Annotated in this window: 45 protein-coding genes, 7 pseudogenes and 1 riboswitch (1 of these 53 running past the window's edge); of the genes and pseudogenes, 29 read left to right on the top strand and 23 right to left on the bottom strand. The window is 57.4% G+C overall.

Features of this window, described 5'->3' with window-relative positions; translation table 11 throughout:
* The 6 genes in view from bioB to ACR3E6_RS16610 are tightly spaced (each overlapping or abutting the next) and all read left to right on the top strand, a layout consistent with a single transcriptional unit that may run on beyond the window.
* Positions 1-904 carry the 3' portion of a biotin synthase BioB gene (gene bioB, locus ACR3E6_RS16635; RefSeq protein WP_171636182.1) on the top strand. The gene continues 77 nt to the left of window position 1, outside the view, so the window shows 904 of its 981 coding nt (coding positions 78-981); the start codon falls outside the window, past its left edge; its stop codon occupies positions 902-904.
* Positions 901-2,034, top strand: a complete 1,134-nt coding sequence (locus tag ACR3E6_RS16630) for an 8-amino-7-oxononanoate synthase (protein ID WP_480488228.1) — start codon at positions 901-903, stop codon at positions 2,032-2,034. Before bioB ends, ACR3E6_RS16630 begins: the two co-directional genes overlap by 4 nt.
* The gene (gene bioD, locus ACR3E6_RS16625) at positions 2,031-2,651 is read left to right on the top strand and encodes a dethiobiotin synthase (protein ID WP_171636178.1); all 621 of its coding nucleotides are present in this window, start codon (positions 2,031-2,033) and stop codon (positions 2,649-2,651) included. Before ACR3E6_RS16630 ends, bioD begins: the two co-directional genes overlap by 4 nt.
* Positions 2,648-3,934, top strand: coding sequence for an adenosylmethionine--8-amino-7-oxononanoate transaminase (gene bioA / locus ACR3E6_RS16620; protein ID WP_171723801.1), 1,287 nt, complete (start codon positions 2,648-2,650; stop codon positions 3,932-3,934). Before bioD ends, bioA begins: the two co-directional genes overlap by 4 nt.
* A complete protein-coding gene (locus tag ACR3E6_RS16615) occupies positions 3,931-4,551 on the top strand; it encodes a pimeloyl-ACP methyl esterase BioG family protein (RefSeq protein ID WP_480488226.1) in 621 nt (206 codons plus the stop codon). Before bioA ends, ACR3E6_RS16615 begins: the two co-directional genes overlap by 4 nt.
* On the top strand, positions 4,548-5,303 hold the full coding sequence (locus tag ACR3E6_RS16610; protein WP_171636172.1) for a methyltransferase: 756 nt from the start codon (positions 4,548-4,550) through the stop codon (positions 5,301-5,303). The genes ACR3E6_RS16615 and ACR3E6_RS16610 overlap by 4 nt, the downstream gene beginning before the upstream one ends.
* 4 nt (positions 5,304-5,307) lie before the next feature.
* Here ACR3E6_RS16610 and ACR3E6_RS16605 read toward each other — a convergent pair whose 3' ends face one another.
* The gene (locus ACR3E6_RS16605; protein WP_171723799.1) at positions 5,308-6,081 is read right to left on the bottom strand and encodes a DeoR/GlpR family DNA-binding transcription regulator; all 774 of its coding nucleotides are present in this window, start codon (positions 6,079-6,081) and stop codon (positions 5,308-5,310) included.
* 217 nt (positions 6,082-6,298) lie between these two features.
* Here ACR3E6_RS16605 and ACR3E6_RS16600 point away from each other — a divergent pair, with 217 nt between their 5' ends.
* The 6 genes from ACR3E6_RS16600 to ACR3E6_RS16575 all read left to right on the top strand — a co-directional run bounded on the left by ACR3E6_RS16600 (position 6,299) and on the right by ACR3E6_RS16575 (position 14,710).
* Complete coding sequence (locus ACR3E6_RS16600) at positions 6,299-7,243, top strand: ABC transporter substrate-binding protein (protein WP_171364311.1); 945 nt, start codon at positions 6,299-6,301, stop codon at positions 7,241-7,243.
* Between the two features lie 74 nt (positions 7,244-7,317).
* Positions 7,318-8,340 (top strand): quaternary amine ABC transporter ATP-binding protein, encoded by a 1,023-nt coding sequence (locus tag ACR3E6_RS16595; RefSeq protein ID WP_480488224.1) that lies wholly within the window; start codon positions 7,318-7,320, stop codon positions 8,338-8,340.
* Entirely contained in the window at positions 8,337-10,328 is a 1,992-nt protein-coding gene (locus ACR3E6_RS16590) for an ABC transporter permease (RefSeq protein ID WP_171723797.1), read from the top strand. Before ACR3E6_RS16595 ends, ACR3E6_RS16590 begins: the two co-directional genes overlap by 4 nt.
* Before the next feature lies 1 nt (position 10,329).
* Complete coding sequence (locus ACR3E6_RS16585; protein WP_480488222.1) at positions 10,330-11,211, top strand: phosphotransferase; 882 nt, start codon at positions 10,330-10,332, stop codon at positions 11,209-11,211.
* Between the two features lie 8 nt (positions 11,212-11,219).
* Positions 11,220-13,664 (top strand): GcvT family protein, encoded by a 2,445-nt coding sequence (locus ACR3E6_RS16580; protein WP_480488220.1) that lies wholly within the window; start codon positions 11,220-11,222, stop codon positions 13,662-13,664.
* A gap of 266 nt (positions 13,665-13,930) precedes the next feature.
* Positions 13,931-14,710, top strand: a complete 780-nt coding sequence (locus ACR3E6_RS16575) for an inositol monophosphatase family protein (RefSeq protein ID WP_209833881.1) — start codon at positions 13,931-13,933, stop codon at positions 14,708-14,710.
* Between the two features lie 23 nt (positions 14,711-14,733).
* Here ACR3E6_RS16575 and ACR3E6_RS16570 read toward each other — a convergent pair whose 3' ends face one another.
* From ACR3E6_RS16570 to ACR3E6_RS16530, 9 genes and pseudogenes are all read right to left on the bottom strand, one after another.
* Entirely contained in the window at positions 14,734-15,744 is a 1,011-nt protein-coding gene (locus ACR3E6_RS16570) for a FecCD family ABC transporter permease (protein WP_171636159.1), read from the bottom strand.
* A 1-nt stretch (position 15,745) separates the two neighbouring features.
* The gene (locus ACR3E6_RS16565) at positions 15,746-16,696 is read right to left on the bottom strand and encodes an ABC transporter substrate-binding protein (RefSeq protein WP_480488218.1); all 951 of its coding nucleotides are present in this window, start codon (positions 16,694-16,696) and stop codon (positions 15,746-15,748) included.
* Positions 16,697-16,712: 16 nt separating this feature from the next.
* Positions 16,713-17,486, bottom strand: a complete 774-nt coding sequence (locus ACR3E6_RS16560; protein ID WP_480488216.1) for an ABC transporter ATP-binding protein — start codon at positions 17,484-17,486, stop codon at positions 16,713-16,715.
* Positions 17,483-17,839 carry a DUF1636 family protein gene (locus ACR3E6_RS16555; RefSeq protein WP_480488214.1) on the bottom strand — a complete coding sequence of 119 codons (357 nt, stop codon included), beginning with the start codon at positions 17,837-17,839 and terminating at the stop codon, positions 17,483-17,485. The genes ACR3E6_RS16560 and ACR3E6_RS16555 overlap by 4 nt, the downstream gene beginning before the upstream one ends.
* A gap of 98 nt (positions 17,840-17,937) precedes the next feature.
* Positions 17,938-18,134: riboswitch (cobalamin riboswitch) on the bottom strand.
* Positions 18,135-18,233: 99 nt separating this feature from the next.
* Positions 18,234-18,899: a D-lyxose/D-mannose family sugar isomerase gene (locus ACR3E6_RS16550; protein ID WP_171723793.1), complete on the bottom strand. Its 666-nt coding sequence runs from the start codon at positions 18,897-18,899 to the stop codon at positions 18,234-18,236.
* Positions 18,900-18,915: 16 nt separating this feature from the next.
* Complete coding sequence (locus ACR3E6_RS16545) at positions 18,916-19,842, bottom strand: carbohydrate kinase family protein (protein WP_210092929.1); 927 nt, start codon at positions 19,840-19,842, stop codon at positions 18,916-18,918.
* A gap of 31 nt (positions 19,843-19,873) precedes the next feature.
* Positions 19,874-20,932 carry a glucokinase gene (locus ACR3E6_RS16540; protein ID WP_480489137.1) on the bottom strand — a complete coding sequence of 353 codons (1,059 nt, stop codon included), beginning with the start codon at positions 20,930-20,932 and terminating at the stop codon, positions 19,874-19,876.
* A pseudogene (locus tag ACR3E6_RS16535) lies at positions 20,906-22,210 on the bottom strand (GH1 family beta-glucosidase); the annotation flags it as partial. The pseudogene ACR3E6_RS16535 and the gene ACR3E6_RS16540, both read right to left, overlap by 27 nt.
* Entirely contained in the window at positions 22,207-23,244 is a 1,038-nt protein-coding gene (locus tag ACR3E6_RS16530) for a LacI family DNA-binding transcriptional regulator (RefSeq protein WP_171723790.1), read from the bottom strand. The pseudogene ACR3E6_RS16535 and the gene ACR3E6_RS16530, both read right to left, overlap by 4 nt.
* 220 nt (positions 23,245-23,464) lie before the next feature.
* On the opposite strand from ACR3E6_RS16530, the gene ACR3E6_RS16525 reads away from it, so the two are divergent.
* From ACR3E6_RS16525 to ACR3E6_RS16460, 14 genes are all read left to right on the top strand, one after another.
* Positions 23,465-24,823, top strand: a complete 1,359-nt coding sequence (locus ACR3E6_RS16525; protein ID WP_480488212.1) for an ABC transporter substrate-binding protein — start codon at positions 23,465-23,467, stop codon at positions 24,821-24,823.
* A 55-nt stretch (positions 24,824-24,878) separates the two neighbouring features.
* The gene (locus ACR3E6_RS16520; RefSeq protein WP_171723788.1) at positions 24,879-25,886 is read left to right on the top strand and encodes a carbohydrate ABC transporter permease; all 1,008 of its coding nucleotides are present in this window, start codon (positions 24,879-24,881) and stop codon (positions 25,884-25,886) included.
* Between the two features lie 3 nt (positions 25,887-25,889).
* Positions 25,890-27,038 (top strand): carbohydrate ABC transporter permease, encoded by a 1,149-nt coding sequence (locus tag ACR3E6_RS16515; protein WP_171636140.1) that lies wholly within the window; start codon positions 25,890-25,892, stop codon positions 27,036-27,038.
* A gap of 9 nt (positions 27,039-27,047) precedes the next feature.
* The gene (locus ACR3E6_RS16510; protein ID WP_480488209.1) at positions 27,048-28,703 is read left to right on the top strand and encodes an alpha-glucosidase; all 1,656 of its coding nucleotides are present in this window, start codon (positions 27,048-27,050) and stop codon (positions 28,701-28,703) included.
* A 3-nt stretch (positions 28,704-28,706) separates the two neighbouring features.
* A complete protein-coding gene (locus ACR3E6_RS16505) occupies positions 28,707-29,789 on the top strand; it encodes an ABC transporter ATP-binding protein (RefSeq protein ID WP_480488207.1) in 1,083 nt (360 codons plus the stop codon).
* 71 nt (positions 29,790-29,860) lie between these two features.
* Positions 29,861-30,610: a sugar phosphate isomerase/epimerase family protein gene (locus tag ACR3E6_RS16500; protein WP_480488205.1), complete on the top strand. Its 750-nt coding sequence runs from the start codon at positions 29,861-29,863 to the stop codon at positions 30,608-30,610.
* Entirely contained in the window at positions 30,610-31,656 is a 1,047-nt protein-coding gene (locus ACR3E6_RS16495) for a LacI family DNA-binding transcriptional regulator (protein WP_480488203.1), read from the top strand. The genes ACR3E6_RS16500 and ACR3E6_RS16495 overlap by 1 nt, the downstream gene beginning before the upstream one ends.
* A 22-nt stretch (positions 31,657-31,678) precedes the next feature.
* Positions 31,679-32,428, top strand: coding sequence for a basic amino acid ABC transporter substrate-binding protein (locus tag ACR3E6_RS16490; RefSeq protein ID WP_209833898.1), 750 nt, complete (start codon positions 31,679-31,681; stop codon positions 32,426-32,428).
* 64 nt (positions 32,429-32,492) lie between these two features.
* Positions 32,493-34,139 carry an amino acid ABC transporter permease gene (locus ACR3E6_RS16485; protein WP_210092922.1) on the top strand — a complete coding sequence of 549 codons (1,647 nt, stop codon included), beginning with the start codon at positions 32,493-32,495 and terminating at the stop codon, positions 34,137-34,139.
* Positions 34,136-36,100 (top strand): beta-galactosidase, encoded by a 1,965-nt coding sequence (locus tag ACR3E6_RS16480; protein WP_480488201.1) that lies wholly within the window; start codon positions 34,136-34,138, stop codon positions 36,098-36,100. The genes ACR3E6_RS16485 and ACR3E6_RS16480 overlap by 4 nt, the downstream gene beginning before the upstream one ends.
* 147 nt (positions 36,101-36,247) lie before the next feature.
* Positions 36,248-37,372 carry an extracellular solute-binding protein gene (locus ACR3E6_RS16475; protein WP_171723781.1) on the top strand — a complete coding sequence of 375 codons (1,125 nt, stop codon included), beginning with the start codon at positions 36,248-36,250 and terminating at the stop codon, positions 37,370-37,372.
* 116 nt (positions 37,373-37,488) lie between these two features.
* A complete protein-coding gene (locus ACR3E6_RS16470; RefSeq protein ID WP_171636122.1) occupies positions 37,489-38,601 on the top strand; it encodes an ABC transporter ATP-binding protein in 1,113 nt (370 codons plus the stop codon).
* 12 nt (positions 38,602-38,613) lie between these two features.
* On the top strand, positions 38,614-39,534 hold the full coding sequence (locus ACR3E6_RS16465; RefSeq protein WP_171119259.1) for an ABC transporter permease: 921 nt from the start codon (positions 38,614-38,616) through the stop codon (positions 39,532-39,534).
* Complete coding sequence (locus ACR3E6_RS16460; RefSeq protein ID WP_480488198.1) at positions 39,531-40,802, top strand: ABC transporter permease; 1,272 nt, start codon at positions 39,531-39,533, stop codon at positions 40,800-40,802. Before ACR3E6_RS16465 ends, ACR3E6_RS16460 begins: the two co-directional genes overlap by 4 nt.
* Before the next feature lie 40 nt (positions 40,803-40,842).
* Here the strand turns inward: ACR3E6_RS16460 and ACR3E6_RS16455 are convergent, their stop codons facing one another.
* The 12 genes and pseudogenes from ACR3E6_RS16455 to ACR3E6_RS16400 all read right to left on the bottom strand — a co-directional run bounded on the left by ACR3E6_RS16455 (position 40,843) and on the right by ACR3E6_RS16400 (position 52,099).
* Positions 40,843-42,759 carry a beta-galactosidase gene (locus ACR3E6_RS16455; protein ID WP_480488196.1) on the bottom strand — a complete coding sequence of 639 codons (1,917 nt, stop codon included), beginning with the start codon at positions 42,757-42,759 and terminating at the stop codon, positions 40,843-40,845.
* Positions 42,756-43,616 (bottom strand): SMP-30/gluconolactonase/LRE family protein, encoded by an 861-nt coding sequence (locus ACR3E6_RS16450; protein ID WP_480488194.1) that lies wholly within the window; start codon positions 43,614-43,616, stop codon positions 42,756-42,758. The genes ACR3E6_RS16455 and ACR3E6_RS16450 overlap by 4 nt, the downstream gene beginning before the upstream one ends.
* Positions 43,613-44,216: pseudogene (locus ACR3E6_RS16445) on the bottom strand (2-dehydro-3-deoxy-6-phosphogalactonate aldolase). Before ACR3E6_RS16445 ends, ACR3E6_RS16450 begins: the two are co-directional and overlap by 4 nt.
* A complete protein-coding gene (locus tag ACR3E6_RS16440) occupies positions 44,213-45,106 on the bottom strand; it encodes a 2-dehydro-3-deoxygalactonokinase (protein ID WP_480488193.1) in 894 nt (297 codons plus the stop codon). Before ACR3E6_RS16440 ends, ACR3E6_RS16445 begins: the two are co-directional and overlap by 4 nt.
* Before the next feature lie 4 nt (positions 45,107-45,110).
* Positions 45,111-45,875: an SDR family NAD(P)-dependent oxidoreductase gene (locus ACR3E6_RS16435; RefSeq protein WP_171636111.1), complete on the bottom strand. Its 765-nt coding sequence runs from the start codon at positions 45,873-45,875 to the stop codon at positions 45,111-45,113.
* Positions 45,875-47,578 (bottom strand): annotated as a pseudogene (locus ACR3E6_RS16430) (IlvD/Edd family dehydratase). Before ACR3E6_RS16430 ends, ACR3E6_RS16435 begins: the two are co-directional and overlap by 1 nt.
* 58 nt (positions 47,579-47,636) lie before the next feature.
* Complete coding sequence (locus ACR3E6_RS16425) at positions 47,637-48,278, bottom strand: family 4 glycosyl hydrolase (protein WP_480488192.1); 642 nt, start codon at positions 48,276-48,278, stop codon at positions 47,637-47,639.
* Positions 48,278-48,478, bottom strand: coding sequence for a family 4 glycosyl hydrolase (locus ACR3E6_RS16420; RefSeq protein ID WP_480489135.1), 201 nt, complete (start codon positions 48,476-48,478; stop codon positions 48,278-48,280). Before ACR3E6_RS16420 ends, ACR3E6_RS16425 begins: the two co-directional genes overlap by 1 nt.
* A gap of 3 nt (positions 48,479-48,481) precedes the next feature.
* Positions 48,482-48,933: pseudogene (locus ACR3E6_RS16415) on the bottom strand (family 4 glycosyl hydrolase); the annotation flags it as partial.
* Positions 48,934-48,971: 38 nt separating this feature from the next.
* A complete protein-coding gene (locus tag ACR3E6_RS16410; RefSeq protein ID WP_170345350.1) occupies positions 48,972-49,820 on the bottom strand; it encodes a carbohydrate ABC transporter permease in 849 nt (282 codons plus the stop codon).
* 1 nt (position 49,821) lies between these two features.
* Positions 49,822-50,748, bottom strand: a complete 927-nt coding sequence (locus ACR3E6_RS16405) for a carbohydrate ABC transporter permease (RefSeq protein WP_171636104.1) — start codon at positions 50,746-50,748, stop codon at positions 49,822-49,824.
* A 92-nt stretch (positions 50,749-50,840) separates the two neighbouring features.
* Positions 50,841-52,099 (bottom strand): annotated as a pseudogene (locus ACR3E6_RS16400) (ABC transporter substrate-binding protein).
* A gap of 141 nt (positions 52,100-52,240) precedes the next feature.
* On the opposite strand from ACR3E6_RS16400, the gene ACR3E6_RS16395 reads away from it, so the two are divergent.
* From ACR3E6_RS16395 to ACR3E6_RS16385, 3 genes and pseudogenes are all read left to right on the top strand, one after another.
* Positions 52,241-53,044 (top strand): IclR family transcriptional regulator, encoded by an 804-nt coding sequence (locus tag ACR3E6_RS16395; RefSeq protein WP_480488189.1) that lies wholly within the window; start codon positions 52,241-52,243, stop codon positions 53,042-53,044.
* A pseudogene (locus ACR3E6_RS16390) lies at positions 53,041-54,098 on the top strand (ABC transporter ATP-binding protein). The gene ACR3E6_RS16395 and the pseudogene ACR3E6_RS16390 overlap by 4 nt, the downstream one beginning before the upstream one ends.
* A gap of 318 nt (positions 54,099-54,416) precedes the next feature.
* A complete protein-coding gene (locus ACR3E6_RS16385; RefSeq protein WP_480488187.1) occupies positions 54,417-56,630 on the top strand; it encodes an NADP-dependent isocitrate dehydrogenase in 2,214 nt (737 codons plus the stop codon).
* A gap of 640 nt (positions 56,631-57,270) precedes the next feature.
* On the opposite strand, the pseudogene ACR3E6_RS16380 reads toward ACR3E6_RS16385, so the two are convergent.
* A pseudogene (locus ACR3E6_RS16380) lies at positions 57,271-57,671 on the bottom strand (glycosyl transferase); the annotation flags it as partial.

Below are 57,671 nucleotides of genomic sequence, written 5' to 3'. Positions count from 1 at the left end.
CCGGGCACAGACCGTGCACCGCGAGAACTTTGATCCGAACAAGATCCAGACCTCTAAGCTGTTGTCGATCAAAACCGGCGGGTGCGCCGAGGATTGCGCTTATTGCTCGCAATCGGCCCGCAACGGATCCACCCTGCCTGCATCGAAACTGATCGAGGTTCAGCGTGTACTGGCCGAGGCCAAAAAGGCCCGCGACGGTGGCGCGACCCGGTTCTGCATGGGGGCCGCCTGGCGCGAGCCCAAGCCGCGCGATATGCCTGCCCTGGTTGCCATGGTGGAAGGCGTCAAGGCGATGGGCATGGAAACCTGCATGACGCTGGGCATGCTGGATGACACCCAGGTCGTTCAGCTGCGCGATGCCGGGTTGGACTATTACAACCACAATATCGACACGTCCGAACGCTATTATTCCGAAGTGATCACAACCCGTACTTTCGCGGACCGGATCGACACGATGACCCGGGTGCAAGAAGCCGGGATCAAGGTCTGCTCGGGTGGTATTCTGGGGATGGGTGAACACACTGGCGACCGTATCGATATGTTGCTGACTTTGGCCAACATGACCCCGCCGCCGGATTCGGTGCCGATCAACATGCTGATGCCACAGGCGGATACCCCGCTGGCTGATGCGGAACCGGTTGATCCAATCGACTTTGTGCGGATCATCGCAACCGCTCGCATCCTGATGCCCAAAGCCTATGTTCGGTTGTCCGCCGGGCGCAGCGACATGAGCGACGAGATGCAGGCGATGTGCTTCTTCGCCGGAGCAAATTCCATCTTTGTCGGTGAAACTCTTTTGACGGCGGAAAACCCCGAAGAAGACACCGACTCGATCCTGTTTGCAAAACTGGGCCTTCAGGCCGAAACGGCTGAAGACCATAAACGCACGGAAGCCGCCGAATGAAAGCAGTCGAACGACTGGAATCCATGCTGGGTGCGCTGGAAGCCCGGCACCGCCGCCGGGTTTTGATCCCGGCGCGCGGGCTGGATTTTGCGTCCAACGACTATTTGGGCTTGGCCGGGTCAAGCCTGTTGCAAGAGGCCGCACAGGCCGCGCTGGCGCGCGGCGTGCCCGTGGGCTCGGGTGGCTCGCGGCTGCTGCGGGGAAATCACCCCGAGCATGAGGCGCTGGAACACGAAGCAGCTGCGTTCTTTGGGGCCGAGGCCGCATTGTTCATGGGCGGGGGGTTTCAGGCCAATCAGGCAATCTTTTCCACCCTGCCGGCTGCCGGGGATCTGGTTTTGTATGACGAACTGGTTCACGCCAGCGCCCATGAAGGGATGCGCGCCAGCCGAGCGGATCTGCGCGCTTTCCGTCACAACGACGCCGCGGATGCGCGCAACGTTCTGACCGAATGGCGATCCGCTGGTGGGCAGGGTCAGGTATGGATTGCCGTTGAAAGCGTCTATTCCATGGAGGGCGATCTGGCTCCGCTGGAAGATTTGTCATGTCTGGCGCGTGAAGCCCAAGCTGTTCTGATCGTGGATGAGGCGCACGCAACCGGCGTTTTCGGGGCAAATGGCAAAGGTCTGGCGCATGATCTGAACGCTGACCTTTTGACCCTGCACACCTGCGGCAAGGGGCTTGGAGTTTCCGGCGGGCTGATCTGTGGCCCGCGGGCGATGATCGATACCCTCATCAACCGCGCACGGCCCTTTATCTTTGCAACGGCGCCGTCCCCTCTGAATGCTGCGCTGGTACGGGCCGTCCTGCGTGAACTGGCCGGGAATGACGATTTGGTCACTGCTGCACTCAAACGTCTGCGCCATGCACATGATGCAGCCCGTGAAACTGGGTTGCCTGACGCGGCCTTGAACAGCCAGATCATTCCCGTCGTTCTTGGGGACGAGGCCCGCACGATGGCGATGGCACAGGCTTTGCAACATCAGGGGTTTGACATTCGCGGCATTCGCCCGCCTACCGTTCCGAAAGGCACATCCCGTCTACGCGTCTCGATCACCGGGAATGTCAGTCCTGAGGACATTTCGGCCCTGTTTGCAACCATCTCCAGCCATCAGTCGGAGGCCGCATGAGCGCTCTGGTCATTGTCGGAACCGACACGGGCGTCGGAAAAACAGTTTTTTCGGCTGGCCTGACGGCGGCCCTGAACGCCACTTACTGGAAGCCGGTTCAATCGGGGCTCGAGGATGCAACGGACACGGAAACCGTCTGCACCTTGTCCGGCGTGGACGTGTTGCCCGAGGCGTATCGCCTGAACATGCCCGCCTCACCCCATCTTTCTGCCGAAGATATGGGTATAGAGATCGATCTGTCCCGGCTAGCGCTGCCGCAGGTTGAGGGGCCGCTGGTTGTGGAAGGGGCAGGGGGGCTGATGGTGCCTCTGAACCGCAAATCCTACTATCTGGATCTGATTGCCCAATGGCAGGCCCCGGTCGTTCTGGTCGCGCGCACGGCGTTGGGAACGATCAACCATACTACGTTGTCCCTGATGGCACTCCGAGGCGCTGGGTGCGAAGTGGTCGGCGTTGCCTTTGTCGGAGATCCGGAGCCCGACGTGGAACAAACCATCGTCGAAATGAGCAAGGTGCGACACCTCGGACGCCTGCCTTATCTTGGAGACCTGACGCAGCAAAGCTTGTCAGATGCCTTCTCGTCCATAGACGTGGCGACCATACGGAGGTTTCTGTGACCCCGCTGGAGTTTGACGCCAACCACCTTTGGCATCCCTATACCAACGTGGCCGATCCCGGCGCGATGCATCTCATCGACCGGGCCGAGGGCGTGTATCTCTATCGGGAGGACGGCGCAAAGATGATAGACGCCATGTCGTCATGGTGGTGCGCCATCCACGGCCACAAGCATCCCGAAATTACGTCCGCCATGCAGTCCCAGCTGGACAAGATGCCTCATGTGATGTTCGGAGGGCTGACGCACCATCCGGCCATTGATCTGGGGCGCAGGATGGTCGACATGTTGCCCGAAGGGCTGGACCGCATTTTCTATTGCGACAGTGGGTCTGTTTCGGTCGAAGTGTCGATGAAGATGGCGGTGCAGTATCAAATGGCCCATGGCCGCACCCGCAAATTCGAATTTGCGACAATTCGGGGCGGCTATCACGGTGACACGTGGAAAGCGATGAGCGTCTGTGACCCTGTGACGGGTATGCACGGGCTGTTCCGGGGGGCTTTGTCGATCCAGCACTTCCTGCCGCGTCCCCAGGTTCGGTTGGGGGATGACTGGCCCGAAGATAGCGCGTTGAACGGATTGGAGGCGCTGGAACGACTGTTGGCCGAAAAGGGCGATCACCTCGCGGCCCTGATCCTTGAACCCGTGGTTCAAGGCGCCGGGGGCATGTATTTCTATCATCCCCAATGGCTGCGCGCGGCACGCGCCATGTGCGATGCCCATGACGTGCTGATCATTTTTGACGAGATCGCAACCGGATTTGGCCGAACCGGCAAGCTGTTCGCCACCGATCATGCGGGCATAACCCCGGATATTATTTGTCTGGGTAAGGCATTGACCGGGGGGCATATATCGTTTGCTGCTACCGTGACCAGCAGGCAGGTGGCGTATGGCATTGGCAACAGTGAGGCCGGAGTGTTCATGCACGGCCCGACCTATATGGCCAACCCTCTGGCCTGTTCCGCAGGTTCGGCCAGCCTCAGACTTCTGGCCGAGGGGAACTGGCAACGCCAGGTGGCTGATATCGAACGCCAGATGCGGACCGAACTGGAGCCAGCGCGCAGTTTGCCGGGCGTTGCAGATGTCAGGGTTCTTGGCGCCATTGGCGTTATTGAAATGAAGGAAACGGTTGATCCTTCGGTCGCTCATCGGCTGGCCCCTGAAACCGGAGTGTGGCTGCGCCCCTTTGCGCGCAACATCTATTGTATGCCGCCTTACATTGTTTCACCTGATGAGCTCGGCCGGATCACCAGCGCGATGGTCGCTTTGGCCGGGGGGAAGCAATGAGACACCAGTGGCTGGCGCAATCGGATGACAGCAAGCTGACACTGGTCTTCGGGGGGTGGGCGCTGGGTTTTGCCCCGTTCCGCGGGCTGACCGGAGGCGGATCTGTTCTGCTGGTGGATGACTATACCCGGCTCGATGATCCCTTGCCCGATCTGGCCGGGTATGACCGAGTCGAAATGCTTGCGTTCTCTTTCGGCGTCGCATCCGCGGCCCATTGGTTGGCCAGCACAGGGTTTCGCCCTGACCGGCTGGTTGCCGTCAGCGGTACGTTGCATCCTGCCTGCGCAGGCCGGGGCATCGCGCCCGATATTGTCCGGGCCACGGCGGATCAGCTGTCTTCGGCAAGTTTCGTCAAGTTTTGCCGACGCGCCGGACTGTCTGCTGACATACCTGAACTGGACATCGAGCAGGCAAGAAAGGAACTTCACGCGGTAATCGAACGCGGCTCGGCGCCTGATCCCGGCTTTGATCGGGTTTGGATATCAGAGCGGGACCGGATCATTCCGTCCAATGCTCAAAGGATTGCCTGGGCCGCGACCCTGGATGTGGTCAAGGGCGTCGCTGCTCCGCATGTACCTTTCCAACCGGGGCAAAGCTGGGCGGAGTGGATGTCATGACCGCGCAATTGGCAGACAAGGTGCAGCGAAGCTTCAGCCGAAGCTTCCAGACTTACAACGATACAGCCAGCCAGCAGGCCTGGGTTGCCCGCAAGCTGGTTTCCGAGATGCGCCGGGTTGGCGCGCCGAACCGGTTTGATGTGGCGTTCGAGCTGGGATGCGGCACTGGCCATCTGACCCGGTTGCTGCGGCAGAACTTTGATCTTCCCGATCTTCACCTGAACGATATCGCGCCGCAGGCTCGGGCGACGGCAGATGCGGAAAATGCGGCTTTCGTTGACGGAGACGTCCGCCTGGTCGAATGGCCTGCAAAGCTGGATTTGGTCGCATCGGCCTCGATGATCCAATGGATGGAGGATCCGGCCGGTTTGCTGCAACAGGTTGCCGAGGCGCTTGAACCCGGAGGGTGGCTGGCGATTTCCGGGTTTGGTCCATTGCAATATCAAGAGCTTGCGCAAATCGGATCGACAGCCCGTGCACCGGGCCTATGCCTGCCTGACGCCCTTGCAACCGCCATAGATGGGCCGTTCAAGATTCTGACGGTTGGCCAAAGTGTTCGGCCATCCTATTTTGACACACCCAGAGATGTGCTGAAGCATTTGCGCAGTACAGGGGTAAATGGCCGGGCTCAGGGTGCATGGACCCGGTCCACCTTGGCCCGGTTCGAAGCTGACTACGTGCAAAAGTTCGGAGAAGACGGCAGGGTTCCTCTGACTTACCACCCGGTTTGGGTCATTGCCGAAAAGCGTTAGGCGCTTATTCGGCGACGACAAGGTCGATTTCATTTGCCGACAGCATCTGGCAGATGTCCTCGGGCGGGTTCACATCGGTAAAGAACAGATTGATCTTGTCGGCAGGTTCCAATGTGACCGGCGCGCGCTTTCCCAGCTTTTCGCCATCGGCCACGACAATGCGGACCTGTGCGTTTCGAATGGCGACGCGGGCCAGGTTTGCTTCTTGCAGGTCGTGCAGCATAAAGCCCGGGTCCGCATTGACCGCCCCGACTGAAAGAACGGCGAAACGGACGTTCAAACGTTTGATCAGGTCCTGAGCTTCAATACCAAATGCGCCCCCATCGTGCGACCGCAGCTCGCCACCAGCCATGAAGACCCGGTTGTTGTTTCTTGAAGCCAATGCCTGAGCAACAAAAACCGAGTTCGTCACGACAAAGAGGTCACTGTGGTTGCAAAGTGCCTGCGCCACATAAGCGGTAGTAGAGCCGATATCGAGGAAAACGGAGTCTCCGTCACTGATGACCTCGGCAACCGCCTTCGCCAGCTTCTCTTTCGCGTCAACCTTCTTGTCCAGGCGGCTTTGCAGCGACGGTTCCAGAATGTCTTCGAGAAGATGAACCCCGCCATGGACCTTGCGCACGATGCCGCGCTCTTCCAGATTGCGGACGTTTCGCCGAATGGTTTCCAGGCTGACCCCAAGTTCATTCGCCAGAACACTTACGCGGCACGAACCGCCCGCGCGAAAAAGGGCGCGCAGGATTTCTTCTTCTCGTTGGTTTGTGGTCGGCAGGTTCATGTTTCGCGCTCTGATGGCATCGTCATAAGGGACGTTAAGCCATACCACAATACCCACATAAAGCAACGTTTTACCAAAGAGAAGCCGTTAAAACTTGCCTCGAGCAGGAATTTATGTGGCTTTACGTGGTTTTTATTGACACAAAACCCCACGATGTGGTCGTCTATACTCAATACCACCGATTCATCAAAAAAAATCACGACAGGGAGAAGGTGTTATGAATTGTAAAATGGGAATTTCCGCGCTGGCCCTCATGGCCGCCGGAGCCGCAACAACTGCATGGGCTGTTGAGTCCACGGACCCAATCAAACTGACGCTGCACGACTGGTCGGGGCAGTTGATCAATACCAAGATCATGGGTTCGATCCTGGAAGAAGCCGGGTACAACGTTGAATATGTTCAGGCGGATTACATTGCTCAATTCGCCGGTCTGAAAACGGGTGACTTGCATCTGGCAATGGAAATCTGGGAAACCACCGGGCGCGAAGCGCTGGACGAGGCAACCGGCACCGGCAAGGTTGTCAATGTCGGCGAAACCGGCCTGATGGCGATCGAAGAATGGTGGTATCCCAGCTACATGAAGGAACGGTGCCCGGGATTGCCGAATTGGGAGGCGCTGAAAGACTGCGCCGAGGAATTCGCGACGGCGGAAACTGCTCCGAACGGGCGTTATGTCGGCGGCCCGGTGACCTGGGGTGGCTTCGATGACGAGCGTGTCGAAGCGCTTGAACTGGATTTCGAAGTCGTCCATGCGGGCACCGACGCGGCCCTGTTTGCAGAATTGGAATCCGCTTATCAAAGGCAGGATCCAATTGTTCTGTGGGTCTATGTCCCACATTGGGCGCCGGCGAAATACGAAGGCGAGTTTGTCGAGTTTCCGCCATTTACGCCAGAGTGTTACAGCGACCCTTCGGTTGGTGTGAACCCGAACATGGCCTATGATTGCGGCAAGCCGCGTGGCCCGATCTGGAAAGCAGCCTGGTCTGGCCTGCAAGAAAAATGGCCGGGCGCTTATGACATCATCGAAGCCTACAAAATCAACAATGATGAAATGAGCGCCATGGTTGGCAAGGCCGATCTGGACGGCGTGGAAATCGACAGCGTTGTTGCAGAGTGGATGGAGACCAACAAAGACCGCTGGTCTGGCTGGATCTCGAAGTAATCCACTGGCCAGAGCGGGCCTGCCGCTCTCTCGGACCGCTCTGGCCTTTTTCGCGAACGAACCGGACCACCCTGATGCCCCCCAAGACCAAACTGTCGTGCCGAAACGTCTGGAAGCTTTATGGCCCCAACGCAGATCGGTTGCTGCGGACAACCCCCGAACCTACGGCAGAAGAAATTCGCAAGGCAGGCGTGATCGGCGCAGTGCGCAACGCCAATATCGAGATCTCGGAAGGTGAGATTTTCGTCATCATGGGCCTGTCAGGGTCCGGCAAATCCACTCTGGTACGGTGCTTGTCCCGGTTGATCGAACCAACCGCCGGAGAAGTTCTGTTCGACGATGCTGACCTCTTGCGCGCCAGCGAGAATGAGCTGATCGAAATCCGGCGTCATAAGATGGGCATGGTGTTCCAGCATTTCGCGTTGCTGCCGCATCTGACCGTTTTGCAGAATGTGATGTTTCCGTTGACGATTCAGGCCACGCCCAGACCCGAAGCCGAGGCCAAGGCCCGCGAGGTGGTGGAACTGGTCGGTTTGAAGGGGCGCGAGGATTATTACCCGCGTGAGCTGTCCGGCGGCCAGCAACAGCGCGTCGGCATTGCCCGTTCCTTGGTGACCGAGCCTGATCTATGGTTTCTGGACGAGCCGTTCTCGGCCCTCGATCCGCTGATCCGGCGCGAGATGCAGGATGAATTCCTGCGGTTGCAGGAGCGGTTACACAAGACCATCGTTTTCATCACCCATGATTTCGAAGAGGCCGTTCGCCTGGCCGACCGCATCGCCATCATGAAGGACGGAGAGGTGATCCAGATCGCCACGCCGGAAGAGCTGGTGATGCACCCGGTCACCGACTATGTGGCTGAATTCACGAAACATATTCCCCGTTCAAAGGTCCTGACCGTCGGCGGTGTCATGACCTGCGGCGCTGTGGGCGAGGGCGATCCGATCTCTCAATCCACGCGCATCTCGGACGTGGCGGAACGGATTATCGCGGCAGATGCGCCGATCCCCGTCGTGGATGCAGAGGGCCAGCCCGTCGGAGCGATTGACCGCAAGGCCGTTGCGCATGTGCTGTTCGGCGGCGGAGACATGGCATGATCCGCCTGACCCGCAGCCAGATGGCCATTCTGCTGCTTGTTCTGGTCACCATCGTGCTTGGCTATTTCGGTCGTGATTTGAGCAAGGCGCTGGATGCGCGCTGGTTGACCAAGTTCCCTTCGGCCTGGGTGATCCCGTTCAAAACCTACATTTCCTCGGCGATGACATGGCTGATCGAGGATGCCGCCATCGGGCCAGTGTCCTTCACCGATGTCACCCGCGCCATCGCGTGGTTGATCGAGCAGCCCTATAATCTGGTATTGGCTCTGCTGGCCGACGGCTTTGTCAGCGGTCAGGGAAATGACGCGCAGGTCATCCTGCCTGCGATCAGCTGGATCGTGGTCATCACCGCCGTTGTCGCCTTGGGGCAATACTGCCGTGACTGGGGATTGGCCGCTCTGGTCGGGGCCTGCTTCGTCTATCTTGCAGTTTTCGGACAATGGGACAGCGCCATGGTGACGCTGGCCTCGGTCCTGATCGCGGTGCCGATTGGCGCGGGCGGAGGGTTGCTGTTGGGCATTCTCGCCTATCGCCATCCGCTTTTTGAAAAGATCATCTCACCAATCCTGGACCTGATGCAGACAATCCCGATATTTGCCTATCTGGTGCCGATCCTGTTCATGTTTGGCTTTGGCCCGATCTCTGCCTTGGTCGCGACGATCATCTATGCGACCCCGCCGATGGTGCGGATCACAACGCTGGCGCTGAAAGGTGTGGATCCTGAGATTCTGGATTTCGGACGCATGGCGGGCACGACCCGGCGGCAGTTGATGTGGCGCGTGCTGGTGCCCTCGGCCAGCCACAGCCTGATGGTGGGCGTCAATCAGGTGATCATGCTGACCCTGAACATGGTCATCATCGCCTCGATGATCGGAGCTGGGGGGCTGGGCTTTGACGTCCTCGCCGCGCTGCGCCGTCTGGACATTGGGGCAGGGTTCGAAGCCGGCATCGCCATCGTGGTTCTGGCCATCGCCGTCGACCGTCTGAGCCAGGCCTTTGCCGAACGGATGGGGCAGGTGCATCATGAGGTCCCCGGCTCGTGGATCGCGCGTCATCGCCGGACGGTTCTGGTTGTGGTCCTGATGCTGCTGACCTGGGTGCTGGGACAGTTCTCGCCTCTGTTGTTGGAATATCCTGAAAGCCAGACCATCACCACCGGCGCGTTCTGGGACAACACGGTCGAATACCTGAACGTAAATTATTTCGACACGTTCGAGGCCATCAAGGTTTTCTTCCTGACCTGGTTTATGATCCCGATCAAAACGGTTCTGCTGGGCATCCCGTGGCCATGGGTCATTGCAATGCTGACCCTGTTGGGCTGGCACGCGGGCGGCTGGCGTCTGGCACTGTTGTGCGGAGGAATGGCCTCTCTGATCCTTGTGTCGGGCCTGTGGTCCAAGGCGATGGTGACGGTCTATCTGTGCGGCGCATCTGTCACTCTGGCGACGCTGATCGGGGTGCCTCTGGGTGTTCTGGCGGCACTGAACAAACGCGCTGGGACGGCCATCAACCTGCTGATCGACACGCTACAAACCCTGCCCAGCTTTGTTTACCTGATCCCTGTCGTCATGCTGTTCCGGGTTGGCGATTTCACCGCCCTGATTGCCATCGTTCTATATGCGCTGGCCCCGGCGGTCCGTTATGCCGCCCATGGCGTGCGCTCGGTCAGTGAGGAACTGATTGAAGCCGGTTTGGTTTCCGGCTGCACCCGTACGCAATTGCTGCGCCATATCCGCCTGCCGATGGCGTTGCCTGAAATCCTGCTGGGCGTCAATCAGACGATCATGCTGGCGCTGTCGATGCTGGTGATCACCGCCCTCGTCGGCACCCGCGATCTGGGGCAGGAGGTCTATATCGCCCTGACCAAGGCCGATACCGGCCGCGGTCTGGTGGCCGGCCTGTCGATTGCCTTCATCGCCATCATCGCCGATCGGTTGATCAATGCCAGTGCCCGTCAGGCCCGCATCCGCTTTGGACTGGAGAGTTGATATGAGCCATCCCGACCTGATGACCCGCATCCGCGCTCTGCCGATCTGGCAGGGAGAGATCGAGGCCGCTCCGTTGACCGGTGGCATAACCAATGTGAACTACAAGGTCACGGATGGCAGCGGGTCTTATGTGGTGCGTGTAGGCGACGACATCCCCCTGCATCAGGTGATGCGGTTCAATGAGCTGGCCGCCAGCAAAGCCGCCCATGCGGCGGGTTTGTCGCCTGCCGTGCTGCATTCCTCGGGCGATCTGACTGTGCTGGAATTCATCGAAAGCCGCACCTTGACGGAAGAAGATGTTCGCCATCCGAACATGCTGCCCCGTGTTCTGGAATTGGTGAAAGCCTGTCATGTCGAAGTGCCGAAACACCTGCGTGGGCCATCGCTGGTATTCTGGGTGTTCCACGTCATCCGGGACTATGCCGCAACGCTGACCGAGAATGGCAGCGCCCATGTAAAGCTGATCCCCGATCTGATCGACGCAGGCACGCACCTGGAACATGAGGCAGGGCCGTATGACATCGTGTTCGGACATAACGACCTGCTCTGCGGCAATTTTCTGGATGATGGCACCCGCTTGTGGCTGATCGATTTCGACTATGCCGGGTTCAACTCGCCGTTGTTTGATCTGGGCGGACTGGCCTCGAATAACGGGCTTTCCCCCGAACAGGAAGACTGGATGCTGGCAACCTATTTCCAGACCCCCGTCACCGACGACCTGCGCCACCGCTATACGGCGATGAAATGCGCCTCGCTGCTGCGGGAAACCATGTGGAGCATGGTGTCCGAGATCACCTCGGATATCGACTTTGATTACGCAGCCTACACAGCTGAAAACCTGGCGCGGTTCCGCGCAGCCCTTACCGATTTCAAAAATACCTGAGGACAGACATGACCGACCTTCCGAAAACAGCCAAAGCCGTCATTATCGGTGGCGGGATCATCGGCTGCTCGACCGCCTATCACCTGGCCAAGCTGGGCTGGACGGATACGGTGCTGCTGGAGCGCAAGAAACTGACCTCGGGCACAACCTTCCACGCCGCAGGGCTGGTGGGACAGTTGCGTTCAAACGCCAATATTACGCAATTGCTGGGTTATTCCGTCGATCTGTACAACGAGATCGAAGAGGAAACAGGGCTTGGCACTGGCTGGAAGATGAACGGCGGCTTGCGTCTGGCCTGCAACGAAGAGCGCTGGACCGAGGTGAAACGCCAGGCCACAACGGCGCATTCCTTTGGTCTGGACATGCAGCTTCTGACCCCATCCGAGGCGCAGGAGCTTTGGCCCTTGATGGATGTTTCGGACGTGATCGGCGCAGCTTACCTGCCGACAGACGGTCAGGCCAATCCATCAGATATCACGCAGGCATTGGCCAAGGGCGCCCGCATGGCCGGGGCGAAGATATTCGAAGATACCAAAGTCACCGATATCGAGATCGAAGATGGCAAAATTCGTGCGGTAATCACCGAACAAGGTCGGATCGAGTGTGAAAAGGTGATCTGTTGCGCCGGGCAATGGTCCCGCACCTTTGCCAGCCGCTTTGGCGTCAACGTTCCTCTGGTTCCGATGGAGCACCAGTACATGGTGACAGAACCTTTCGACGTGCCCGGTAACCTGCCGACCCTGCGCGACCCCGACCGGCTGACCTATTACAAGGAAGAAGTAGGCGGGCTGGTCATGGGCGGCTACGAGCCGAACCCGATCCCCTGGGCCACCAAAGGTATTCCGCAAGGTTTCCACTATACCCTTCTCGACAGTAATTTTGACCATTTCGAGCAGTTGATGGAACTGGCGCTGGGTCGGGTGCCTGCTTTGGAAAACGCAGGGGTGAAAACCCTGACCAACGGGCCAGAAAGTTTCACGCCCGATGGCAATTTCATCATTGGCGAAGCGCCCGAATTGAACAATTTCTTCGTCGGCGCGGGCTTCAACGCCTTTGGCATCGCCGCTGGCGGCGGTGCGGGCATGGCGCTGGCGGAATGGGTGCACAAGGGTGAGCCGCCCTTCGATTTGTGGTCTGCCGATATCCGCCGCTTTGGCCGCCCGCATTTCGACACCGACTGGGTTCGCACCCGTACTGTCGAGGCATATGGCAAACACTACACGATGGGTTGGCCGCATGAGGAACATGACTCGGGCCGCCCCTGCCGAAAATCGCCGCTTTATGACACGCTGAAAAAGCAGGGCGCGTGTTTTGGCGAGAAACTGTGCTGGGAACGCCCCAACTGGTACGCGGACGCGTCAAAGGGCGAGGTGCCCAAGGATGAATACAGCTTTGGCCGCCAGAACTGGTTCGATGCTGTCGGGCGCGAACATAAAGCGGCACGCGAAGCGGCTGTGTTGTTCGATCAGACCTCTTTCGCCAAATTCGCCCTCAAGGGCCCGGATGCTTTGGCGGCGATGAACTGGATCTGTGCCAATGATGTGGACAAGCCGGTTGGTGCGCTTGTCTATACCCAAATGCTGAACGACAAGGGCGGGATCGAGTGTGACCTGACTGTTGGGCGCGTAGCCCATGATGAGTTCTATATCGTCACCGGCACCGGCTATGCCACCCATGACTTCGACTGGATCAACCGCAGCATTCCCGAGGGCATGAATTGCCAGCTGTTCGATATCACCTCATCGAATGCGGTTCTGTCATTGATGGGGCCAAAATCGCGTGAGATTCTGGCGGCGGTGACGCGCGATGACGTCTCGAACAGCGGATTCAAGTTTGGCACGATCCGCACCATCGGGATCGCGGGGTGCCCGGTCAAGGCGCTGCGCGTGACTTATGTGGGTGAGCTGGGCTGGGAACTGCACCTGCCGGTGGAATATGCACAGACCGTGTATGACGCCTTGGCGGAGGCAGGGCGCCCGCATGGTTTGATCAATGCGGGCTACAGGGCAATTGAATCGCTGCGTCTTGAAAAAGGCTATCGCGCCTGGGGCTCGGATATCGGGCCGGATCATACGCCGTTCGAAAGCGGCTTGGGCTGGGCCGTGAAACTCCGGAAAAATATTGATTTTAAAGGGCGCGCCGCCTCTGAGGCGCAAAAAACCGGCGGCGTAAAGAAGATGCTGGCATGTTTCACGGTTGACCCCGAGGTTGTTCTTCTGGGGCGTGAAACGATCTATCGGAATGGCGAAAGGGTCGGATGGCTGACTTCGGGCGGCTATGGTTACACCGTCGGAAAGTCGATCGGCTACGGTTACATCCGAAACGCCAACGGTGTCGACGCACAATACGTCACATCAGGGACATATGAATTGGATGTCGCCACTCAGAGGGTTCCTTGCGAAGTGACGCTGGAACCGCTTTACGACCCGCAGATGAGCCGAGTGAAGGCCTGACCCGAGGGTGCAAGAGCTGACCAACAGACACACGCACAGCGATCGGAACACACGGGGAAAGCATGCAAACAGGGCAAATCCGCCCCGAATGTGCGAAAGTTCGTCGAATCTGACGGGTTCCGATCCATAAACCATTGATAAAGTTTCAGTATTGTCACACCTCATGCCCATCTGAAAACTGAACTGCAAGACTTCTCATTCAGCTTTCAGGGTAAACAACCTTTCATCCGTCGGAGATTGGATGACTTCAGCCGAAAGGACCGGAAATGGTAACCCCAGATGCGTTGACTGAGCATGCGATGAAGATTGCTGATATTGCCTCGGAATCCGCGATGCATTTTTTTCGGGGGTCTTTGGGCATTGAATTCAAACAGGATGAAAGCCCGGTGACGCAGGCCGACAAGGCAGTTGAGGCAGAAGTACGTACCTACCTGAAACAGCATTTTCCCGGACACGGCATCTTTGGCGAAGAGCACGGTCAAGAAGCAGGCGACGGGCGTCATATGTGGGTGATTGACCCGATTGACGGAACCCGTTCGTTTCTGTCCGGCCATCCTTTGTTCGGGTTCCTTTTGGCGCACCTTGTGGATGGGCGCCCTCGGTTGGGGCTGGTCGGAATGCCGGCCTTGCATGAGACCTATTTGGGTGTGGTTGGTAACGGGGCCAGCCTGAACGGGCGGCCGATAGAGGTGTCGCACACCACGCGTCTGGATCATTCGGTTTTGTATGTGAATGAAGGCGACAAGATTTTTTGCGACCATCCTGACCTGTTCAACCGGTTGATGAATGCAGGGCAGACGCGCCGATTTGCCTATGATTGTTACCCCCATGCCTTGCTTGCTTCGGGCCATGTCGATGCTGTGGTGGATTACGATCTGCAACCTTATGACTATCTGGCGCTTTCACCTCTGATCACGGCTGCTGGCGGAGTGATGACCGATTGGCACGGGCATGCGTTGGCCCTCGATTCAGATGGCGCGGTCGTTTCCGCCGCAACCCCTGAACTGCATGCTGAACTGCTTGACCTCATCAATGCTGAGAAATGACAGTGTTGCGCAACCTTGGAAAACTAGCTTCCGCGATCAGATTTGAACAAATACAAAAAGACAAAAAGTGATCCTATTGACGTTGTGACGATTCCGACGGGCAACTCCTGCGGGGCCAGAAGAAGGCGTGACAAGATATCGGACAATGTCAGCAGAATCGCGCCCACGATCGCCGAGACAATCAGCAGGTTTCGGTGCAGAGTACCGGCGATGCCGCGTGCAATATGAGGCACCATCAGCCCGACAAAGCCGATGACACCGGCAACTGAAACGAAACTGGCCGTCGCCAAAGCGGCAACGAAAAACATGCTGAACCGCAGACCTTGAACGGGAATACCCAGTGACGAGGCTGTGAAATCCCCGGTCAGCAGCGCGTCAAGCCACCGACTGCGATAAAGTGAATAGCTCAGGATCAGGCCCAGTCCGATCAGGACAAGCGGGAATGTTTCCCATCTTGCCAGTCCCAGGCCGCCAAGCATCCAGAATATCACCGAATGAGCCGCGCGATTGTCGCCGGAGAAAATAAGGTAGTTGGTGATTGCGGAAAACAGAAAGGACACCGCCAGGCCAGCCAGGATCAGTTTTTCGGGTGCGCTCGTACGCAAGCCCTGAACCAGCGCCAGAACAATGCCGGACGCGATCAGGCCACCGCAAAATGCTGCCAGCGGCAACGTCCAGATTCCCAGGACATCCCCTGTGACGGTGATCACCAGAACGGCGCCGGCAGCAGCACCCGAGGACAGACCGAACAGAAACGGATCTGCCAGATCGTTTCGCGTCGTTGTTTGCAGAACGACACCAACGACGCCCAGCCCCGCACCAATCACGGCGGCAAACAGGGCGCGGGGCAGGCGAAGGTCGAAGACGATCCGGTGCAAGGGCGACATGTCTCCTTCCACCATACCGGTTCCGAGGCCGATGGCCGAAAAGACTTCGCGCACGGGGATTGGGGTGGTCCCATAGACGATCGACAACAGCAAAAGGGCGGTCAGAACAACCGCCCCCAGCACTATCAAACGGCCCAATTGGACCATATCAGTTGGTCTCCGGGTGCATCGCCTGTGCCATCTTCTCGATCGCCTCGATATTTGCCGGGCCGGGAGTCAGCTCTTCGTAACGCAGGCCAATCCAGCGCTCGTTCTTTACCGCGTCCGTTTGTGACATCACCGGGTGATCCTTGAGGAACTGGAAAGTGTCCTCTGCGCCGTTGCCGGACTGATAGTCGAGCAGCACCAGAAATTCCGGGTTAGCCGCTGCCACAGCTTCCCACGACGTGCGGCCCCAGCTGGTATCCAGATCATGAGTTGCGTTCTCACCGCCAGCGGCTGCGATCATCGCATCGGGAATGGCGAACTTGCCGGCGGTAAACGGAGCATCGGCCGGTCCGTCCAACAGGAATACCCGCGGCTTTTCCAGATCGGCTGTTTTTGCTTGAATGGCGGACAACTTGTCCTTCCAGCCGGCAACCAGCGCCTCGGCCTTGTCTTCGACCTGCATGACCTTGCCCAGGCGCAGAACGTCATCAAACAACAGGTTCATGCTGGCTTCGGGGCGATCCTCGTCCAGATGCACGCAGCTTTCGGTCAGGATCATGGTCTTGATACCAAAGGGTTCCAGCGTGTCGGGCGTGACATCTCCGCCGGGTTTCATGCCATAGTACCAACCGGCAAAAAACAGATCAGGTTCGACGGCCACAAGGTTTTCAATCGTCGGGTATTTGGGGGCAAGCTCTGGGATGTCGCCGCGCTGAGCATCAAAGTCAGGGCTGGTTTTGTACCAGCCCGAAATCCCGGTAAGTCCCACGATCTTGTCCTGAAGGCCGAGTGCAAAGGCCATATCCGCCATGTTCATATCATGCACGACCAGACGTTCCGGCGCCGAGTCAAAAACCAGCGGTTCGCCGCAATTGTCCACGGTGACGGCTTCCGCTGCCACGCCACCTGCCAAGCCAGCGAAGACAACCACCGGCCAGAGTTTCTGCATCATATGTAAGCTCCTGTTATTATGACAATTTCCGTTTTCGGATGTCCAGTGCGGGGATCATGCGGCCTTCGTGCTGAAAGCACAGATAATCCACGCCGAATGTCTCACTTACCCGGTCTGGGGTCAGAACTTCGCCAACAGGCCCGAACCCCGTCAGGCGCGTGGCTTTCATCAACGCCACATGGGTGGCGAATTCCGGGATCATGACCAGATCATGGACGATCATGACGACCGTTACCCCCAGATCAGCGACCAGAGACAGCATGTGCCCCTTGGCATCGGGGTCCAGATGGTTGGTTGGCTCGTCCAGAAACAGCAAGGACGGGTTCTGGGCCAGCGCGCGCGCGATATGTGCGCGCTGACGTTCTCCGCCGGACAGTTGACCCATAGTTTTGTTGGCAAAATGCAACAGCTCGGTCGTCGTCAGCACCCGTTCAAGATCAGCCCTGTGCTGAGCCACCGAACGTTCGCCCTGAATCGGGATTTGCCCCAGCGCAACGTAGTCTTGCAGGCGCATCCGCCCGTCGGGCATTTCCTGCTGCCCGACCACAGCAATGGAGCGGGCACGTCGGCGGGCGGACAGGGTCCGAAGGCTTTGTCCTTCTATCCAAACATCGCCCAACGCAATCCGTTCAATCCCGCACAGCAGTTTCAGCAGAGTGGTTTTGCCGGCGCCGTTCGGCCCGGCGATTGCCAGAATTGATCCTTCTTCCAGACGAAAGGACACATCCTGCAACAGGATGTCGCCATTGAGCGCGTAGTATTCCAAATTCTCTGCAATCAGAAAACTCATGATGACCCCCCGAAAGGCAACGCGGGAATTCGCGATAAGGTCTTTGCGAAAAGGGCAGGGGGGCGGTCCGAGGCACTGGTCCAGCCGTTGTCGCTGTCGCCGAACTGGATCGCAAATTCGACCAAGGCAGACAGATCGCGGGATGTCGTGATATCGCCAAACAGGTACTGCGCTTTGCCCGGGGCCTGAAATCCGACGGTCATGGCCCGTTCACAACCTGCCATGCAGGCCACCATTCGGGTTTCAAAACCGTCAGGCAACCGGGCATCCAGCGCGTCTTGTGCGGCTTCGGCAGACATCGTCCCCTGACATGTTGAACAGATCAGAACGTAGTGATCAGAATAGCAGGTCATTGCCTTCTCCGTCGTTTGCCAGATGCAGACAGAGGGCACATACCCGGATATTACGCAAACGCGCCATCAAGCCTCCTTCCGAGACGCCCCGCCTCGGGTTGGTTCATAGTGTGATGGCAGGTCTCCTGACTTGCGGGTCGTTGCTCGGCCGACCTTCCCAACCCTTTTGGGTCAGTGGTGAAGTGGCGTCGCTCACCGCTTACAGTTGCGGGGGCAGTCACGGACTTGGCACATTCCAGCGCCGCACCGTGTTCCCATTTTCATCCCTTACGGAACCATCCCGCTCAGCTAGTCCGGCTACGCCTGACTTGTCAAGCGGCAGGCGAAAGGGTGGTGGACGGAATTGCAACGGTTGAGCCAGCGATCCTGGTGCGCCAGCCCGGACCGAACGGTGTCAATAGTCTGATACAAGAAGAAAATCCGGTTCGGTATCTTCCTCAACCTTTGAAAACCGTGGGATTGGCTTTTCAAACACATTGTCCGTACGGTCGTCATTCACGGTCGATACCTCGCCAATAAGGCAATCGCCGCGCTCGGCCCAGAAAGCGTGCCAGATGCCGGGCATCAGAGTTACGCTTTGCCCCGGCTTCAGCCGCAAGTGCTCTTCGGGTTGCAAGGTTACAGGGCAGGCATCGCTTGGGACCGTCACCGGGTTGTCGCGGTCGACGCCACCGTTTGGATCCGACGCATGGATTTCCAGAACGAGATCGCCGCCGCCCCGGTTGATGATGTCTTCTGCCTTGATGATATGCCGGTGCATCGGAGAAAGCTGATTTTCTTTCGAGATCAACAGTTTTTCCGCATAGAGCATCCCGCGCCCGGATTTCAGATCCTTCGCCTCACCATTGCGCAAAGTGAATAGAAACAGTCCAAGTTCATCAAAACGGCCCTGGGCGTAATCGGTAATGTCCCATCCCAGCCCGCGGCTGCGGATCGTTTCGGCCAGAGGGCTGCGCATTTTCTCGGGCGACCAATCCGCAAAGGGTGGCAACACGGCACCGAAGGACTGAATGAACGCCTGTGCCCGGGTCTTGATACGGTTGATTTCGGATCGTTTCATCATGCCGTCCCACAGATCAAAGTTCGTGCGCCCAGGGGGGTTCTGCCCCGGCTCGGGAAACGGTCACGGCCGCCACGTCAGCGCCCAGTTCCATGGCTGCTTGCAGGCTTTCAACCGTCAATCCGCGAAGACCTGACTTGGTCAGATGCCCTGCGCGGCTGAGCTCGGTCAGAACGCCGGCGTTGAACGTGTCACCTGCGCCGATCGTATCGACCACTTCAACGGGTTTCACGGGAACCGAAACTTCGGAACCATCCGCCAGGTAACCGTGCGCCCCGTCACTGCCGCGCGTGACGATGACAACGGAAGGACCCGCCTGCAACAGCACAGACGCTTTCGCGGCTTCGGATTCAGCGCCCGGAATAATCCAATCCAGGTCCTCGTCTGAAACCTTTACGATATCCGCACGCGAGATCATGCGGTTCAAACGCGTCCGAAACCGGGTTTGATCCTTGATGAAATCCGGGCGAATATTCGGGTCCAGCATCACCGCACGGTCGGAACCGTGGCGGTGCAGAAGGGCGGCATATGCATCTGCGCAAGGTTCACACGCAAGGCTGATTCCGCCGAGATACAGGGCAGAGACAGCGGGAAGCTGATCGGGCATGTCCTCGGGCAGCAACATCCGGCCTGCGGTGTTTTCATCAACAAAGCTGTAAGACGCGTGTCCATCCGAGAGCTGCACAAAGGCAAGCGTGGTAGGGCGGTCCGAGATGATGACATGTGTCGTGTCCACATGGCTCGCTTTCAGCGCATCGATCAGTTGCTGGCCGAACATGTCCGATGACAAACCTGTCAGCATCCCAACCGGAACACCCAGACGTCCCATCGCGACGGCTGTGTTCAGAACTGCACCACCAGTATGTGGCACAAAACCAATTGCGCCCGACGCGGTCGGTTCTGAAATCATATCTATCAGCGCTTCACCACAGCACAGGATCATGTCTTGTTCCTTCTTGGTACAGAGAATTCGGTCAGTCTGGTTGCTGTCTCAGCGCGTTCTTGCAGAAGTTGTTTGCGCCGATGATCCCGAACTCTGCCTGTTCAGACACGTAAAGGTTCAGGGAGCGGCGCAAGTCGCTGAAGCGGCCGCCGCCGTTGAACGCATCCTTGAAGTTGTCGCTGAATAGCCAGCGGTTTTTCTCGGCAACGCCGCCGACGAGGAAAACGCCTCCCTCTGGCATCAAGGTGACCGCCAGATCACCCATCAAAGCACCCAGATGGGTGGTAAAAATCTGCGCGGCTTTTTCGGCGACCAGATCGGTACCGTTGCGGGCATCGTTCAGAATTTCCTTTGCAGAGCGCGCCTGAGACCGCGCCTGACCGGCTGCCAATTCAACCGCCTGATACAGGATCGGCAGGCCGGTTCCGCTCAGGAACATTTCTGCTTCCAGCGCCAGGCTGTCGCCAAAGAAACAGCCCGGTGCGATGCGACGTGCCGCCTCAAAGATATCAACTTCGTCGCGATGGCGCGGGTACAGGCCCACGTGCCCGCCTTCGCCGGAGACCGTGTGATACCTGCCTTCGGAAAAAAGCAAAGCACCAACACCAAGCCCGGTTCCGGGCCCTACAACCAGCCGTGTGCCTGCGGGCGGCGCCTCCTGACCCTGCAAGACCGCAACATCCGACCGAGTCACCTCGGCCACTGACCACGCCGCAGCGGTGAAATCATTTATGACAAAAGTGCGCTCTGCTCCTGTTGCTTTCGTCAGCTCGGTTTCCGAAAGATCCAGGTTCGCGTTGGTCAACTGAATCGTTCCGTCCCTGACCGGCCCGGCTCCGGCTGCTACGACGGCCTGTGGGTTGGTTCCGATCTCGTCCCTGAGGTCATGGAACGCCTCGAGCAGATCTTCCAATGTCCCCGTCGGGTGTTTCCGAAGATCTGCCAATTCTCCGTTCGTAACAACGCCCAGACGTGTGTTCGTACCGCCGATATCCGCAACCAGGTTCCAATGCTCATGCACGGCACCGAATGGTTGCGCTAACGGCTGAGAGACACTCTGACCCCCGGACAGGGCGGATTTCAGCGCCATGAAAGACGCTTTGGGCGTTCTCGCAAGTGTTTCGAAATCCACGTCCACCAGTCCAAACCTCTTCTCGTACCCGAAGGCCCATTCATAATTGTCCAGCAGCGACCAGACAAAATAGCCATTCACCGGAACACCTTGTGCCAAAGCGTCCAGTACGGCCGCAAGGTGCTTGTCGAGATAATCGATACGATCATCGTCCTGCACGCGCTCCTCACTCGCCATACCGTTTTCGGTGATATAGATTGGCAGGGCGCCCGTATAGTCTTTCCTTGCTCTGACAAGAAAGCGGGTTAGGGCAGAGGGATCGATTTCCCATCCCATCTGCGTTTTGGGTAACGGTCCGGGAACCTCTTGCAGGCTGGGCCAAGCGGTGTCCGCCGGGGCTATCAACTTTCGGGTATAGTAGTTCAACCCGCACCAATCGACTTGTGTGCCGATGGTTTCAAAGTCGTTCTGCCAGCTCTTGGGCAAGTGCGGCTCCAACCCCTCCAGGGCTATTTGGGGATATTCCTTGTTGAAAACACCGCCAAGGAAGAACCGGTTGTAGATCGCATCGTAGCGATCTGCCGCAAGCCGCGCATCTGCGCTGTCATCCGCGGGCTCGGACCATTCGAGGTTGAACACGGCACCCAGATTGCTCATCCCAAGACTGCGCATGGTCTGAATGGCCCGCCCGTGGGCCAACAAAACGTGATGCATCGCCCGGGCCGCGGCGCGGATATCGCGCAGACCGGGCGCATGGTGGCCTTCAAAATGGCTCAGCCAACTGACGCACCAGGGTTCGTTGATCGGCGCGGCACTGAACATCCGGTCTCCGATCCGACCCATGATGACCTGTGTATAATCCGCGAACCAATCCGCGATGTCGCGATTGCACCATCCCCCCTGATCCGCAAGCGCTGACGGCAATTCCCAATGATAAAGCGTCACACAGGGGCGGATACCGCGCTCCAGCAGGGCGTCCGCCAATCGGTCATAATAATCCAACCCTGCCTGATTGACCTGACCACGCCCGTCGGGCAGTACGCGTGCCCAGCTGGTTGAAAAACGATAACAGTCAAACCCGGCCTCGCGCACCAGATCGAAATCCTGCTCGAACCGGTTCAGGTGATCGCATGCGACGTCTCCGTTTTCCCCGCGCACCACGTTGCCTGGCGACGCCGCAAAGGTATCCCAATGAGTTCGCCCCGCCCCGCCCTGTGCGTGGCCTTCAATCTGGTACGCAGAAGTGGCAACACCAAAGAGAAAATCTTTGGGAAAGTCAGCGCGTGCGTATTTCATGGTTGCACCCTGTTGGGTGCAGGGCCGGTTGACCTACCAACGACCAGCTCGGCCTCCAGCAGCCTGGTTTTGACGGGATCATTCGGGGATTTGATGCGCTGGATCAACATGTCAGCCGCCATTTCACCCGCCTGACGGACGGATGAGCGTGTTGCCGTGAAAATCGGAACATCCTGCCCGTTCTTCAAATAGGACAGGTCGTCGTCATGGGCGATCACTGACACATCCGTACCCATCTCAAGCCCGTTTTCGGACAGCGCACGCCGTACGCCGATGGCAGAGATCATCGATGAACACAAAATAGCGGTCGGAGGGGAATCGAGGCGCAACATGTTCTGCGTTTCGTGATGGCCGTAAACCTCTGTCATTTCAGCGCTGCGCATCAGATTTGCATCGGGCGCAAGCCCGGCCTGACCAAGCGCCTCAAGATATCCGTCGCGGCGGCGTTGGGCAAAATCCATATCTTCCAGACCGTTGATCAGAGCGATACGGCGATGGCCAAGGTCAATCAGAAAGCGCGTGGCGCGCATGAACGAACTTTTGTTGTTCACGTCGATCCAGTCATACTGAGCGTCGACGCCGGTCGAGCGTCCGTGCACGATGAATGGGACGCCCATGCGGGTCAGGACTTCGATCCGTGGTTCGTTTACTTTAGGGCCTTGCAGCACGACTCCGTCCACCGCACCGCGCTTAAAAAGACTCCGATACGCTTCTTCAATCGAAGTGTCGTCGGCATTGGTGAACATCATGTCATAGCCATGTTCAGCGTATTTCTTTGCGGCGCCGGCGACGAAATCTCCGAAGATCGGGTTGACCATTTCATGCCGGGACGAGCTGGGAATGACGTGGCCGATCACCATCGATCGTCCGGTCGCAAGCCCTTTGGCGCGACTGTTCGGCCGGTACCCGTGTTTGCGTGCCGCGGCTTGAACGCGCGCACGTGTGTCCTCGCTCACTTCGGGGTACCCGTTCAGCGCCCGGCTGACCGTAGTTTGCGAAAGGCCCAGAACTTCCGAGAGCTGCTTCAGGTTCATTTTACGATTCAAAGCGCCTTAAAGTGAGTGGCTCTTTTTTGTTTTGTGAGCAAATACGGCATCCGTCAACTTGTTTTGCGTCAAAAGCAAAAAATATAATTTATTTTGGCGCTGGGAAGCAAAATATTGACAGGGTGCCGATGTTAGCGGATAACACACGTCATCCAAAGCGCTTTGAAAGCGAGTCTTTGAGTACATGAAAGCTTGGGAGGAGGATTTGATGAAACACGGGCTTTACGCAGGTGCGGCGGCACTCGCCCTGATGGCCGGATCAGTTCAGGCAGAGGGTGAGATGATCCATGTTGTCGGCGAGGGCAGTTTTGACTGGGATGGGTTTCAGGCCTTTGCCGAAGCGAATGATCTGTCCGGCGAAAGCCTGACCATTTTCGGCCCCTGGCTGGCTGGCGAGGGCAAGTCCTTCGAAAACCTCGTGGCCTATTTCGATGAGGCAACAGGCGCGAATTCCAGCTATGTGGGTTCGGATTCTCTGGAACAGCAGATCCTGATTGATGCGGCCGCAGGCTCGGCGCCGAATCTGACTGTTTTCCCGCAGCCTGGTTTGGCGGCAAACCTCGCAAAACAGGGCTATCTGACGCCATTGGCCGAAGGCACTGCGGACTGGATCAAGGAAAACTTCGCCGCGGGACAATCCTGGGTCGATCTGGGTACGTTTGAGAACGCGGAAGGGTCTGACGATTTTTACGGGTTCTTCTTCAATGTGAACGTCAAATCGCTGGTTTGGTACGTGCCCGAAAACTTCGAAGACTTTGGGTATGAAGTGCCCGAAACCATGGAAGAATTCAAGGCTCTGATGGATCAGATGGTCGAGGACGGCGAGACGCCTTTGTGCGTCGGTCTGGCCTCGGGCGGCGCAACGGGTTGGCCTGCGACGGACTGGGTCGAGGATCTTATGCTGCGTACGCAACCACCTGAAGTCTATGACCAATGGGTGTCGAACGAAATGAAGTTCGATGATCCCCGCGTCATAGCCGCGATTGAGGAATATGGCAGCTTTACCCGCAATGACGACTATGTGGTAGGTGACGCAGACGACACAGCGGCAATCGATTTCCGTGACAGCCCCAAAGGTCTTTTCGATAGCCCGCCCGCTTGCATGATGCATCGTCAGGCTTCGTTTATTCCCGCCTATTTTCCGGAAGGCACCGAATTGGGGGTGGATGCTGATTTCTTCTACTTCCCGGCTTACGCCGAAAAAGACCTGGGGACACCGGTGCTTGGGGCAGGGACATTGTTCACAATCACCAACCCAAACCCCGCAGCCGAAGCCTTTCTGGAGTTCCTCAAGACACCTTTCGCCCATGAGATCATGATGTCGCAGGACGGTTTCCTGACGCCACATCTGGGTGCGGACCCGGCGAACTATTCGAATGATTCACAGCGGGGACAGGGTGAAATTCTGACCAACGCAACGACCTTCCGCTTTGACGGGTCCGACCTGATGCCCGGTGCAGTCGGGGCAGGTACGTTCTGGACCGGGATGGTCGATTACTCGTCGGGTGCAAAAGATGCAGCCACCGTGGCACGTGAAATCCAGGCGTCCTGGGACGCAATCAAGTGACCAACTCATGGGGCGGTCCTGAGGCCGCCCCGTTTGCCAAACGGATGGGCGTATCATGACACCCGCATTACAAGGCCTGCTGACGATCGCCATTGGCGTGTCGGGTTGCGTGGGCTACTTCTATCTTTCCAACCAGTTTCTGGACAAAGTCCTGTTTCCGCCGCGCGGGCCAAAGGCGGGCCGAAACATCAACCGTGCGAACTTGATCCGCCCGTGGTTGTTCCTGTTCCCGGCGCTTGCTGCATTGGGGCTGTATCTGGCGTATCCGGTGGTTGAAACCTTGCGCCTTTCGCTTACGGAACGCGTGCCCGGTGGCGGATACCGTTGGGTTGGCCTGGACAACTATACCCAAATGGCGGCGGAGCCGAAGTTTTGGGAAGCCATGCGCAACAACATGTTCTGGCTGATCGTCGTGCCGGCCATGTCAACGGCTTTTGGTCTTCTCGTGGCGCAACTGACCGACCGCATCCGCTGGGGCAACTTTGCCAAATCCCTGATTTTCATGCCGATGGCCATTTCATTTGTTGGTGCATCGGTGATCTGGAAACTGGTTTATGATGCGCGACCAGCGGAACAGGACCAGATAGGCATCCTGAACGCGTTGTACATCTTCTTCGGCGGAACCGAACCCAACACTTGGTTAACAATCCCCTTCTGGAACAGTTTCTTTCTGATGGTTGTCCTGATCTGGATACAGACGGGTTTCGCGATGGTCATCCTGTCGGCGGCCTTGCGCGGTATTCCCGAAGAAACCATCGAGGCGGCCATTTTGGATGGGGCCAATCCCTTTCAGATCTTCTTCAAGATCAAGGTACCGCAGATCAAAACCACGATCCTTGTTGTTTGGACGACGATCACGATCACCGTTCTCAAAGTGTTCGACATCGTCTTTGCCATGACGAACGGCCAGTGGGAGACGCAGGTGCTGGCAAACTACATGTACGACAAGCTTTTCCGGGCCAATGACTGGGGCGTCGGATCCGCCTCGGCCATGGTGATCATGTTGCTTGTTACGCCGATCCTCGTCTGGAACGTGCGCAACGCGCGCAAGGAGATGGAGTAAGCCATGAGCGATATCGCCGGAACCAAACCCGCGCTCAGATGGGTGGTGCATCTGTCAGTCATCTTCCTGGTGGCTCTTTGGGTCATTCCTACGCTTGGCTTGTTGATTTCGTCCTTTCGGACGGCAGATCAGATTTCGTCCAGCGGCTGGTGGCGGTCGCTGTTTCCCTCTGAACAAAACCTGACGCTTCGCAGTGCCGCGCCCGAGACGCAGGTGCTGGAAAACGGACTGTATGTCATTCAGGGGGCGTTGTTCGGCGAAGATGAGCAAGCAACGATTTCCAGATGGGGGATCAGTTCGCGCGAGGTTGATGCATTTGAACCGGGCCAAACAGCCGAGCTGCGCCGAGGTGGTACGATCACGGTGGATGCGGCGGGCAACTATCGTATGGAAAACACCGAGGAATTCACCGGGAAACGTGGTGCGCGCATCTTCGTAACAGCGGAACTGCCACCCGAGTTCACTTTGGAAAACTACCGAAAGGTTCTTCTGGATCAAAGCAGTACGGACAGCATGGCCAAGGCGTTCTTCAACACGCTGACGGTGACCATCCCTGCAACAATCATCCCGATTCTGGTTGCCGCCTTTGCGGCTTATGCGCTGGCGTGGATGGAGTTTCCCGGGCGCGCCCTGCTGATTGCGGCCGTTGTTGGCCTTTTGGTCGTTCCGCTTCAATTGGCCTTGATCCCGTTGCTGAAATTTCACCTCAATATCGGGATCGGCAAAGGCTATCTGGGAGTCTGGCTTGCGCATACAGGGTTTGGGATGCCACTGGCGATTTACCTGCTGCGCAACTACATGGCCGGATTGCCGCGTGATCTGATCGAAAACGCCCGCGTAGATGGCGCCACAGAGTTTCAGATCTTTACCAAACTGATCCTGCCACTCAGCTTCCCGGCGCTGGCGTCTTTCGCGATTTTCCAGTTCCTGTGGACATGGAATGACCTGCTTGTTGCCAAGGTTTTCCTGATCGACGCGACCGGCCAGACAACCGTGATGACGAACCGCATCGTCGAACTGCTGGGTACACGTGGCGGCAATTGGGAAATCCTTGCGACCGCTGCCTTTGTCTCGATCTTCGTGCCGCTGGTCGTCTTCTTCGCAATGCAAAAATACCTGGTCCGGGGCCTGCTGGCCGGATCTGTCAAATAGAGGCGTCTGATGAACGTGCAGAACAACCCTGAACAATGCAAAGCAACGAAACTGTCTTCGGACTGGTGGCGCGGTGGTGTGATCTATCAGATCTACCCACGCAGTTTTCAGGACAGCAACGGGGATGGGATCGGTGATTTGAAGGGCATCACTGCGCGACTGGATTACATCGCCTCGCTGGGCGTTGATGCAATCTGGATCTCGCCGTTTTTCAAATCGCCGATGAAGGATTTTGGTTACGACGTCAGCGATTATCGCGACGTCGACCCCATGTTCGGAACGCTTGAGGACTTCAAAGAGCTTCTGGATCAGGCGCATGCCAAAGGGTTGAAGATCATGATCGATCTGGTTCTGTCGCACACGTCGGACCAGCACCCTTGGTTCAGCGAAAGCCGCAGCAGCCGTGAAAACCCGAAATCCGATTGGTATGTGTGGGCTGACCCCAAGCCGGATGGCACGCCACCAAACAACTGGCTTTCGATCTTCGGCGGCTCGGCCTGGCAATGGGATGCCCGACGGCTGCAATATTATCTGCACAACTTCTTGACATCGCAGCCGGATCTGAATTTCCACTGCCCGAATGTTCAGGATGCGTTGCTGGACGTGGCGCGGTTCTGGCTTGATCTGGGAGTGGATGGCTTTCGGCTGGATACCATCAATTTCTATTTCCACGACAAGGCGCTGCGCGACAATCCTGCGCTGCCGATGGATCAACGCAACGCCACGATCGCACCGGCCGTGAACCCCTACAACCATCAGGACCACCTGTTTTCAAAAAGCCAGCCCGAGAACATCGCCTTCCTCGAAAGACTGCGGGCCTTGACGGACGAATATGACGGCCGGGCTTGTCTGGGCGAGGTCGGAGATGCGCAGCGTGGGCTCGAGATCATGGGCGAATACACATCCGGGGATAAGCGGATGCACATGTGCTATGCCTTCGAGTTCCTGGAAAAACGTGCATTGACGGCCACTTACACCAAGCACGTTTTCGACCAGTTGGAAGCGAAGGCAGGTGACGCATGGCCATGTTGGGCATTTTCCAACCACGACGTGCAACGTCACGTCTCGCGCTGGAATCTGGATGACGCCGCAACCCGTCAGCACGCGGTTCTCATGATGTGCCTGCGCGGCTCTGCCTGCCTTTATCAGGGCGAAGAACTGGGCCTGCACGAAGCGGATGTGTCGTTCGAGAAACTGCAAGACCCCTACGGCATCGAGTTCTGGCCCGAATACAAGGGTCGCGATGGCTGCCGCACACCGATGGTTTGGGCGGCACAAGATGAACAATCGGGTTTCAGCACAGCAGAGCCTTGGCTGCCGGTAAGCGCACAGCAGGCCGGGCAGGCGGTGGACCGATTGGAGGCGGATCCAGGCTCGATGTTGAACCACTACCGTCGCGCCATTGCCTTGCGACATGCGCATCCTGCTTTGGCAGCGGGGGCGCAGACCGGCATGAGGGAAACGGGTTCGATTCTGTCTTTTATGCGTGAGGATTCGCATGAGCAGATATTCTGCGCCTTCAATCTGGGCACGGATTCTACCGCGTTCAAGCTGCCCGAAGGCAGTTGGCAGGTGATGGGTCAGGACCTGGGCGGTGTCGAAGGAAGCGGCAACGTTGTCCTGAACGCGGCGCAGTTCATCCTGATGTACAGGAAAAAGGGATAAAGCATGTCTGAACTCAACCTCACGGACGTCGCCAAGTCCTATGGCCCTGTCGATGTTTTGAAGAACATCAACCTCGACATCGAACAAGGCGAACTGATCGTTTTTGTCGGTCCTTCCGGATGCGGCAAGTCCACCCTGCTGCGGATGATTGCCGGGTTGGAGAAGATTACAGGCGGCACGCTGGAAATCGAAGGGCAGGTCATGAACGATGTTCCGCCTGCACAGCGGGGCATCGCGATGGTGTTTCAAAGCTATGCCTTGTATCCCCACATGACCGTTCGCGAGAACATGGCCTTTGCCCTGAAAATCGCGAAGATGCCCACGGCCGAGATTGATGCTGCCGTAGACCGTGCCGCTCAAATCCTTCAGCTGGAACCATTCCTGGACCGCCTGCCAAAAGCTCTTTCCGGAGGGCAGCGTCAACGGGTTGCCATCGGGCGCGCGATCGTACGTGACCCAAAGGTGTATCTGTTCGACGAACCGCTCTCGAACCTCGACGCGGCACTTCGGGTGGCCACGCGGATCGAGATCGCGCGTCTGAAAGAGGCCATGCCTGACAGCACCATGATTTACGTGACCCACGATCAGGTCGAGGCGATGACACTGGCCAGTCGGATCGTGGTATTGGCCAACAAGGGCATCGCGCAGGTCGGGACACCGCTTGAACTGTATGAGGCGCCTGACAACGAGTTTGTTGCGCAGTTCATCGGTTCGCCGTCCATGAACCTGCTGTCCGGCACAATCACCGGAACCGGCGAAACGACCACCGTTGAACTGTCATCAGGCGGGATTGCAAGATCCGCGGTTCCAACCGAAGACAGTGACCTGGGGAAAAAGGTCAATATCGGGGTGCGCCCCGAAGATTTGGCGATGACGGAAGACTCCGCGATTCTGTCCGGCAAGGTGGATTTCACCGAAGCCCTGGGCGAAGTCACGCTGCTGTATTTTGAGAAAGCCGATGGTGCGGATGCAGTCATTGCAAAGCTGCCGGGGGTTCAGCGGAACCTGCGCGGCCAGACGGTCTCGGTCACGGCCTCACCGGACAAGGTGCATCTGTTCCACAATGGATTGTCCATGCGCAACTAGCAGCGAAACGCAGTTCTTGACAGAATTGCGTTTTGTGTTTCACCATAATTGAAACGTTTCAATGGTGAAAAATGCGGGTATCGGCGCAGCTTTACACGGTTCGGCAATATGGTGACCTCTCGGACCAACTGAAGTTGGTTTCCGCTTGCGGGTTTTCGGATATCGAAACTACCGGTCTGCATGACATGACACCACAAGAGATGGCACGCATCGTCCATCAATCAGGTCTTAACCTTCGTTCTGCACATTTTGATTGGGAGGAGTTCCACGAGCGTTTCGACGACATCGTTGAAGTACTGCACCATTTGGAATGCCAGGTGGCGGTCATGCCTTGGCTGGCGCCACAGGCGCGGCCCGGCACTGTCGAGGGATGGAAGGCAGTGTCGGGCCAGTTGTCCGATTGGGCAGATCAACTTGGAGATCACGGCGTCAGTTTAGCCTATCACAACCACGACTTTGATCTGTTCGGCGCGCCGGGAAAAACACCTCTTGAACTGATTCTGGCGCAAGAAAACATCTATTGGCAGCCCGATATCGGTTGGATTGTCGCGGCCGGTCAGGACGTGGCTGACCTGCTGGTGCGCCATGCGGATCGCATCCTGTCGGTTCATGCAAAGGACGTGGATCCGCAGGGCGGATCAGGCGACAGGCGCTGGCGCAATCCGGGTGAGGGTGTTGTCGATTGGGACGCCACGATACGAGCCCTTTCAAGCACCAAGTGCACCGACCTTTTCGTTGAGCATGATGAAACCGCCGATCACAGGCGCACCTTGCAAATGGGGCGGTTGTTTTTGACTGAACGGCTTGGGGGTATCGGCTGATGGCGCGGGCAACGATCAAATCGATCGCCCGTATGACAGGCTATTCAGTAGGCACGGTTTCAAACGCCCTGCGCGGCGCTTCGTCGGTTAAACGGGAAACGCGGGAAGAGATCCAAAAGGCGGCGTCCGAGCTTGGGTATCGGGTCAATCTGGACGGCCTGAAGCTGCGCACCAATAAATCCTACAGGATTGCGGTATTGGTCAGCGTTTCGGGCAGCGCCGCTGAAGAGTGGGAGGGTGTGGAGTTTACCCGGATCCTGGCCGGAATATCGGACGCGGTTCAAGGGTCACGCTATGAGTTGAGTGTCTTCAGTGTACGAGATGTTGAAGCCGCATTGCAGACCCTGCATTCCATTGTACAGGAAGGGTTGGCAGACGGCGTAATCTTTTCGGGAACTCGGGTGAATGACCCGCGTATCGCCTATCTGCAAGATGAGGGATTTCCGTTTGTCACATACGGGATGAGTGACAGTGCCCAACCACATCCTTACGTGGATCTCGACAGTCAGGCTGCTGCTTTTGATGCAACGTCTCGGCTGCTGGCATTGGGGCACAGGCGGATAGCGCTTATCAACCCGCCGGATGACCTGATCTATGCCCGTCAACGACTTCAGGGATACTCTGATGCTTTGTCGGCCGGTGGCAAGGAGTTTGACCCGGCCCTTGTTCTTCCCGGCCCGACCACGGCGAAGACCGGGCAAAGGGCCTTTGCGGCGCTCATGCGAATGCGCAACCGGCCAAACGCCATCATTTGCGCCAACGAGGCGATGACCCTTGGCGCATTGTCCGCCGCCGCCGATATGGGCGTTCAGGTCGGCAGGGATGTCGTCGTCATTTCAAACGACGATCTGAAACTCAGCCAGTATTTCGTCCCCCCGCCCAGCACCTATTATTTGCCAATCGGCGAGACCAGCCGCCTGCTGGGTGAATACATGCTAAAAACACTGGACGGCGTTGATCCGTCGGAAACGCAAAAAAAGATCAGGGCCACATTGATCGAGCGGCAACCTGACACCCCGGCGCCGGGTATGGCGCAGACCAACTGAGCCAACAGAGGAGAAACCGAACATGTTCAAAAACCTATTTGCCGTTGCAACGCTTGCAATGCTGACAGCGCCTGCGGCCTTTGCCGCCGATCTGGAAGGTCGCGTTCTCAAGATCGGAACGGATGCGACCTATCCCCCGATGGAAACCGTCGACGAAACAACTGGCGAAATCGTAGGCTTTGATGTCGATGTGATGAATGCAATCTGTGAAAAGATCAATTGCGTTCCGAATTTCGTAAACACCGCTTGGGACGGCATCTTTGCGGCGCTTCAACAGGGTGAGTTCGACCTGGTCATCTCGGGCGTATCGATCACGCCCGAACGTGAAGAAACTATGGACTTTTCCGAACCGTACATCGTTGTCAGTCAGGCCATTTTGCTGCAAGTCGACAACGCGGATTTGACGCTTGAGGATTTCAAAGCGGGTGGCCAGAAACTGGCGGCACAAACCGCGACGACCAACGCCCAACTGGCGGAAGAGCTTGTAGGGCGCGAGAATGTCAGCCTCTACGACAATTTCTCGGCAGCTATCCTGGCGCTTCAGAACGCAGATGTACAAGGGGTGATCATCGATGGCACCTCTGCCGCGGCCTACGAGCAGGAGTTTGCTGGAGAACTGACCGTAGGCATCACAGGCCTGCAATCCGATCCATTGGGTATCGTGTTTCAGGAAGGTGACCCGACGGTGGATGCAATCAATGCCGGTCTTGCCGCCATTCAGGAAGACGGCACGCTGGACGCGCTGAAGGCCAAATACTGGGGCACAAACTGATCCTCCAAGCCCTTCTGGGCCCGGCGGCAGTCGTTGCCGGGCCATGTTTCAGCGGAGAAGTTCCATGTCGCGTCTCAGCACGATCCGCCCGAGCAATCTTGTATTGCTCGCAGCCGCTCCCTTCATCGTCTATCTGTTCGCCACGTCCTCGAAATATCTGCGATCTCTGATTGCAATTCTGGGGATCGGTAACAATGCAGGGCCGATTTTCGTCGGCTTTCTGCTGATCGTCTCGGTTGCAATCCTTGGATATCTCTGCGCCCGGTATGCACGTTTTACCAATCACGCCCCCGGCTGGTTGCGCGCTTCGGCCCTTGCGGCGCTGCCCGCGTCAATTGCGCTTTTGGTCATAAGCTTTTTATCTCCACAGCTTTTGATGCCCTTCGCGGAATCCGTTTTCTTTCATGCGCTCAGCGAGAACACATCAACCCTGATCGACCGGTCCAGTCAGACGTGGGTGTTGTATCCCGAAGTCGTGACCCAGATTCAGACAGGACTGCAAGTTCTTCTGGCCGCATACACAGGTGTTGTCGCCTTGAGCCTGCTGTCCGCGGGGTTGCAACCCCCTTGGCGCAGGCGCGTTCTTTTGGGGCTGGAATGCCTTACAGGTGCGGTTTTGTTCTATCTGATGTTCATGGCCCACTGGCAGTTCGCGACGGGCGTTGCCATTACGTTTCGCGCAGCCATCTTCGCCTATATCTTCTCGGCCATTCTGGGCTTGATCTGGGTGGGGTTGCAATCGTTCAAACCACGGGCGCGCACCACGATTCTGTATGGTTCCATCAGCCTGTCATTGCTTGCGATATCAGCCTTTTTCTTCATGCAGCCGCAGGTCAGTTACGTTCTGGTCGGAAGCACCGAAGGGCGCATTGCCATTGTGCGCGGCACACCACAGGCGCAGGCTGACATCATCCGGTTTGGAGAGTTCGACGGTGCCGGCGAACAACAATACCGCATACGCAGCGCCACTGATGCAGCGGCCGCCCTGGAGCAGATTGAAACCGTCGACAGCGTTTCCGGAGCGTTTGTTCCCGTGGATGCTCATTCACAAGGCTATCCAGTTCTGTGGCAGACCAGTTTCTTGCCTGACAAATACCGGAATCCCGCACTGGCTTTTGCTGTTTTCGGCTTTCTGCTGCTGACGCTGACCATTGGCGGCGCACAGCACAAGCTGCATCCCTTGGCGGTCGGGGCCGAATTTTTCGTGGACACGATACGCGGCATTCCGATGTTGGTGATCATTCTTTACATTGGCCTGCCCTTGGCGGGCGCGGTCAAGGATGCCACGGGGGGCGGCATTGATATGACCAACATGACACGCGGGATCATCGCGATTTCGGTCGGGTATTCGGCCTATATGGCGGAAATATTCCGATCTGGGATCGAGGCCATCCCGAAAGGGCAACTGGAAGCAGGCAGTTCGCTGGGCTTGTCGCGCTGGCAGACGGCGCGGCTGATCGTTCTGCCGCAAGCCCTGCGGATCGTCACCCCGCCATTGGGCAACGAATTCATCGCGATGATCAAGGATACCTCGTTGCTGTCCATCCTGTCCGTCCGCGACATGACCCAAAGGATGCGAGAGTTTCAGGCAGCAAGCTTTCTGCCCTTTGCGCCGTTCAATACGGCAGCAATTCTGTATGTGGTACTCACCCTCTGTTGCGCAAGCTTCCTGAAATGGATCGAACGGCGCACGGCAAAGGACAACCGATGAGCAAACTGGAGCTTGGGGTTTGCTACTACCCCGAACAATGGGACCCGTCCCAGTGGCGCAGTGACGCCGCGCGGATGGTCGAGATGGGTTTGGATTGGGTTCGAATCGCCGAGTTCACCTGGGGTCTGATTGAACCGGAACGCGGCCGGTTTCATTGGAACTGGTTGGATGACGTCATCGAGATTCTGGGGCGGGCCGGCCTGCGGGTCATGATGTCGACTCCAACGGCTGCGCCTCCCAAATGGCTGATTGATGAGCACCCCGAAATTCTGCCGGTTGGCCCGGACGGCCGGGTCAGGGGTTATGGTTCCCGCAGACATTATTGTTTTTCCAGTGACGTGTACCTGGCCGAGGCGCAAAGGATCGCCACGGAATATGCCGCCAGGTATGGCCAGAACCCGCATGTCCATGCCTGGCAGATCGACAATGAATACAATGACCACGACACCGTTCTCAGCTATTCCGATGCCGCACGGGCGGGCTTTCGGCGCTGGCTGGCAAAACGATACGGCACAATTGACGCATTGAACGAGGCCTGGGGGACTGTGTTCTGGGGGAGCCTTTATTCCGGCTTTGACCAGATTGAACTGCCCAATGGTCTGGTCGCTACACCCAACCCCACCCATGCCCTTGATTTCAGGCGCTATTCCTCGGACCGGGTGCGGTTGTTCAACAAGACACAGGTGGACGTGCTGCGCGAACATGCGCCGGGTCGAGATATCACGCACAACTTCATGGCCGGCAGTTTCGAATTCGATCACCACGCAGTGGCCGCCGATCTGGATATCGTCGGCTTTGACAGCTACCCGCTGGGTAATCTGATGGGCTCAACCCTGTCAGAGAAGGAAAAGCGCCGTTATCTGCGAACCGGCGCGCCTGATTATCAGGGATTTCATTGTGACCTGTATCGCAGTCAGGGGCGGGGGCGGGTATGGGTGTTGGAACAGCAGCCGGGGCCGGTGGACTGGGCGGCACAAAACCCTTCCCCAGCCGAAGGGATGGTTCGGCTTTGGACCTGGGCCGCATATGCACACGGCGCGCAAGCTGTGATGTTCTTTCGATGGCGACAGGCAAAGTTCGCGCAGGAGCAATACCATACAGCCTTGCTGCGCTCGGATGGCAGTGTGGATCAAGCCGCGCTCGAACTGGCTCAAATTGTGAAGGATCGTGAAAACCTTCCGCCGACGACGCGCGGAAAAGCCTCGGTGGCGATGATGCTGGATTACGCTTCGATCTGGGCGGCCGATATTCTGCCGCATGATGATGACTTCCCCAATTCCCATATCTTCCGTGAATGGTACACTGCCTTGCGCAGTCTGGGGGTGGACATTGATTTTGTGGGTCCCCAGGATGGTTTGGAAGGTTACGCCCTGATCGTGCTGCCGCAAAGCATGATCGTGACCCCGGATCTGGCCGCAAGACTTGAGGCTTCGGGGGCAAAGCTTTTGATTGGTGCCCGGTCCGGCAGCAAGACGGCTCAAATGCAGACGCCTTCAAATCTGGCGCCGGGTGCGTTGGCGGATCTGACCGGCGTCCGTGTCGTCCGTGTCGAATCGCTGCCGGATATTGCAAGAGAATCCGTGCTGTTGCAGAACGGTCAGCTTTTTGACTTTGCCGGTTGGCGCGAAATCATCGAGACCGAGGCAAATGTCCTGGCGCGCTTCAAAAGTGCCTATTGCGACGCCAGCCCAGCGGTTGTCCGGTCGGATCGTGCGACATATCTGGCCATGGTGCCCTGCGGTGCGCTCTTGCACGAGATTGTGCGCGATGTCTTGGAATGGGCAGGGCTGAAGCCTCTGGACTGCGATCCAGACTTACGTGTAACCCGCTTCGGTACGTTGCATTTTGCCTTCAATTTTGGTGACATGTCCAAACCCCTGCCTGGTGGTGGGTCACGACGAATTTTGATCGGCTCTGATCCGGTCGGCGCGCACGAATTCACAGTCTGGCAGGTAAACTAACGCCCTGAGATTCAACCAAAACGTGTCAAAAACAAAAACTGGATATAAGATTTCCGCAAACTGTCACTTTTGGACTGACGAACGGGCACAGAAAGTCCTATGAATATAAAGACAAAAATAAACTCATCCAACAACGGGAGATCACCTATGGCTAAACATTCGTCACTTTCGAGACGCTCTGTGTTGAAAGGCGCAGGTGCTGCGGCACTTGCGGCACCCCTTTACAGCAAGAGCGCTCTGGCGTCGTCGGGCGAAATCAACATTCTGATGTGGTCGGACTACCTGCCGCCCAGTTTCATCGAAGAGTTTGAGACTCTGACCGGAATCAAGGTGAACTATACCGGCATCGGCTCGAACGAAGAGATCATCAACAAGATGAAGGCCACCAAGGGCCAGGGTTTTGATATCGTTTCACCGACCAACAACCGGTCGTTGCAGTGGGAACCGCTGGAGCTGCTCCAGCCCTTCGACATGAACAAAGTTCCGATCGATCTGGTGAACCCGGCCATGGCCAAGATTGGTACTGATGCGTGGAACTTTGGCGATTCAGGTGCGCACTGGCTGCCGCATATCTGGGGTACAGAAGGTATTGCTTATCGTACTGACCTGTGGCTGCCGGATGGTGATGCACCATCCTATGGCGACGTGTGGTCGGAAGCGAACGCTGGCAAAACCATGGGCCGCGCGCATTCCATGATGCTGGGCGCCGGCCTTTATATGGAACGCGCTGGCGAGATGGAGCCGGGTTCGGTCTGGGCGGCATATGGTGATGAAGACACCATGCGCAAGGTTTGGGGCCAGATCACCGACTGGTGCATTGCACGCAAGGACCGCATCAAGCTGATCTGGAACGACGCCGACACACAGAAGAACGGTCTTCTGAACGAAGGCGTTGTCGTTGGCCAAACCTGGGACGGCCCACCCCTTGCACTGAAATCCGCAGGTGAGCCGGTGCACTATCAGGCACCCGTCGAAGGTGCGATGGCTTGGGTGGATGGTATGTCCATGCCGACTGGTGCCGCGAATATCGATCAGGTTTACGCCTTTATCGACTTTGCCTATCAGGCCAAGCCGGCCGGTGTCGCCATTGACAGTCATGGCTACAACTCGCCGGTATTAGGGGCCGACCAGTATTCCGGCGACACCTACAAGAAGAACTTTGCCGAGGCCTATCCGGGCGACTCGCTGGCCAACCTCAATCCGTGGCCTGCAGAAGCGCCGTGGTATGCTGAAACCCGGACCGAGTTCGTCAACAAGTTCAAAAGCGCTTAAGCGTTCCGAACCTTCGCCCTCCGCATCCTGCGGGGGGCACCCATCTGCGCGCCGTCCCGGCGTGGCGGACGCTAATACTGTGTGGTGACTACACGCACCTCAGGGAGAAACCAAAAATGAGTGCAGGGGTCGGAGTCGATCTGGAAAACCTGTGGATCCGTTTCGGTGACTTCGTCGCCGTGCGCGATGCAAACGTCAACATCAACGGGGGAGATTTCTTTTCTTTCCTCGGGCCATCGGGCTGCGGAAAAACAACCATTCTGAGGGCAGTGTCCGGCTTTCTTGAACCAAGCGAAGGCAACGTCCTGATTGGTGGCAACAATATGCGTGGCATCGGGCCCAACAAGCGCCCGACGGCGCTGATCTTTCAGAACCTCGCATTGTTCCCGCTGATGAAGGTCTGGGAAAACATCACGTTTTCCATGGAAATCAAAGGGGCCAGTGCTGCCGAACGCCGCAGGCGCGCCGATGAGCTTCTGGACATGATTGCGTTACCGGGGCAGGGGGACAAACTGCCAAGTGAACTGTCAGGTGGTCAACGTCAGCGTGTTGCTATTGCCCGTGCTCTGTGCGCCGAACCGGACGTGCTGTTGCTGGATGAGCCTCTGTCGGCACTTGACCTGAAGCTGCGCCAGCACATGCGGACCGAGTTGCGTGAAATTCAACAGCGTGTCGGCATTACTTTCATCTACATCACGCACGATCAGGGTGAAGCGCTGACCATGTCGGACAATATCGCCGTCATGCGTGCCGGTGTGATTGATCAAATCGCCGACGGGAAGACGATTTACAACGATCCCAACACGGCTTTTGCGGCTTCATTCGTTGGCGAAAACAATGTGTTCCGCGGTAAAATCAAGCAAGTGATGGGCAAGGAAGCTTTGATCTCGACCAACCGTTCGGGGGATCTGGTGGCAAGGATTTCGACGGCCAATCAGGGCAAGATGAAAGAAGGTGATGACGCGATGATGTTCATCCGCCCCGAGGCCTTTGCAATTGCCCCCGATGGCGCAACGGGCGATCACTTCGTCACCGCCCGGGTCAATCATGAAGAGTTCGAAGGCAACGTCTTCAACATCTTCACCGAAGGCGAAGGCGGAAAGGAAATCAAGGTCTCGATCCCCAACCATGGGCAATCCTTCGAGGACCACACCGGACAGAACATCACGCTGGAATACGAGACGCATAATGCCGTCGTCGTTCCCGCGGGTGAGCTGGCTGCGGAATAAGGGGAACAGTTCATGCCCCGATTTCTGAAAGAATTCTTCAATCGCAACGGCACCGGTATGGGCTTGGCGATCCTAGGTCTGGTTTTGTTCTGGACAATCGGCCTTATTATCCTGCCGCAGCTGTCGATGCTGGATTTCTCGTTCCGTCCAAACCTGCCCCCACCAGAAATTGGCGGGCCGAAGGACGTCTATACGCTGGAGAACTACAAGTACCTGATATACGGCCCCGAAGGTGGCAGTCAGGATTACAACACGGTTGACCTGCGGGTGTTCTTCCGCACCCTCGTGGCGGCCGTTTGCGTCACGATTTTCAACCTGATCATCTGCTATCCGATCGCCTACTATCTGGGGCAGTCCGAAGGCAGCCATATCCGCATCTTCGCGATCATGCTGATCATCCCTTACTGGATCAACGAAATCCTGCGCGCCTTTGCGTTGCGTATTATCTTCGGTGAAACCGGTGTTCTGAACACGTTGTTCGTGGGGCTGGGGGTCTGGGATACGCCGTTCGACTTCATCCGAAACGATATCGCACTCTATGCCGGGCTGGGCTATGCCTATATTCTGCTGATGATCTTCCCAATGTATAACGTCATAGAAAGCCTGGACAAAAATCAGATCGAAGCCGCGCGCGACCTTGGCGCGCCGTGGTGGCGGATACATTGGCGTGTGGTCATTCCTTATGCCAAGCCAGGGATCAGTTCGGGCTGTACGATGGTGTTCATGCTGTCTGCGGGCGCGCTGGCGGCACCGCAAATCCTGGGCGGGCCGTCGTCGCTGTGGTTCACACAGCTGATCTATCAGCAGTTCAACGATAACAACGACTGGCCGCAAGGGGCTGCTTATGCGATCGTCCTGCTGGTGACCTGTATCCTGTTCGTGCTGGCCATGATGCGCCTGTTCAAAGTGAACATGGGGGATATCGGGAAATGAACAATTCCTTTCTCCGCATAAGCATCTGGGTCTATCTGGCGATCTTCTTCCTGTATCTGCTTGGCCCGCTTGTGATCATGTCGATCACCGCGTTCAACTCGTCCGGCTTCCCGCGGATGAGCCCGTGGGAATGCCTGACCTTCCAGTGGTTTGGCGAGTTGTTTCAGGATCAGCGCATCCTGAACGGTATCAAGAACTCACTGATCATCGGGATCGGCACGGTCATCCTGTCAGTGGCCATGGGTCTGGCGGGCGCATTGATGCTGACCCAGATCTGGCCAAAGCTGCGGGCGACTTACTATACGATCATTATCGCTCCGATCCTGATCCCGGGTGTTGTTCTGGGTATCTCGACGCTGGTGTTCTGGGATCGTATCAACCGGATGCTGGGACTGGGGGCGGACAGCTTCCTGTCAAATGGCATTTTTCTGACGGTGATCGGCCAATCCACCTTTATCGCCAGCTACTGCATGCTGGTGTTGGTGGCACGCTTGCAGCGCTACGACGTGGCCCTGACCGAGGCGGCACTGGACCTTGGGGCCAGCCACGCCCAGGCCTTCCGCAAGATCCTGTTGCCGTTCATGCGTCCGGCGATTGCATCGGCAGCGGTGTTGGCGTTCCTCGCATCGTTCGAAAACTACAACACCACCACCTTTACCTTCGGTGAATACCCGACGTTGACGATCGAGCTGGCCCAAAAAGTCCGGTATGGCATCACACCCGCGATCTCGGCGCTGGCCTTCATCATCGTGGCGCTGACAGTGTTCTTCGCTCTGCTGAACGAAGCCAAGCTGAAACGTCAGGAACTGGTGGCAGCGGCGCGCAAGAACGCGACGGTTGAGGAACTGGCCGGCAAGATCAAACTGCCCAGCTTCTTTTCCGGCAACATGGCAGCGGTTCTGTTGGTTGTATTTGCCGTCGCAACGATCACAGTTGTCGGCACTGCGGCCACCTACAATCCGGCGCAGTGTATCGCCGATATTCGCGAGCAGAAGCAGCTGGAAGCGGAACAGCGTATTCAGGAGTTGCGTAAACAGCGTGAAGAACGCCGCAAGCAACGCGAAGCTGAAGAAGCGGAACAGGGCGGTGCGCAATCCACCCCGAAACCGACGAACAACAGCGGCTTTGGCAATGTTTTCGCTCCGAACTCTTTAGGGGGCGAGGAAAGCGAAGGCGCTGATAGTGGGCCTGAATCCGAAAACACTCCGTCCAATAACAGTGGTTTCGGCGGGGTGTTTGACCCCAATAGCCTGCAAAACGACGAATAGCGGCGCAGGTTCGTAGCCTCGGCATCCGCCCGGACTGACCTCAGGTTTGTTCGGGCGGATTGCGTTTCAGGATTTTGACGTCACAACCTTCGACGGTGAGCCCGTTCCAATCCACCGGTCCTGCGTTGTAGTTGATCAGGAAGGCATGATCGGCCGTCTCGCGCAGTCGCAGGCCTTGCGGCATCCTGCGCAATGTCAAATCGGCTTCTTCCGCCGCCATGGCTATAACGCGGTCCCAAAGGTCTGCATCGGGGAAGCCGGCCAAGTACCAGATTCCGTCCCCTGCCTTGAGAGCAGGTGTTCCGTCTTCGAAACTCAGCAAGTCTTTGGCCGTTCCTGACAATCGGTCGATCCAATGCCGCGCCGCGCCGCCACCCTTGACCGCGCGTTCAACCGTGGGCGGCAGAGTTTCGACCAGATCAACATCGCAATCGATCCTTCTCAGACCGGGTCTGCCCTTTTCAGGAATTTGAAAATCGCGGGTGATCGCGCCGCCGCGCGGTCCCAGAATGGCAAGATCGCATCTCTCTGCCAAACGTTGTTCCAAATCAGGATCCATTGTGGCCAAACCGGGCGCAAAGATCACCGAGTAATCACCGGGAATGTCCTTCGCCGAAACAAAGTCTACCGAAAGACCGGCCCGTCGCAGCGCGCGGTAAGCCGAAAAAACCAATCGGAAATAATCAAATCCCGCGCCTTGTGGTTGTGTGGTCCACGCCCAGTCCGAGGCGTAATCAAACAGAATGGCCACTTTGGCCTGTATCTGTTGCACCGCGCCCAACGTGTTCAGGTCATCTGCGGTCTGGCGGGCCTCTGCCAGTGCAGCAGCAGGGTGATTGTTCGATGTCAGCAAGCCCGCATGCATTTGCTCTTGCGCAAACGGGGCTTGCCGCCATCGGAAATAACTCACCACCTCGGCACCATGAGCCACGGCTTCCACGGACCAAAGACGCACCATTCCGGGCAGGGGCGCCGGATTATACGGTGCCCAATTCACCGGGCCGGGTTGTTGTTCCATCACCCACCAACGGCCGCGCCCGACCGCCCGGTAGAGATCATGGTGAAACGCCTGCATGTCCGGATCACCCTGTTGCAAAAAGGCGGTCTTGTGCGCGTCGTCGGCATCCAGCCGGTCCGACAGAAAACCGATCGGATAACTGTCCCAGGTGGCGATATCCAGATCCGCGCCAACCTTGAAATGGTCGAAGTCCAGAATACGGCCCATGTAATTGTGCAAAAGCGGCGCATCAGTCAACGGGCGCAGCGCATCCACCTGTGCTCTGTTGAAAGCCGCGACCTGATCCGAACTGAAGCGCCGGAATGCCAGTACATGAGCCGGGTTCGGCTCGGTCACCGTTTGATTGGGCAGGTCGATTTCGCTGAAGTTGCGATATTCCATCGACCAGAACACATTGCCCCACGCCTGGTTCAGCGTTTCAATTGTTCCGTACCGTTCGGCCAGCCAATGGCGAAATGCCTGTTGAGCAGCTGCGCTGTAGCTGAGAGTGGTGTCGTGACACCCGTATTCATTGTCAATCTGCCACGCGACGACATGCGGGTTCCTACCGAACCGTTCACCCAATATGCGTGCGATGCGGGTAGATTCGTCGATATAGCCTTGATGGCTAAAGCAGTAATGCCGCCGTGATCCGAACTTGCGCGGGTTGCCGTTTTCATCGGCGGCCAGCATATCCGGGTGTTTGTCCAGCATCCAGCGCGGCGGTGTTGCGGTTGGCGTGCCCAGCACGACCTTCAATCCGGCTGCTCCGAGTGTCTCAATCGCGCGATCTAGCCATTCGAATTGAAAAACGCCGGATTGCGGCTCGATGCGGCTCCACGCGAACTCGCCAATACGCACCCATGTAAGGCCTGTTTCGACCATTTGCGCGGCATCGTCTGCCCACATCGCTTCCGGCCAATGTTCAGGATAATAACAAACGCCCAGTTCCGGCTTCATAAGATGACCTTGTGTTCTGCCTGACCCTGACCTGCATTTCGCGCGGCAAAGGTCATGCCGTTGGTCGGTTGGCTGTCTATTGTTTCTGCGTTCAATCCCTGACGGGCCGTTGTGCAGAAAAGCGTATTCAGTTCATCGCCCCCGAAAGCGGGACATGACGTATGGGATGCGTCAAATGCAACGGCCTTCAGAAACATGCCGTCGGCCTTGTATACCGCAATTCGGCTGGCACCCCATTGTGCAATCCAGATATTCCCCTGGGCATCGATGACCGCGCCATCCGGGTTCAGACCTTCTTTGCGCAAATCCAGAAAAACTGCGCTGTCGCCTTCCGGCCACCCGGTTTCGGCGTTCAGACGCCAGCGCCTGACTTGTTTCGTTGCGGTGTCGCAGAAATAGGCCACCGAACGATCGGGGGCAAAACAGATCGCGTTGGAGATTGTCACATCCGGAACCAATCGTCTCAACTCGCCTTTCCAGAAGCGATAGATTGATCCGGCCCCGGGTTCTGCCTGCTTGCCCATTGTGCCGATCCAAAACCCACCCCACGGATCGGCGCGGCCATCGTTTGAACGGGTCACGGGGTTGTCGGCTTCCAGAGGCGTGATCAAGTTCCGCTTTCCGGCTTGCAAATCGAGACGCCACAGCCCCGTTTCCGACGCCATAAGAAGCGTATCGCGATCCACCCAGCCCGCGGCCGAAACATGTTCATCGAAGCTCCAGCTTTTGGGCATTCCCCGCTCGCGGGTCATCAGACGTTTGCCTATGATATCGAACCAGAAAAGCTGACGTCTTTCAGGATGCCACAACGGGCCTTCGCCCAACTCGCAGGGGCGGTCGTCAAAGATAGTGCTCATCCGGCGGCCTCGTCATAGGCCGTGACGATATGCCGGGAGCGCTCGGCGATTTCGGCGACATCCATTCCGGGTTTGTAAAGTGCAGAGCCTATCCCAAAGCCATCTGCGCCCGCTTTGATCCATTGCCCGAAATTTTCGGGTCCGGCACCGCCAACGGCAAAAACAAGCGAGCCTATGGGCAAAACCGGACGTAAGGCGGCCAATCCCGCCGGACCAGCCATCACCCCGGGGAACAGCTTCAAACCGGTGGCCCCGGCCGTGAGGGCCGCAAAGCTTCGGTTGGGGTGTAAACCCCGGCCAGCTTTGCAGGCCTAACGCGACTGAACGCTTGATGACCTCGGCGTCATAGTTGGGCGATACGATCAACTTGCCTCCGGCGGCCGACACAGCGTCCACCTGATCGACTGTCAAAACAGTGCCCGCGCCGATCAGGGCCTGGTTTCCAAACGCATCAACCAAAGTTCTGATACTGTTGAGCGGATCCGGAGAATTGAGCGGCACTTCGATCCGGTCGATGCCGGCATCGATAATGGCGCGGCCAACGGCTTTGGCTTCGTGTGGTTGCAATCCACGCAATATGGCGATGATGGGACGGCTCATGCGGTTTGCCTTGTCATGTTTCGGGCCAGCGCAAGCCCGGCCAGAGTTGCCTCGGTGGCGTTTGCGGTTTCCACGAACGCGCCTTGCCGTTGCAGGGCTGTTGCATATGTCTGCGATACGCCTTCTGCTCCGATAATGGCCAGTTGCTGGCCCAGCCAATAGGGCCGTGTCGCGGCCAATTCGGCCCCGATCAACATTCCGGAAAGGCGCGCGCGTGCGGTGGCTTTGGCCTGACCTTGCAGCAAGTCCGCCGCTCGCAAGTTGAAAAGACGCGCAGCCAATTGTTCGGGCTTTGACAACGTATCCGCAACCGCCTCGGCGAAAGCGTCTTCGTCCCAGCCCGGGCCTACAGAGTGCCGCAGCACGGACTGACCACATAGCAGGTCGAACAACTCACCCGTCATGAAGGTACGAAAGCTTACAACCTCGCCAGCGCTTACCTGAACCCATTTCGTGTGGGTTCCGGGCAGGCAGATAACGCCGTCCCAATTCTGGCGCGCGCCCAGAAATCCGGCAATCTGGGTTTCCTCACCCCGCATCACATCCGGCGGGGTTGTCTGTTTCAGACCGGGTATGACATAGGCCCGGATGCGCGGATCTGATCCGGGTACGCGGATCGGGACATCGGGCAAGGGGGCCGACGGCACGGTCGAATAAGGGGCTTCCACCCAGCCTTGGCGTGCGCCGACCATTCCGCAAGCGACCACATCCACCGGCGCGCCGGGCAACCAGTTTTCGATCAAATCCAGCAGGGCGGCTTGAAACCCGTCAGGCCCGACATGCGCCATGCCCTTGTCGGATTGCGCATGGTCCAGCGCAGTCGAACCCTGCATGGCCCAGGCCCGTAAATGAGATGTTCCCCAGTCGACGGCGATCCATTCAGCGTTCATAACATCACCCCGAAACCACGACGCCGCCATCAACAGCCATACATTGCCCGGTCATTGCATGGCTGGCCTTGGACGCCAGAAAAAGTGTTGGTGCTATCATATCCTCGGGCTTCAGGTGCTCTTTCAGACATTGCCGGTCCAAATGCGCCGCCAGATCCTCGGGCGTGGCCCATTTATCCAACTGTTTTTGCGTCAGAACCCAGCCGGGGGCCAGAGCGTTGACGCGGATTTTCCTCGGCCCCAGTTCTCGTGCCAATGACCGTGTCATCCCCGTGATCCCGGCATTCGAGGTCGTATAGATCGGATAGCCAGCATTGCCCATCATGTAACTGATCGAGCTGAAATTGATGATCGACCCGCCATCTTTCATTTGCCGGGCGGCTTCCTGACACGCGAAATAATAGGCTTTCAGGTTCACCTCGATCATCCAGTCCCAGAATTCCGTCGTGGTTTCCTCAAGCGTATGACGTTGGTCGTTGGCTGCATTGTTCACCAAGACGTTCAAAGGACCATGAGCCTCGGCAGCCTTGGCCATCGTCGCGTGCAGTAGTTCGGTATCCGTCATGTCGCCTTGCAGGAACAGCGGCGCGCGGCCGTGCTTGTCGCGCATCTCTTCGACAAAACCGCTGGCATCCGACCGACCAATGAAGGCCACATTGGCCCCCTGTGCCATGAATCCATCTGTCAGCGCCGCACCGACGCCCGAGCCGCCGCCGGTGATATAGACGGAGGCCCCGTTGAGATCGTGGAATGTAGCTGGTTGGGTCATCAGTGGCTCTCTCTGGTCACGAGGCGCGTGTCTTTGCCAACAAGGAAATCCAGATCCGCCCCCTGATCCGCTTGCAGCACGTGGTCGATGTAAAGTTTTGCATATCCGCGTGTGTAGTGCGGATCATCCGGTGCCACGCGGCGCGGCGGGCGTTCAGTTCGTTTTCGTCCACAAGAAGTTCCAGTTCGCCGCTGCTGGCTGAAACACGGATGCGGTCTCCGCTTTTGACCAGCGCCAGCGTGCCACCCGCCTGTGCTTCGGGGCTGACATGCAAAATGACGGTGCCATAAGCTGTTCCCGACATGCGGGCATCCGAGATCCGGATCATGTCTCGCACACCCTCTTTCACCAATTTCGCCGGAATTGGCATGTTGCCGACCTCGGGCATGCCCGGATACCCCTTGGGGCCACACCCTTTGAGCACCAGAATGCTCTTGGCTGTGACCGGCAGGTCTTCACGGTCGATATTGGCCTTCAGATCTTCGATGTTGTCGAACACAAAAGCCTCGCCCTCGGTTTCAAGAAGCGCGTCAGTGGCCGCCGAAGGCTTGACGATTGCCCCATTCGGCGCAAGGTTGCCGCGCAGGACTCGCAGGCCCGCAGCGGGCTTTACAGGATCATCGAAGGGACGGATGACGTCCGAGTTGCAACACTCGGCCCCTTCGTAATGTGCTGAGATATCCTTGTTCATAACCGTCTTTGCCGGGCGCAGGAACGATTTGAGTTCATTCAGTACAACCGGCATGCCGCCTGCGTAGCAGAAGTCTTCCATCAGGTATTTGCCCGACGGCATGCAGTTGACCAGCAGCGGTATTTCGGATCCGATTTCAAAGTCTTTCAGGGTCAGGTCAACCCCGACACGCCCCGCCAGCGCCAGCAGGTGAACCACAGCGTTGGTCGAGCCTCCTACGGCGGCATTGGCGAGGATGGCGTTCTCGAACGCCTCTTTGGTCAGGATGTCCGAGGGCTTGAGGTCTTCGTCGACCATCTCGACGATGCGCCGGCCGGTCATGTGCGCCAGCGCCATGCGGCGGGCGTCGACCGCCGGAAGCGCGGCATTGGTGGGCAGGCTCATGCCCATCGCCTCGACCAGCGATGCCATGGTGGACGCCGTGCCCATGGTCATGCAGACACCAGCGCTGCGCGACATGCCGGATTCAGCGTTCATGAAATCCTGCAAGGTCATTTCGCCGGCCCGAACGGCCTCGGAAAATTTCCAGACATCGGTGCCGGATCCGATATCCTGTCCACGGTATTTACCGTTCAGCATCGGGCCTGAACTGACGACGATCGAAGGCAGATCGACTGACGCCGCCCCCATCAGTTGCCCCGGCGTGGTCTTGTCGCAGCCGCCCAACAGAACGACTCCGTCAATACCATAGGCGCGGATCGATTCTTCGACATCCATGGCCAGCAGGTTGCGGAACAGCATCGCGGTGGGTTTCATCTGGGTTTCACCCAGCGACATGACGGGGAATTCGACCGGGAAGCCGCCCGCCTCCCACACGCCGCGTTTTACGCCCTCGGCCAGGTCGCGCAGGCCCGAGTTGCAGGGGGTCAGTTCCGACCAGGTGTTGCAGATGCCAATTATGGGTCGTCCGTCAAAAGCGTGGTCGGGAAAGCCCGGTTTTCATCCACGACCGGTGGATGAAGCCATCCTTGTCGAGTTTTCCATACCAATGCTGTGAGCGGCGTTTTATCATGTCTGGCTTTGTTTTTCTTGGCTGAAGTTGGATCTGAGTATTTGTAAAATGATGAAGATTAGGCGGCGCGGGCCGGTCGGCACCAGTCGGGCAGCCAATCGTTATGGGCCGTCAGCAGATCCGTGACAAGGTTTCGGATCTGGCGCAGGTCCAGTTCGGCGGCGGTGTGCGGATCCATCATCGCGGCGTGATAAATATATTCGGGGTTCTGTTCTGTCAGGGCCCGAACAGTCAGTTCCTGTACGTTGATCTGGGTGCGCATCAGGGCAATCAATTGCGGCGGGATGTCGGTCACGACAGAAGGCTGTACGCCGTTGCTGTCGACCAGGCAGGGGGTTTCGACCGCCGCGCCCATGGGCAGTTGCGGGATCTGGCCGGTGTTGGGCAGGTTGCCATAGGCCATGTAGGGCGTGTTCGTTGCGATCGCGTTCATCAGGTCGGCGGCGAATTCGTGGCTGCGCGTGACATCGATATTGCGCCCGTCGGTTAGGGTCTTGGCCTGTTTCTTCCACATCTCTACCTGCTCGACGCAGCGGGTGGGGTATTCGTCCAGCGGGATCGAGAATTCCTCGATCAGGTCCTGCCGCCCGTCCTTGATGAACCACGGCACGTATTCGGCCAGGTGTTCCGAGCTTTCTGTGCAGAAATAGCCCAGATGATCCATCACCTCGTACCGCACCTTGTTGGGGCAGCGCGGCATCAGCAGCGGTGCCTTCGGGAATTTCCCGCGTGATAGCCCCGTCGCAGTGCCGGATACAGGTCGCGGCCCTGATGTTCCAGTTTCAGAAAGAATGCGACGTGATTGACGCCCGCGACTTTGTAGCGGAACTCATCCTTTGGCAGATCCAGATCATGGGCCAGTTCCTCGACCGTATTTTGAACCGAGTGGCAAAGGCCCACATGTTTCAGGGAAGGGAAGCGTTCGGCCAGTGCCCAGGTGTTGATGGCCATCGGATTTACGTATTGCAGCAATGTCGCGTTCGGACAGAGTTGCATCATGTCCCCTGCGACATCCCAAAGCACCGGAACCGTGCGCAGGCCTCGCATGATTCCTCCGACGCCCAGCGTATCAGCGATGGTTTGACGCAAGCCATACTGCTTGGGGATCTCGAAATCGGTGATCGTACAGGGCTTGTACCCCCCGACCTGAAAGGCGGTGATGACGAAATCGGCCCCGTCCAGCGCCGCACGGCGGTCGGTATGGGTCGAGACAGTCGCCCCGGCCCCGACCGAGCGGATCATGGAGCGCGCAACTGCTTCGCTTTCAGCAAGGCGCTGGGGTCGATATCCATAAGCGCAAAGTGACTGTCGGCCAGCGCAGGGGTCAACAGAGCATCTCCAACGATGTTCTGCATGAAAATTGTGGACCCGGCACCGATAAAGGTAATTTTGGTCATTTCACAGCTCCGAGGGTCAAACCCGCAATAAAGTGTTTCTGCATCAGGAAGAACATGGCCACCGGTGGCAGAGCCGCCACGATGGAGCCCGCGCTCATCAATTGATAAGCGGCGCGGAATTGTGCGTTGAAACTGGTGATTCCGGCAGTTACAGGCTGGCTTTCCGCGCCTTGCGTCAGGACGACGGCCCAGAAATAGTCGTTCCAGATGAAGGTGAAGATCAGCACGCTGAGCGCGGCGATCGCGGGCTTCATCAGCGGCAGGACCACGTACCAGAAGATGCGCCATTCGCTGATGCCTTCGACCCGTGCTGCCTCGATCAGTTCAAAGGGCAGGGCGCGGATGAAGTTGCGCATGAACAGGGTGCAGAACCCGGTCTGGAAGGCGATGTGAAACAGGACCAGCCCGGTCTTGGTGTTGTAGAGCCCAAGTTGCAGGGTCAGATCCCGAACCGGCACCATCAGGATCTGAAAGGGCACGAAATTCCCAGCCACGAACATGAAAAAGATCCAGAGGTTCGACTTGAACTTGTAAATGCCAAGCGCGAAGCCGGTCATGCAGCTGAGCGCCACCGCTCCGATCACGGTAGGGACGGTGATCATGAATGAATTCAGCAGGTATCGCGGCATGTCCGAATTAAAGAACACCTGACCATAGTTAAAGGCGCCTTCAAAGCTGGACGGCATTCCCCAGTAATTCGCGTTGGTGAAGTCAGCAGCGGGTTTTACCGAGAAAAGAGCAACCGCCAGCAGGGGACCCAGCCACAACAGAAGGGCCAATGGAAGCATGGCTTGATACGTGATCTGCGCCGCGCGGGGTTGTTTTTCGATGGGTTTGGGAAACATCTCAGCGCCCCTTCTCTTCACGGTACATCGACCACAGGAAGTAGGCGATGAAGCACAACATGATCAGGAAAAGGATCACGGCGATGGCCGCGCCATAACCCATGCGGAAGCCATATTCGGACAGGGCGACCTCGAACATGTAATAGGCCAGCACGCGGGAGGATCCGAAAGGTCCGCCTTGTGTCATGATCGAGATCAGGTCGAATGACCGTAATGCGCCGATGATGGTCACGACAAACGCGATAAAGGTTGCGGGCCGCAATTGTGGGATGATGATGTGCCAAAGCATCTTCCAACCCTTGGCCCCGTCCAGGCGTCCCGCTTCGATCTGTTCCGGGTCCACAGCGTTCAGGCCGGTGAGGTACAGGATCATGCAATAGGCGGTTTGTGGCCAGAGGCCGGCGAAGATGATGCCGTAGGTCACAAAGCGCTCATCGCCAAGCACGTTCAGGGGACCAAGGCCGAAGAGGTCGAGGAATTCGTTCAGCAACCCGAAGGTCGGATCGTAGAACCAGGTGAACACCAGCCCCACCACGACCTGAGAAATCACGAAAGGAAAGAAAAACAGGGACTTATACAGGCGGATGCCCCAAACTGTCTGATTCAGGAACAGGGCGATGAACAAACCTGCCGGAATCGCGGCCAGGTACAGGATCAGCCAGATCAGATTGTTCTTCATCGAGATGTAGAAAGCATCCCGGTCTACCCATTCCCAATAGAGGTCTTCGTAGTTGCGAAAGCCGACGTATTCCGCAGCGCCCAGGCCGTCCCACTCGTAAAGCGACAGGTTGAAGGACTGGAATACCGGGATAATCACATAGACCAAGAAGAACAGCATCCCGGGGGCCAGAAACAGCCAGGGTGCGATGCGTTGTTGGTTGCGATGGAACCAGCTTTCCTGTTCTGAGGCGTCGGCTGCAACTGTCATGGGAAACTCGGGTCTGTTGGAGCAAGGCGGGTCGGAACCCGCCCTACGATTCAAAGGAGCGTGGGCCGGGCTTTGGCCCGACCCTTGCCTGATCAGTTATCGTAAATACGCTCGCGCGCGCGTTCGAGTTTGGCCAGTATCCGGTCCAAGTTGTCGGGTTTGACCATGAATTCCTGGAAACCTTCCATGGACACTTTGGCCATTTCCGCAGGCGCGTCGCGGTCCCAGAACTGGGCTACCCCACCGGGGCTGTTGGACGAAAGCATTTCAAAGCCCTGTTGCAGGAACTTGTCGTCATCCACAGCGGATTGCGCGTTGACCGGCAATTGGCCGAGATTCGCGCCGTTGTTGATTTCGGTCTGTTCATCAGCAGAGACCACGAAACGCAGGAATTCGCGCGCAGCTTCCTTGTTCGAAGCATTGGCCGGGATGTGGAACGTGTCTGTCGGAGCGTCTTCGGCCAGCTCAACATCGGGATTGATCGCGACGAACTGGTAGAAATCCAGCTGGTCATCTGTCAGGCCCGCATCGCGCAACGGTGCCACTGCGAAGTTGCCCATCAGATAGGCTGCTGCCTCACCATTGACCATGAAGGGCAGCGCTTCCTGCCAGCTGTAGGTCTGGTGGTTGTCGATGAATGCGCCCATGTCGATCAACTGTTTCCAGTTGGCGAAGGTCTGCTTGACCCGGTCGTCTTCCCAGCTGACTTCGCCATTGGCCAATTGCTGATGAAAATCAAAGCCGTTTGTGCGCATGTTCAAGTAGTCAAACCAGCCACCAGCGGTCCAAAGGAACTTGGTACCGATCGTGTAGCAGGCGCGTCCTGAATCGACGATTTTCTGGCAGTTGGACAGTTCTTCTTCCCAAGTAGTCGGCTCGCTCAGGCCCAGCTCGTCAAAGATGTCTTTGCGATAGTAGACACCCCACTGATAATAGGTATACGGCACACCCCATTGCTTGCCGTCGATTGTCAAAGCGCCCTTGGTCGAAGCGAGATTGTCGGCGATCTCGGGCTCGGCCCACAAATCTGAAACGTCCTCGAACAGACCCGCCTCGACATATGGTTTCATACGGTTGGCCGCGTACCACGTGGCCACGTCCGGGTGTCAGCCGTCAGGAAGTTCCGGATCTGCGTTTTATAGGCTTCGCGGTCGATGACGGTTGTTTCGATTTCCAACCCCGGATGCTGTGCCCCGAACCGTTCGATCATCGCCTCCATTGTCGCGCGTGGCGCCGGGTTCGATGTGTCCAGAAAGATCCGCAGCTCTCCGGTGAGTTCCGCAGCTGCTGGTGCCGCCATCGCGACACCAAGCGCCAGCGCAGCCGTCGTGCGCTTGAAAGTTGAATACATAGTTTCCTCCCTGTTTCTCTCCAATAAGGTTCCAAATAGTGAAACCTTGTTTTATATATTGAAAACTACACATCGACTCGGTTACTGTTGTCAAGACCCTCGTGAGGATGGCGAGGGAAAATCGGAGGAGAATGATGGCCCGTGTCAGGTGACGGAACTATAGGCAAAGCATGTGATGTGCTGGATCACGTGGCATCGTTCGAGCGCCCCGTTCGATTCGCTGAACTTTTGGAAAGCAGCGATTTTCCAAAGGCGACCCTGTATCGATTTCTGCAATCCCTCACCAACCAGGGAATGCTGTCATATGACCGCGACAGGCAGACCTATGCGCCCGGGATGCGACTGGTCCGGTTGGCCCATGCGGCATGGACGCAAAGCTCATTGGCCCCGATAGCGCGGCCTTTTCTGGATGCCCTCAGTCAAGAAACCGGTGAAACCGTGCATCTGGCGCAGCTTGATTCCAGTCAGGTTCTTTACGTCGACAAACGCAACGCCGCACAACCAATCGAGATGTACTCTCAGGCTGGTAAAGTTGGCCCGGCCTACTGCACAGGGGTCGGCAAGGCGATGCTGGCATTTTTGGACGAAGATGCGTTGAACAGGGCGGCGTCGCAGCAAAGCTATCACCGCTTCACCAACAAAACTCTGACATCCGAAAAGATGTTGCGGGCTGATCTTGACAGAATTCGCAGCCGGGGATTTGCCATCGATGATGAAGAGCACGAGCCTGGCATCATATGCATCGCCTGCCCAGTTCTGACGTCGAACGGTCGGATGCTTGGGGCAATTTCGATAACCGGGTCCACCGAACGAATGGATTTCGATCAACTCGAAGCCTGGGTGCGCCTGCGGCGCGTGGCTGAACAAATCGGAACCGAGGCACAAGCCTGGCGGTTTCCCGAAACAGGCCCTAGTTCCAAAAACGACAGGATGCTGATGACATGACAGGTGTAACTCTGAATCGGGCAATCAAACGGTACGGTCAGACACAGGTCATTCATGGGATCGACCTGCAAATCGAAGATGGTGAGTTCTGCGTTTTTGTAGGGCCTTCAGGGTGCGGAAAATCCACGTTGTTGCGGATGATTGCAGGGCTGGAAGAAACCTCGGAAGGTGAGATTCACATCGGATCGCGCGAGGTGACACATATGGATCCAGCCAAGCGCGGCGTGGCGATGGTGTTTCAGACTTATGCGCTCTACCCGCACATGTCAGTGGCGGAAAACATGGGATTTGGTCTACGCATGAATGGTGTCCCAAAAGCCGAGATCGACCAGAAGGTGCAGGAGGCTTCGAGCATCCTGAAGCTTGATCCTTATCTCAAGCGCAAACCCAAGGCCCTGTCCGGGGGGCAACGGCAAAGGGTTGCGATCGGGCGGGCGATTGTACGCGGGCCCGAGGTTTTCTGTTTGACGAACCCCTGTCCAACTTGGACGCTGAATTGCGTGTCGAGATGCGCGTCGAAATCGCGCGTCTGCATCAGGAAATCGGTGCAACCATGATCTATGTGACCCATGATCAGGTCGAAGCCATGACGATGGCGGACAAGATTGTGGTGCTGCGCGATGGCCGGATCGAACAGGTCGGCGCCCCGATGGATCTGTACCGTGATCCCGACAACCGGTTTGTTGCAGGTTTCATCGGTTCGCCCGCGATGAACTTTCTTGATTGCGATTATGCCGACGGCCATGTCACCCATCCCGCTTTGGGCCAGCCATTGCCGGTCTCGGCAACTGTTCCTGCCGGAACGGGTAAGGTGACGTTGGGGATGCGCCCTGAACATATTCACATCGACCGGTCTGCCGACACCTGCACTGTGGACCTGACCGAAGCGCTTGGGGGTGTATCCTACTCGTATTTGCTGACGCCAAATGGGGACAAACTGATTGTGGAAGAGCGGGATGACCAGCGCAGCAAAACCGGCGACCGGATTGGCATATCCATTCAACCTGACCGTGCCATGGTATTTGATCCCGAGACAGGGCAGAGATTTCGGTAATCCTTGGCCGCAACCCGAAAAAATTCGTGGGACCAGCCGGGCAGCTTCATGGAAAACATGTGGCGTGACCTGAAGGGAAACGCCAAAGACAGCCGGGTGAAACGTTGAGCTGATGACATCAAAAGCCATCCAAGCCCAGCCCGTGGCAAAACGCGCGGGCACAGATGATTGATTCCCCGCGTAACGTGATTTAAGGGAGGCCCTGTCAAAACAGAGTCACCCAGGGGCGGTATCGTGATCGCGCCCCTCCCGCGCCACGCTGAAGTGGCTTCAACTCTTGGATCGCACGCCCCGAAAGGCTTAAAAAGGTAAAAGAATATGGCAGATAAATCGAACTTCGACATATTGTATACCATTGTAGACGAAGCGCCCGAACTGGCCAGCGCCTCGTTCCTGCCCATCATTCGCAAGTTCGCTTCGGCTGCTGGCGTCAGCGTGGGCACCAAGGACATTTCACTGGCCGGGCGCATTCTGGCAGCCTTCCCCGAAAACCTGACGGATGAGCAGCGTGTCTCGGACGATCTGGCAGCATTGGGTGAGCTGGTAAAAACCCCGGACGCCAATGTGATCAAGCTGCCGAACATCTCGGCATCGGTTCCGCAACTGGTGGCCGCCATAGAAGAGTTGCAGTCGCAAGGCTATGATATCCCGGCCTATCCCGAAGAACCTTCGACCGACGAAGAAAAGGCGATCCGTGCGCGTTATGATGCCATCAAAGGCTCGGCCGTGAACCCGGTTCTGCGTGAAGGTAACAGTGACCGCCGTGCGGCGCGGGCTGTCAAAAACTATGCCCGCAACAACCCGCATTCCATGGGCGAATGGACCTCGGACAGCAAAACCAAAGTCTCGTCCATGTCGGGCAACGATTTTTACGCCAATGAGAAATCGTCCACCATCACCGCTGCCCAAGCGGGCGATGCAAGGATCGAGTTTGTCAGCAAAGACGGCAGTGTGACTGTCCTTAAGAACGCGTGGCCGCTGGACGAAGGCACCGTGGCTGATGCGACCTTCATGTCGGTCAAAGCACTGTCATCCTTTCTTGCAGAGGCCATCGAGGACACCAAGAAAGACGGCACAATGTTCTCGTTGCACCTGAAAGCCACAATGATGAAGGTCTCGGACCCGATCATCTTTGGCTATGCGGTCAAGGCCTGGTTGGCGCCGGTTTTCGACAAATTCGGTGCGGAACTGGATGCGCTGGGTGTGAATCCGAACTCGGGTCTTGGCGATTTGCTTGAGCGTGTTCAAAACAATGCCGAGATCGTCGCCGCAATAAACGCGATCAAGTCTGATCGTCCATCCATGTATATGGTGGATAGCGACAAGGGCATCACCAACCTGCATGTTCCTTCCGATGTGATCATTGATGCTTCGATGCCAGCGGTGATCCGCGCGGGCGGCAAGGGTTGGGATGAGACCGGTGCCAAGGGTGATACAAATTGCGTCATCCCCGACCGGTGCTATGCAACTGTTTATGATGAAAGCATCAAGTTCTTCAAAGCCAATGGTGCATTGAATCCCGCCACTGCCGGTGCGGTCGCAAATGTTGGCCTTATGGCGCAGAAGGCCGAGGAATACGGCAGCCACCCGACCACCTTCGAGGCGCCCGCCGACGGCTCAATGCGCATCGTTCTGGCCAATGGCGAGGCCCTGCTTTCGCACGAGGTCGAAAAGGGTGACATCTGGCGGGCCTGCACCGTCAAGAAGGCGCCGATCGAGAACTGGATACAGTTGGCGATGGACCGTCAGCGCCTGACCGGATCCGAGGCGATCTTCTGGCTGGATGCGAACCGTGCCCACGACGCAGAGCTGATCAAATATGTCGAACCGGCACTCGAGGCTGCGGGCGTGGCTGACAAGTTCCAGATCATGGCCCCGCGCGAGGCAACGCGCCAGACGCTGGAAACCATCACCGCCGGAAAGGACAGCATCGCCATCACCGGCAACGTGCTGCGTGACTATCTGACCGACCTGTTCCCGATTCTCGAACTGGGCACCTCGGCCAAGATGCTGTCGATCGTCAAGCTTATGAATGGCGGCGGCCTGTTCGAAACCGGGGCAGGGGGCTCGGCACCGAAACACGTGCAGCAATTGGTCGAGGAAAATCACCTGCGCTGGGATTCGATGGGTGAATTCTGCGCGCTTGGGGAATCACTGAACTTCCTGGCCGACGCCAAAGGAAACGCGAAGGCAGGTGTTCTTGGCGCTGCGGCAGAGGCCGCAACTCAGGGCATTTTGGACAACAACCGGTCGCCAAGTCGAAAAGTCGGCGAACCGGACAACCGCGACAGCCACTACTGGTTCGCGCGCTACTGGGCCCAAGCCTTGGCTGCCCAATCTGACGATGCCGATCTGGCAGCTGAAATGGCACCACTTGCAAAAGCGCTGGCAGAGAAAGAAGAGCAGATCTTGTCGGAACTGGCCGCAGTCCAAGGACCGTCGGTGGATTTGGGCGGGTACTATCACACTGACCCGGTCAAAACCGCCGCTGTGATGCGCCCCAGCGCTACGCTGAACGCAATCATCGGCTGATCGCCGTCGAACAGGCGGGCGAGTTTCGTCCGACATCAATACACGAAGGGACCGCCTTTGAGCGGTCCTTTTCATGGAACGCGGGATTGCCCAAAGACCCGCCCCGAACCTTACGCCTGACGATCTGTAGCTTGCTGTGGCTGCGCCGTTAAAACCAACCTTGTCAGGTCCTATGAACGACTTGCGCAATGTGTGCCCGGTAAACATCTGCGCATCACGTTGGGTTCCAGCGCTTGGGCCGTCCGGACACCAGGCGCAAATTTCGATCGCTTTCCTGAAACTGCGAACAGGGCGGTCAGCAAGGATCGAAAAATCCTGATTTTTGGAAAAATTTAAGATTTACGGGATTCCCCCAATAGCGCCGGTTTTCAGTCCGCGTTAGGTATTTGGGGACAAAGAATTTCACTGGTGAGGCCTTAGGGCTATATCACTCACTCAGAAAAATGGCCGGCATTTGGGGTGCTGGCCATTTGCGTATCTGGTTCACCAAATCCTTGAACAAACCAGCGTGTTCAGACGCTTACGCGCGAACAGGCCGTTCATTTGCCTAGCATTGAACTGGGGGTTGATTTTAATCAGCCAAATCGACGGGTTTGAGCCTCGACAAGCGATGGCTTGATTTGGTCAACGCCTGACGCAGCTACACCTTTGTGCTGCAAATATGACAGACGACGTGCTTCCCTCGGGCAAGAGCCAGAGATTCCAGAATCAAAGCGCAGACGATGGACAGCATTGTCGCAACAAAACCGGATACTGCGACGACGACAGACGGAATTCTATCGACAAGCCCTGTTTCCAAAAATTCCCGGAATACGGATGCAAACACAAAGAGCGAAGGCAAAAACATCAACACGGCCAATGACAGGAAAAACGCAACGGGCTTTTCATCCTTGATCAACAAGCCGATCATTTTGAGAATCCGCCACCCGTCGGAAAACGTCGCCAGCTTAGAGTTCGAATCCGGCAGGCGTGACGAATACCTTGTTTGAACCTCACCGATTGGCATGCGCATCTGCATCGCATGAACTGTTAGCTCTGTTT

This window comes from Ruegeria sp. AL3 (genome assembly GCF_056536065.1).
The sequence above is the reverse complement of the archived record's forward strand: the minus strand, read 5'-3'. Positions and strand labels throughout refer to the sequence as shown.

What these genes read in the sequence shown, in the direction of transcription:
- ACR3E6_RS16460 (WP_480488198.1), top strand. Translation starts at nt 39,531, where the DNA reads ATGAACAATTCCTTTCTCCGCATAAGCATCTGGGTCTATCTGGCGATC.
- ACR3E6_RS16575 (WP_209833881.1), top strand. Translation starts at nt 13,931, where the DNA reads ATGGTAACCCCAGATGCGTTGACTGAGCATGCGATGAAGATTGCTGAT.
- ACR3E6_RS16515 (WP_171636140.1), top strand. Translation starts at nt 25,890, where the DNA reads ATGAGCGATATCGCCGGAACCAAACCCGCGCTCAGATGGGTGGTGCAT.
- ACR3E6_RS16585 (WP_480488222.1), top strand. Translation starts at nt 10,330, where the DNA reads ATGAGCCATCCCGACCTGATGACCCGCATCCGCGCTCTGCCGATCTGG.
- ACR3E6_RS16560 (WP_480488216.1), bottom strand. Translation starts at nt 17,486, where the DNA reads ATGAGTTTTCTGATTGCAGAGAATTTGGAATACTACGCGCTCAATGGC.
- ACR3E6_RS16525 (WP_480488212.1), top strand. Translation starts at nt 23,465, where the DNA reads ATGAAACACGGGCTTTACGCAGGTGCGGCGGCACTCGCCCTGATGGCC.
- ACR3E6_RS16520 (WP_171723788.1), top strand. Translation starts at nt 24,879, where the DNA reads ATGACACCCGCATTACAAGGCCTGCTGACGATCGCCATTGGCGTGTCG.
- ACR3E6_RS16555 (WP_480488214.1), bottom strand. Translation starts at nt 17,839, where the DNA reads ATGACCTGCTATTCTGATCACTACGTTCTGATCTGTTCAACATGTCAG.
- ACR3E6_RS16510 (WP_480488209.1), top strand. Translation starts at nt 27,048, where the DNA reads ATGAACGTGCAGAACAACCCTGAACAATGCAAAGCAACGAAACTGTCT.
- ACR3E6_RS16630 (WP_480488228.1), top strand. Translation starts at nt 901, where the DNA reads ATGAAAGCAGTCGAACGACTGGAATCCATGCTGGGTGCGCTGGAAGCC.
- ACR3E6_RS16595 (WP_480488224.1), top strand. Translation starts at nt 7,318, where the DNA reads ATGCCCCCCAAGACCAAACTGTCGTGCCGAAACGTCTGGAAGCTTTAT.
- ACR3E6_RS16550 (WP_171723793.1), bottom strand. Translation starts at nt 18,899, where the DNA reads ATGAAACGATCCGAAATCAACCGTATCAAGACCCGGGCACAGGCGTTC.
- ACR3E6_RS16455 (WP_480488196.1), bottom strand. Translation starts at nt 42,759, where the DNA reads ATGAAGCCGGAACTGGGCGTTTGTTATTATCCTGAACATTGGCCGGAA.
- ACR3E6_RS16490 (WP_209833898.1), top strand. Translation starts at nt 31,679, where the DNA reads ATGTTCAAAAACCTATTTGCCGTTGCAACGCTTGCAATGCTGACAGCG.
- ACR3E6_RS16500 (WP_480488205.1), top strand. Translation starts at nt 29,861, where the DNA reads ATGCGGGTATCGGCGCAGCTTTACACGGTTCGGCAATATGGTGACCTC.
- ACR3E6_RS16605 (WP_171723799.1), bottom strand. Translation starts at nt 6,081, where the DNA reads ATGAACCTGCCGACCACAAACCAACGAGAAGAAGAAATCCTGCGCGCC.
- ACR3E6_RS16475 (WP_171723781.1), top strand. Translation starts at nt 36,248, where the DNA reads ATGGCTAAACATTCGTCACTTTCGAGACGCTCTGTGTTGAAAGGCGCA.
- ACR3E6_RS16540 (WP_480489137.1), bottom strand. Translation starts at nt 20,932, where the DNA reads ATGGCGCTGAAATCCGCCCTGTCCGGGGGTCAGAGTGTCTCTCAGCCG.
- ACR3E6_RS16470 (WP_171636122.1), top strand. Translation starts at nt 37,489, where the DNA reads ATGAGTGCAGGGGTCGGAGTCGATCTGGAAAACCTGTGGATCCGTTTC.
- ACR3E6_RS16495 (WP_480488203.1), top strand. Translation starts at nt 30,610, where the DNA reads ATGGCGCGGGCAACGATCAAATCGATCGCCCGTATGACAGGCTATTCA.
- ACR3E6_RS16435 (WP_171636111.1), bottom strand. Translation starts at nt 45,875, where the DNA reads ATGACCCAACCAGCTACATTCCACGATCTCAACGGGGCCTCCGTCTAT.
- ACR3E6_RS16480 (WP_480488201.1), top strand. Translation starts at nt 34,136, where the DNA reads ATGAGCAAACTGGAGCTTGGGGTTTGCTACTACCCCGAACAATGGGAC.
- ACR3E6_RS16405 (WP_171636104.1), bottom strand. Translation starts at nt 50,748, where the DNA reads ATGACAGTTGCAGCCGACGCCTCAGAACAGGAAAGCTGGTTCCATCGC.
- ACR3E6_RS16465 (WP_171119259.1), top strand. Translation starts at nt 38,614, where the DNA reads ATGCCCCGATTTCTGAAAGAATTCTTCAATCGCAACGGCACCGGTATG.
- ACR3E6_RS16505 (WP_480488207.1), top strand. Translation starts at nt 28,707, where the DNA reads ATGTCTGAACTCAACCTCACGGACGTCGCCAAGTCCTATGGCCCTGTC.
- ACR3E6_RS16485 (WP_210092922.1), top strand. Translation starts at nt 32,493, where the DNA reads ATGTCGCGTCTCAGCACGATCCGCCCGAGCAATCTTGTATTGCTCGCA.
- ACR3E6_RS16590 (WP_171723797.1), top strand. Translation starts at nt 8,337, where the DNA reads ATGATCCGCCTGACCCGCAGCCAGATGGCCATTCTGCTGCTTGTTCTG.
- ACR3E6_RS16530 (WP_171723790.1), bottom strand. Translation starts at nt 23,244, where the DNA reads ATGAACCTGAAGCAGCTCTCGGAAGTTCTGGGCCTTTCGCAAACTACG.
- ACR3E6_RS16385 (WP_480488187.1), top strand. Translation starts at nt 54,417, where the DNA reads ATGGCAGATAAATCGAACTTCGACATATTGTATACCATTGTAGACGAA.
- ACR3E6_RS16545 (WP_210092929.1), bottom strand. Translation starts at nt 19,842, where the DNA reads ATGATCCTGTGCTGTGGTGAAGCGCTGATAGATATGATTTCAGAACCG.
- ACR3E6_RS16615 (WP_480488226.1), top strand. Translation starts at nt 3,931, where the DNA reads ATGAGACACCAGTGGCTGGCGCAATCGGATGACAGCAAGCTGACACTG.
- ACR3E6_RS16410 (WP_170345350.1), bottom strand. Translation starts at nt 49,820, where the DNA reads ATGTTTCCCAAACCCATCGAAAAACAACCCCGCGCGGCGCAGATCACG.
- bioD (WP_171636178.1), top strand. Translation starts at nt 2,031, where the DNA reads ATGAGCGCTCTGGTCATTGTCGGAACCGACACGGGCGTCGGAAAAACA.
- ACR3E6_RS16565 (WP_480488218.1), bottom strand. Translation starts at nt 16,696, where the DNA reads ATGATGCAGAAACTCTGGCCGGTGGTTGTCTTCGCTGGCTTGGCAGGT.
- ACR3E6_RS16600 (WP_171364311.1), top strand. Translation starts at nt 6,299, where the DNA reads ATGAATTGTAAAATGGGAATTTCCGCGCTGGCCCTCATGGCCGCCGGA.
- ACR3E6_RS16610 (WP_171636172.1), top strand. Translation starts at nt 4,548, where the DNA reads ATGACCGCGCAATTGGCAGACAAGGTGCAGCGAAGCTTCAGCCGAAGC.
- ACR3E6_RS16425 (WP_480488192.1), bottom strand. Translation starts at nt 48,278, where the DNA reads ATGCCGCGCTGCCCCAACAAGGTGCGGTACGAGGTGATGGATCATCTG.
- ACR3E6_RS16450 (WP_480488194.1), bottom strand. Translation starts at nt 43,616, where the DNA reads ATGAGCACTATCTTTGACGACCGCCCCTGCGAGTTGGGCGAAGGCCCG.
- ACR3E6_RS16580 (WP_480488220.1), top strand. Translation starts at nt 11,220, where the DNA reads ATGACCGACCTTCCGAAAACAGCCAAAGCCGTCATTATCGGTGGCGGG.
- ACR3E6_RS16570 (WP_171636159.1), bottom strand. Translation starts at nt 15,744, where the DNA reads ATGGTCCAATTGGGCCGTTTGATAGTGCTGGGGGCGGTTGTTCTGACC.
- ACR3E6_RS16440 (WP_480488193.1), bottom strand. Translation starts at nt 45,106, where the DNA reads ATGAACGCTGAATGGATCGCCGTCGACTGGGGAACATCTCATTTACGG.